Origin of the sequence: Collimonas silvisoli (assembly GCF_018305005.1) — a bacterium.
GTDB classification, from domain to species: Bacteria; Pseudomonadota; Gammaproteobacteria; order Burkholderiales; family Burkholderiaceae_D; genus Collimonas; species Collimonas silvisoli.
This window is the reverse complement of sequence record NZ_JAGQEG010000039.1, coordinates 1-47,957: the sequence shown is the minus strand read 5'-3', so window position 1 is coordinate 47,957 and position 47,957 is coordinate 1. Positions and strand designations below refer to the sequence as shown.

Sequence of the window (47,957 nt, the reverse complement as noted above, 5' to 3'; positions counted from 1 at the left end):
CAAACCACTTACGACACCTTGCGCGTGTATTTGCAATTGCATGACAAAACCCATTACAAGGCGAATGATCTCAAGGCCTGGGTACAAAACGATTGGGATTCAAGTGGCAGCGGCACCGTGTTTGGCAGCCGCGCTGCCATGGTCACGCATGTGAATCAATTGTTTTCTGATCAACGTGTAGTCGAATCTCCCTTCCGGCAAAATCTCACCTTGGTAGACGAAGCCCGTGCTTTTCTTGGAGCCAACCTTTCTACGCGACGAATCTATGAGCGGGTAAAAGCAGCCATGCTTGCCGATGCACCGCCGGACTTCACATTGAATCAAGCGGTCGGACCGCAAGCAGGCACGGTGTTTAGCCGCGCCTCGCGTCAACCGCTCGCAAGCGGGATTCCCGGCATATTTACCTACGACGGCTATCATGATGTGTTTGACAAGCATTTGTCGGAATTTGTGAATCAGGCCAAACTCGACGATGCCTGGGTCATGGGAGATACGTCAAGAATAGTCAGCGATGTTGCCAAAGCCACTCTCAAAAATGATCCGGTAATGCAGGATATCCGCCGCCAATATCTGGAAGAATATACGCAACAGTGGACGATGTTTTTAGAGGATATCCGTGCCGTCAACGGTAGCAATTTGTCGTTTGATGTAACCATATTGCGGGCGTTCGCAGCACCTGATTCACCGTTGTCGCGCGTGGCACGAGCGGCTGCACGTGAAACCACTTTATCGCGTCCGTTATCTGCGAAGAGTGAGACTGACAAGAACTTTCTTGATAAAGCGGCCGACAAATTCAATCAAAAGAGCCGCGACGTCTTGGGCACGAGCGCGCAGGAGCGGCAAGAAAGGGAACTGGTCGATAACCGCTTTGCGGCGCTACGCGAAGTCGTCACCGGTCAAGCCGATGCCGGACTAACACAAGCAACGCCTGCGGGCGACACCAGCAAACTGGGTTTAGACAACATTGCGTCATTGCTCAATGCGTATTACAACTTGCTGGTAGTGGCCGACAACGCACTCAATAGCAAGAATTTGCCGTCGAACAGTGTCGATGCGGGGGTGAATTTGAAGCTGGAAGGCGATAAATTGCCGGCGCCATTCAAAGCGGTTCTGACTGCTCTAGCTGACAGCGGCGTACAAAAAATAGCTGATGGCAGCGCCGCTATCTTGCGCGTGCAAGCACAGCAACAAGTCGATCAAATCAACGGCATGTTGACCTCTCAAGTGAGTAGCGTGTGTCGACAAACTATAGCGGGGCGTTATCCATTTGCGACCAGCGCGCAAGAAGTCTCACTGGATGATTTTGCTCGCATATTCGGCGCTGGCAATGCAGCGGAAATTTTTTTCCAAAAGCAGCTGGCCCCGTTCGTAGATATGAGCCGACGGCCATGGCGCTATAAAGCCCCCGGCGTCACCAATCTATTGTCACCGGCGGACGCCATGACAGCGGCCGCCGGCATACCCGCCGCAAGCGCCAATGCCGGTCCCACCTTGTTGAGCGAGATGCTCAAGTTACTGGCAAAGGAAGGCCCGAACCCTGAGCACTTTGCCCAAGTTCAAGCTATACATGAAACCTTTTTCCAAGATCCGAATAGCAAAAAAGTGGCATGGAAAGTGGATATGAGAATAAACGAACTTGATCCAACCATCACAGAATTGGTCATGGATTTTGACGGGCAAGCAGAGCGTTATTCGCATGGCCCGGTACGACCCTTTACCATCAACTGGCCGGGGCCAAACGGCGGAAGGGCGGCAGAAATACGCGCTACGCCAAGCGTGCGCCCGGAAACCTCCGGCATCATTACCAACGGACCGTGGGCATTATTCCGCTTACTCGAACGTGGAACGCTGAGCAATTCTGGTGTTGCCGGACGCTCGATGGTGACGTTTGATGTCGACGGGCGCAAAGCGCGGATTGGCCTGGATACGGGCAATTTGCCCAATCCCTTGATATCGGATGTGTTGAGGGGCTTCGTTTGTCCGGGAAATATCTAGAACTCATTTCATCAATATCCGTGAGATTCGTTCTTGCCAGAAGAGGCGCTGGCAAGGAGCGCAACGCAGCCAGCGCCTCTTCTGGCACTAAGCCTGTTTCAGGCAATTGCCAGCGCCGCTTCCACCGCCAGCCCGATCTCCAGGATCTTGCGATCATTGCCGCCGGCAGCAGCCAGCATCAATCCAACCGGCGCCTCGCCGATGGCATGGCAAGGCAGCGAAAGCGCGCAGCCGTCGAGGAAATTGATCACCGATGGATTGCGCAAGATCAAGCCGTTGGCGGCGTGATAGGCCTCATCGCTGGCTTCCAGCGCGGCGATGGTCGGCGCCACGATAGGCACGGTTGGCATCAGCAGCGCATCGTAGCCGGAGATCCTGGCTTCGACTGCGGCGATCCATTGCTTGCGCGCCGCAAACAGATCGATCAGATCGGCGGCGCTGATCTCCTTGCCGCGCAAGATGCGCGAGATCACGCGTGGATCGTAGTCGGCGGCGCGCTCGGCGATCAAGGTGCGATGCCAGGCGTAGGCTTCGGCGCCGCTGAAGCCGCCTTTGGCATTGATGGCAGCCAGCGCAGCAAATTCAGGTATCTCGATTTCTTCGATCAGTGCGCCAGCCGCATGCAACCGCTGGCGGGCGTTGGCAAATGCCGCCGCGACCTGGCTGTCAACGCCATCGAGCACCAGCGTGGCCGGCAACGCCAGGCGCAGGCCGCGCAGCGAATATGGCCGCAGCGCCGGTATCGGCTCGCCGGCCAGGATGGCGTCGAGCGTGGCGCAACAGGCGACGCTGTTGGCGATAGGGCCAATCGAATCCAGTTGTGCCGACAGCGGCAATACGCCTTGCAGCGAGACCCTGCGTGCGGTCGGCTTGAAACCGGTCAGGCCGCATAGCGCAGCGGGAATCCGCACCGAACCGCCGGTGTCGGAACCGATGGCGGCGGCCGCCATGGCGTCGCTGACCGACACCGCCGCACCGGACGAGGAACCGCCCGGGATGCGGCCGTTGGCTCTATCCCAGGGGTTGCGCGGGGTGCCGTAGTGCGGATTGAGGCCGAGGCCGGAATAGGCGAATTCGGTCATGTTGGTGCGGCCGACGATGACGGCGCCGGCTGCCGCCAAACGCTGCACCACCAGCGCGCTGACGCTGGCCGGTGCGGCGTCGCGCAGCGCCACCGAGCCGGCGCGGGTGGTGCTGCCGGCGACATCGAACAAATCCTTGACCGAGATCGGCAAGCCGTCTATCGGCGAGCGGGTCTGGCCGCTGGCGCGCAGCAGATCCGATGCTTGCGCCGCCGCCCGTGCTGCGGTTGCATAGATTTCGGTGAATACCCGGCTGCCTTCGCCGGACGGCTCCTGTGCGCGTTGCAGCGCAGCTTCGGTGAGGGCTGCCGAGCTGACGCGGTTCTGGCTTAGCGCTTCGGATAGCTGGTTCAGGGTGGGGTGCGTGGTAGTCATGCGGCCTCGATAAAATGAATGAAATCCAACACTGCCTTAGGCAACTTCCGGCAGCACTTCAACCTGGTAGTGATGGCGTAGCGTGCGTTGCCGGCGCGGATCAAACAGCTCCATTGTAAATGACTGCGCCGGGCGGATGCCGCCGATGGCGGCGACGGTGCCGCAGGTCATGCCGCTGCCCGGCGGCAGCATGGCGGCGCCATCGGTGTAGCCGGCGATCAGGTCCTGCGGAGTGCGCAGCGAGGCCAGCGGACCTTCCTGATACAAGCGTTGTTCACCGTTTTCTTCGATGTAGGAGCGGATCACCAGTTCATCCCAATAGCCGGCTACCTCGGCCAGCCGCCAGGCGCTGCCGGCGACCGGTTTCACGCATGCCTGTTTCGACAGCGCCACGCTGTGCGCTTCCAGCTTGCGGTCGGTGTGGTCGGAGGCGATGCTGACGTACAGTTCGCCATCGGCGGCGAAGACAAAGGTTTCCACTTCGCCCGATGAATCGGGGCCGACCACCTGGACTTGCGAGGCCTGGGTCAGCTGGTTGCTGGCGATGCGGTAGTACAGCGGCACTGCGCTAGGGCGGGAGATGCCGAGCGCGGCCAGTTCTTCGATGTGATGTTCGATGGCGGCGTGGTCGCGCCCGGCCCAGCCGGCCACGATCAGGATTTGGATATCGGTGTCGAGTTGATGCGAGCCTTGCTCGGTCTCGACTTGAAAAGAGATGTGCATGATGATTTCAGTTTTAAAGGGATGGCCTGGCGTCAACGCCAGGCGGTGCGGGTTTAAGATGGATTTGAAGCAGATTTAGCGGACTTTTTTGATAAACAGTAAAACCAAGATCGTCGCGCAGAATTCCAGCGCCGCCACGAAGTAGAGTCCGGAGGCGACGCTGCCGGTAGTGGTTTTCAGGGAGCCGATCAGATACGGCGCGGCGAAGCCTGCCAGGTTGCCGATCGAGTTGATCAGCGCAATGCCGCCGGCGGCTGCGGTGCCGGTCAGGAATGCCGCCGGAATCGACCAGAACACCGGGAACGCCGCCAGGATCCCGATCGCCGCCAGCGTCAGCGCGCACAGCGCCAGCACTGCATTGCCGATGAAAAAGCCGGTCAGTATCAAGCCGATGCTGGCCACCAGCGTCGCCAGTGCACAGTGCAGGCGCCGTTCGCCGCTTTTATCGGAATGAATGCCGTTCCAGATCATGGCGATGGTGCCGGCCAGGAAAGGAACCGCCGAGATCAGGCCGATCTGCAGATTGCCGGCGACGCCGATTTCCTTGATGATGGATGGCGACCAGAAGGCAATCGTGGCATTGCCGCTGACCACGCAGAAATACACCGCGGCGCAGATCCAGACCCGGTAATCGCGGCAGGCGTCGCGTAGCGAAGTGTGCTTATGATCGTGATCATGGTCATGGTTTTCCATCGCCAGCGCATTGCTTACCGCCTGTTGTTCCGCCTCGCTCAGCCATTTAGCGTTGCGAGGTTTTTCCGGCAGGTACAGCAGCACCATGAGGCCGGCCAGGACCGACGGTATGCCTTCCAGCAGAAACAGCCATTGCCAGTTGGCGAAATGGCCGACCCCATCCATCCTGCTCATGATGAAGCCGGCAATCGGCCCGCCGACCACGCCGGCAATGGCGAACGAAGTCATGAACAAGCCGTTGACGCGGGCTCGCCGTGCGGCCGGGAACCAGTAGGTCAGGTACAGCACCACGCCGGGGAAAAAGCCGGCTTCGAATACGCCCAGGAAGAAGCGGATCACATAAAACGTCGCCGGCGTCTTGACATACACCATCGCCATCGAGGTCAAGCCCCAGAGGATGGTGATGCGGGCCAGGGTTTTGCGGGCGCCTATTTTTTCCAGCAGTAGATTGCTAGGGACTTCAAACAGGAAGTAGCCGATAAAAAAGATGCCGGCGCCGAGGCCGTAGATGGCTTCGCTGAATTGCAGGTCCTGCAACATTTGCAGTTTGGCAAAACCGACATTGACCCGGTCTATCCAGGCCAGGATGAACAGGAAGACCAGGAAGGGAATCAGCCGCCAGGCGATTTTCCTGTAGGTGTCGTCCAGCGTGTCTGCGGTATTGATGGTGTTGCTCATGGCGTTGCTCATGTGATGTCACCTTGCATGTAATAGATTCTGCCCCGCAACGAAGAATGCTGAAATAGGCATATCGAAGGCGAAGGATGGCGCGGCGTTTCGATGACGACCGTCGCCGGGAAGTTTGACCGGAAGGTTGCCTGCCGGGCCGCTTGTGGCAGCGCGCTGTATTCCGAAACCGGATGAATCGAGTATGCGTAGCCAATGCACGGCTGTCCAACAAGAAATTGTCAGCGCAATTGAATGGAAAATCTTATGAGCAAAAGTGGGGCGCTTAAGCGGGCGCCGCTGCCGGCTTAGACAGGCGGGAAGGGCAGTTCCAGCGGGCCGGACGGCAGCCGGGCGATTTCAGGGCCCCAATTCAGTGCGAATTCGGAGGCGGTTTCCTGGGCGATGCTGGCAATTGTTTCGGTCAAGGCATTTTCGGGATCGTTGCGAAACGAGGCCATCAGCAGCAGCGCCGGGAAATCGGCGTCGACCCGCAGCAGCTGCAGGCTGCCGTCGTTGAGCTCGCGCTGGATGATGGCAGGCGGCACCGCGGCGACACCGAAACCGTCGCTGACCAGCCGTATCATGGTCGCTACCGAGGTAATGCAATTGATGTGCAGCGAGCCGCGTTCGCTGTTGGAAAACAGCTGCTCGATGATGGTGTGGGGACCGGAATTGCGGGCAAAGCTGACCAGCGGGAAAGCCGCCAGATCGGACAGGCTCAGGGTTTCATTGCCGATCTCCAGCTTGCTGCTGCCGACCCAGCGCATCGGCAATTCGCACAACTTGAGATTGCGGATATTCGGCGCGATCACCGGCTCCGCCTGCAGCACCAGATCCAGATCGCCCTTGCTGAACTGTTCGCGCAGGTGGATGGTGGTGTCGCTGGCGATTTCGATTTCCAGTTGCGGAAACAGTTTGTGGATGCGGCCGATCAGATCCGGGAACCAGCTGTGCACGATCGATTCGATCACGCCTATCCGCAGCACGCCCGAATAGTTGTCGCGCGCCGACATGTCGTCCTTCATTTCGCGCATCAGCTTGACGATGCGTTCGGCGTAGACCAAGGCTTTGCTGCCGTCGGTGGTGAGGGCCACTTCACGCGCGCCGCGATCGAACAGGCGCACGCCGAAATCCTGTTCCAGCGTGGCGATGCGGCTCGATACCGCGGCCTGGGTGGTGTGCAGTTTTTCCGCCGTCAGCCGGAAGTTTTTCAACTTCGCCAGCCAGACGAAGGTTTCGAGGAAGCGGATGTTCATTGGCGCGGCCGGCAATCCATCATGGGTAGAATTTCAGTGTAATACATTGCCGCCCCGGGTTCATGGCTCATTCGCCCGGCAGCTTGCCTTCGTCGGTGAGCGTGATGAAACGCCGCAGCAGGGTGCGCAAGGCAACGGTGTCGACTGCGCCCAGGCTGTTCAACAAAGCTTGTTCGGTTTGCTTGCCGGCGCTGGCGATTTTTTGCGCCAGTTCGTGACCGATGGCGGTCAGGAAAAACAGGCCGCGCTCGTTGCGTTCGCCCTGATCCACCACCACTTGCAGCAAGCCGCGTGCGGTCATGTCGTCCAGTACATTGATCAGCGGCGTATGGCCGGCGTAGACGAATAAACGGTTCAACTCGGCCAGGCTGCGGCCGTTGCGTGCGGCCAGCGTGTTCAGCACGAAAAATTCGGCATCGTTCAAGCCTTGCAGCGCGCCGAATTCGCGCAGCTTTCCGTATAAATGAAAATAGGCGCTGCCGAGCAGATAGCTCATCGAATTTTCATCGAAGCTGTCGGAGGCGGCGGTGGCCTTGATCAAGGCTTCGGCTTCGTCGGCCAGTTCCTTGCGGGTGGCGATGGCGTAATTGCCGCGCTGGTACACCAGCGGCGCGATGTCGGAATGTTCAAAGTGCATGACTTCGCCGACCATGATGATATGGTCGCCGCCATCGTAGCGGTAGGCGGTCTTGCATTGCATGCGGGTGGTGCAGCCGGTCAGCAGCGGCGCGCCGCCCATGCCGGCTTCCAGGTTGAGACCGGCGAACTTGTCGTGGGCGCGTTTGCTGAAGTGGGTGGCCAGCTGGTCCTGATCGTGCGACAGGATGTGCACCGCCCAATATTCGGCGGCTTCGAAAGCCGCCAGGCTGTTGGACGATTTCGACAAGCTCCACAACACCAGCGGCGGATCGAGCGAGACCGAATTGAAGCTGTTGGCGGTGACGCCAACCAGTTTACCGTTGGCCTGGCAAGCGGTGATGATGGTGACGCCGGTAGTGAAGGTTCCCAAGGCGTTGCGGAATTCGCGCTGGTCGAACGGGATTGACGGTATGGACATCTACAATGCTTTCTGACAAATACTTTTTGGCATCATGTTATCAGGCTCTGAGGCGGAGCGATGGGATTGTTTATGGGGGTGCTTATATAAAGCATTCCCAGTGCGTGCTAGGATGACAATCTATCAAGCCGCGCCTTGCTGGTAATGCCGTTCAGTTAGGGGCAATTCCCCCATATGGCAGCCCCGTCATTCCCGCGAACGCGGGAATCCAGGTTGCTGAGTATGGCGGCGAAAATGGATTCCCGCGTTCGCGGGAATGACGCAACGGGGGAATTCGTGCCGCCTAACTGAACGGCATTAGCGCCTTGCTGGACATTTTTAATTTTGAAAAGATCACCCAATGTGGATAGACACTCACTGCCATCTCGACGCCGCTGAATTCGGCGGTGAACAGGCGCTGGTCGCGGCAGCGGCGGCGCAGCAGAACGTCAGTTGGATCGTGATGCCGGCGGTGGCGCGCGCCAATTTCGCCACGGTCGCGGCGCTGGCCGCAAAACTGCCGAATTGCACTTATGCGCTGGGCATCCATCCCATGTATGTGCCGCAGGCCGATGAAGCCGATCTCCTGGCGTTGCGCACGGCGATCGTCGCGGCGCTGGCCGACCCGCGTTTTGTAGCAATCGGCGAAATCGGCCTCGATTTTTTTGTCCCCGGCCTGGATAGCGGTCCCATGCGTGAAAAGCAGGAGCATTTTTACGTCGAACAGTTGAAACTGGCGCGCGAATTCGATTTGCCAGTCTTGCTGCATGTGCGGCGCTCGCAAGACATTCTCCTCAAGCATTTGCGCCGGATCAAAGTACCGGGCGGTATTGCGCATGCGTTCAACGGCAGTTTTCAGCAAGCGCAAGCATTTATCGGGTTGGGTTTCCGGCTGGGTTTCGGCGGTGCGATGACGTTTACGCGGGCGCTGCAAATCCGCCGGCTGGCGGTCGAACTGCCATTGGAAGCGCTGGTGCTGGAGACCGACGCGCCCGATATGTCGCCTTCCTGGCTGCATCCGCAGATCAACCATCCGCAGGAAATTCCCCGTATCGGCGCCGTGCTGGCCGAGCTGCGCGGGATTGCGCCAGCTGAACTTGCGCAGGCAACTGCCGCCAATGCCCGCGCAGCTTTACCGCGTCTGGCGGCGCTGGCCAAGTAACGCAGCCAGGCGGCGAGCATGCGCAGCGCTGTCATCGGTTTTGCCCTTGGTGTTGGCTTTTTGCAAACTCAGGCGGCATTGCCTACGGTTTGGCTGCTATGTTGTTTGCTGGCATTGGCGACGTTGTCGATTGCGGCCGCTTGCAAGATTCCTTATCCCTATCTCAAATCGGCCGCGAACCTGCTGGCCGGCGCCTTGTTCGGCATTGCCTGGGCTGGACTGTTTGCTCATTACTATTTGCAGCATGAATTACCGCCGGCGTGGGAAGGGCGCGACATCACTGTGATCGGCACGGTCGACAGCTTGCCCTCTTATTTCGAGGCCGGCGTCCGTTTTACTTTTGCAGTGGAACAAGCGCTGGATCAGGATGGCGAATCGCCTGTCGTTCCGGGGCGCCTGGCGCTGGGCTGGTATCGGGCAGCAGGCCAGCCGCCGCCGGCTCAGGTTCAGGCAGGTGCGCGCTGGCAGTTGACCGTGCGTTTGAAGCGTCCGCACGGCAACGCCAATCCGCACGGCTTCGATTACGAAGCATGGCTGCTGGAACGCAATCTGCGCGCCACCGGTTACGTGCGTCCTGATCAGAAACTGGATGTAAAGAACCGCCAATTGCAGGCGTTTGTCCTCAGTCCCGGCAATCTGATCGAGGTGTTGCGCAGCCGCTTGCGCCAACGGATTTTGCAAGCCTTGCCGGAGCATCGCTATGCCGGTGTGCTGGTGGCGCTGGCGGTGGGCGATCAGAACGCCATCGATCAATCCGACTGGGAGGTATTCAACCGCACCGGCATCAGTCATCTGGTCGCTATTTCAGGCCTGCATATCACCATGATTGCCGGCATGTTCGCGGCCATTATAGTGGCGTTGTGGCGGCGCTCCTGTTTCACCAGAGCTGCCTTGCCCTTGTTATTGCCGACGCAAAAAGTCGCCGCATTAAGCGGTGCGCTGGTTGCGCTGTGCTACGTCGCGCTGGCAGGATTCGGCGTACCGGCGCAACGCACCTTATATATGCTGCTGGTGGTGGCGCTGGCCTTGTGGAGCGGACGTATCGCCAGTGTTTCGCATGTGTTGTGCGCGGCGCTGGCGCTGGTGTTGCTGATCGATCCCTGGGCCTTGCTGTGGCCGGGATTCTGGCTGTCCTTCTGCGCCGTCGGCGTGATCCTCTACACCAGTGTCGGCCGCAGTCCGGGCATGGCGCTTGAAGGGAAAACCCGGCTGGCGCGCTGGCGCAGCAACTTAAAAGCCGCCGGCGCTACCCAATATGCGGTGACCGTCGGTTTGCTGCCGCTGACGGCATTGCTGTTTGGCCGGGTTTCATTGATAGGCCCGCTCGCCAATGCGCTGGCGATTCCATTGGTCGGCCTGGTCGTGACGCCGCTGACGCTGATCGCCAGCGCTCTGCCGGCACCGCTCTCGACCTGGCTGTGGCGCGGCGCGCATGCGCTGATGGAGCAATTGGCGAACTTTCTGAACTGGCTCAGCGCTTTGCCGTTTGCAGTGTGGCAGGCGGCGACGCCGCAAACATGGACTTTCGCGCTGGCGCTGCTGGCGACTCTATGGTTGCTGGCGCCGCGCGGTTGGCCGTTGCGTTGGCTGGCGCTGGCCGGCTGGCTGCCTTTGCTGCTGGATAACGGCAGCCGCCCCGGCGCCGGTGAAATGTGGGTGACGGCGCTCGATGTCGGCCAAGGGATGGCTGTATTGATAGAGACTGCCGATCACCGTCTGTTGTACGACAGCGGGCCATACTATTCGCCAACATCGGATGGCGGCAGCCGCGTCATCATTCCTTATCTGAGAGCGCGCGGCATAACCAGGCTGGAGGCGATGGTGGTGTCGCATGCAGATAACGATCATTCCGGCGGTGCGCTATCGATCATGGAGAGCGTCAAGGTGGACACTGTATATTCATCTTTGGCACTGAACCATCCGATTGTTCAGGCCGCGACCGATCACAGGCGTTGCCACGACGGTCAAGCATGGCAATCGGAGACGATGAAATTTGAAATGCTGTACCCGAATCTTGCGTATTATCCGGCGCCGGCTGCGCCGGGAAAATTCAACGCGAACACTGTCAGCTGCACCCTCAAGATCACGCATGGTCAGCAGGTCATTTTGCTGCCAGGGGATATCGAAGCGGCACAGGAAAGACAGTTGATCGCCAGCCACGCCGGGCAACTGAAGGCGAATGTATTGTTGGTGCCGCATCATGGCAGCGGCACTTCGTCGACTGCCGCATTTCTGGCGGAAGTCGAACCGCAAATCGCCCTGTTCCAGCTTGGCTATCGCAACCGCTTCCGTCATCCGAAACAGCAGGTGCTGGAGCGCTATCAGAATTTGGGGATAGAGAATTTCCGCAATGACAGCGACGGTGCGATCCTGCTGAAATTCGGCGACACGGTTAGTGTCGATACCTACCGGAATCAGCACCGTCGTTATTGGTACGGCCGCTGATTTATTTTGACGCCAGCTCCGCCAGCGGCCTATGCAAACGCGGTACAGCGCATAACACGGCGATCGCCAGCGCCGCAGACAGCAGCGCGATCATGTTCATTCCAGTCAAGCGACCGTCCACGGTTTCCCCCAGCATCAGGCTGGATGTCAACGCTGCCACGGTGATTGCCAGATCCTGCACGATGTTTTGCAAGGACATGAATCCGGCGCGTTCGTGCGGCCCCGGTACTTGGCTGGTAAGCGCCGCCAAGGTGACGTTGCGGCCGGCGTTGCCAGCCATGAACAAGATGAACGCTACTACCAGCGGTAGCGCATTCATGTTGAAAAATGGCGCAAGACCGGCGCAGAAAGCCAGCGAGGCGATCGCCGCCGCAGGAAGAGGGCCGGCGCGATCGGCCAACCGTCCCAGCAATTGCACCGTCAACATCGCGGTTACGCCGCCCGCAAAATACAGCATACCCAGCCGTTCGCGCGGGAAACCGAGATTCAGCAGCAGGTAAGCCGAGAATTGAGGAATCACCAGGAACGCCGAGAATTGGCTGAGCGCTTGCACCAGGCAAGCCGCTCGTACCGCAGGCCGGGCCAGCAGACTACGGGCGCTGACCAGCTGCTTGCGCGGTTGATCGAGATGCTGGCGCAGCTTGGGCAAGCGCCATGCGGCCAGCAGCCAGACCATGGTAGCCAGGCCGGCCACCGTATAGAACGGCATGCGCCAGCCGCCCCAGCTCGCCAGTTCAAGCGTCAGCGGCACGCCGACGATCACCGCCATCGAGAACCCCAGCATGACCTTGCCGATGGCGCGCCCGCGCCGTTCCGGCGGCGTGCTGTCGATGATGATAGCCATCCCGAGCGCAATCGCGGGGCCGCCGCAGAGACCGGTCAGGCCGCGCGCCAGCATCAGCGTCCACAGGCTGCTGGCGCAGGTCGCCGCCAGCGTGCACAGGCCGACTGCGCCGAACGCCAGCAGCAGCACCGATCTGCGGTCGAACCTGTCCAGCAGGCGCACCGAAAGCAGGCCGGAAACTACCGCTGCCGAAGTGTAGGCCGCCGATAGCCAGCCTAGTTTGTCGCTAGGGAAAGCCAGCGCTTGCGCCAGGTCCGGCCCCAGCGGCAGCAGCATGATGAAATCGAGGATATAGACGAACTGGATGGCGGCAACGATGATGATGGCCTGAGTCGGGGACAGCTGTTTCATTGCTTTCTTAGGGTACATGAGGTATCTGCGTTCGCAGTCAGGTGTGCGCCGGGAATTCGGCCGGGCAGTACGTGGCGCAAGGCATCCGCCGCTGCCCGCAACATGGCGGCGGTGCTCTCCCAGTCGACGCATGGGTCTGTCACCGAGCAGCCGTAGCGCAGCTGCGACAGATCGCCAGGTATCGGCTGATTGCCGGGTTCCAGGAAGCTTTCAATCATGCTGCCGAGGATGCTGCGATTGCCTTGGCATATCTGATGCACCAGGTCGCTCATCACGGCTGCTTGCAGTGCGTGATTTTTGTAAGAGTTGCCGTGTGCGCAATCGATGACGATGTTGGGAGCCAGCTGCGCCTTGGCCAGCGCTTGCTCGGCCAGGTTGACGCTGACGCTATCGTAGTTGGGGCGGGCGCTGCCGCCGCGCAATACCAGGTGGCTGTGCGGATTGCCGCGGGTGCGGATGATGGCGGCGCGGCCATCGCTGTCGATGCCGAGGAAGGCATGCGGACGCGAGGTCGACAAGATGGCGTTCACCGCCGTTTCGACACTGCCATCGGTACCGTTCTTGAAACCGACCGGCATCGGCAAGCCGGACGACATCTCGCGATGGGTTTGCGATTCCGTGGTGCGGGCGCCGATCGCGACCCAGCTGATCAGCTCGCCCAGGTAATGCGGCGAGACCGGATCAAGCGCTTCGGCCGCGGCCGGCAAGCCGAGCTGGTTGACTTGCAGCAGGAAGCGGCGCGCCAGGTGCATGCCGTCCTCGATGCGGAACGACTGATCCATGCCGGGATCGTTGATCAAACCTTTCCAGCCGACGCTGGTGCGTGGTTTTTCGAAATACACGCGCATCACGATGTAGAGCGTATCGGCCAGTTCGGCGGCCAGTTGCTGCAGGCGGCGCGCATATTCCAGGCCGGCCTCGGGATCGTGGATCGAGCAGGGACCGACCACCACCAGCAAGCGCGGATCGCGCCGTTCCAGAATATTCCTGACTACACGGCGGGCGCTGGCTACTGTTTCTGCGGCAACCGCGCTGAGCGGCAACTGCGCCCTCAGTTCGGCAGGCGAGGGCATGGGATCGATGCCGGCAAGGTTTAGAAAATTTTCTTCGTCGACGACAAGTTGATCTCTTTTCATGGGAGCGCTCGGAGGGGTTCGGTAGGTAGATTGGGGTTTGGTCAATAGCGCCCTTGAATGCGGGCGTTTGGTGAGGCGAGAGCGGCGAGAAATTCATGGCTGGATTGGATATTAATTCCATTTCATCAATAAATCAATTGCAAATCATTCTCATTTGCATTTACAATAAATTGCTCTTTGCTCATTTGCATCTGCCTCTTGAGCTCGCTTGGCGTCGGCGCGATCCGTCTTGATTTCAAGCGGAGCGACCATTCATTCGGCCAGCGGAATGCCACGCCACGACACGATTCTTATCCGATTCTTACCCGATTCTTGCGAGGACCATCACCGTGAACGACAGACTCCACCATGCATTTCTGAAGCAAGTCAGCGCTACAGATTTGCTGCAGCAATATCAAACAGGCGCCACCTTTTTCTCCTCACCCAGGCGTAGCCTGCTAGCCTATGGAATCAAAGCCGTATTGCCGCCATGTGACCCTAATCAGCTGGCCGTCATGGCGGCGCAATATCTTAAGAATGCAGAACTGGAAGGGCAGCCGGCGCCAGTGTTGATGGGCGCGCTGCCATTTCGCATGGACGCGGGTTCGGCGCCGGCTCACCTGTTCATGCCGCAAAAACTGATCAGCGGCACGGGCATGGATAGCGCAGTAGCGGCTCTGAGTCCTGCCGCAAAACCGGCCGGGGAGAACTTGTCGGCAGCGCCATTGATGCAACCTGCGCCGGAGGCATATCGCAGCAATGTGCGTAGCGCGCTGGCGCAGATTCGCAATGGCGAGTTCGAAAAAACGGTACTCTCGCGCTCGCTCACCCTGGATGCGCAGATCGAAGTTCCGGCCTTGCTGCATCGCCTGGCGGCGCGTAATTTACACGGCTATACCTTCGCCATCGATCTGGCCGCCGAGCGCGCCGCTGCGCAGTCCGAGCGACGTACCTTGATTGGCGCCAGCCCCGAGCTGCTGCTGGCGCGCTACGGCAAGGAACTGGTTTCCCATCCGCTGGCGGGATCGATTCCGCGCAGCGCCGATGCGGCGGAAGACCGCCGTCGCGCAGACGCTTTGCTGCGCTCCGTCAAGGATTTGCATGAGCACGCACTGGTAGTTGATGCGGTTGCCGCCGCCTTGCGCCCCTACTGTAAAACCTTGCGGGTTCCGAGCGCCCCCAGTCTGCTGGCGACGCCGACCATGTGGCATCTGGGCACGGAAATCCGCGGCGAACTGGCCGATCTCACCACCACCTCGCTGGAAGTGGCGCTGGCGTTGCACCCGACGCCGGCAGTATGCGGCCATCCGACCGCTGCCGCGCGCAGATTCATCGCCGATACGGAAGGTTTCGACCGCCGCTATTTCGCCGGCCTGGTCGGCTGGTGCGATAACCACGGCGACGGCGAGTGGGCGGTAACTCTGCGCTGCGCCGAAGTCGGCGCCCACAGTGCAACGCTGTATGCCGGCGCCGGCATCGTTGCCGGTTCCGAACCGCAGCTGGAATTGCTGGAAACCTCGGGCAAGCTGCGCACCATGCTGGCGGCGATGAATCTGGAGCTGATGTTGGAAGATCAAGTCGAGGCAGGGCAATGAGCAACGCTGATCTACCTGAATATTTGCCCGGATTTACACCTTGGCCGCAGCAAGCCGCCGCGCATTACCGCGCCGCCGGTTACTGGACTGGCGAGACTTTCGGCGCCATACTGCGGGCGCGGGCGCAGCAATATCCGGCACGGCTGGCGCTGGTATGCGGTGTGCGGCGCTGGACTTATGCCGAGCTGGATCAGCGCAGCGATCAACTGGCCGCAGGTTTTGCCCGAATCGGCATACGCCCGCGCGACAGGGTGGTGGTGCAGTTGCCCAACATCGCCGAATTTTTCGCCGTGTGTTTCGCATTATTCCGCCTGGGTGCGATACCGGTGTTCGCGCTGCCGCCGCACCGGCGTGCCGAAATCAGTTATTTCTGCGCCCATGCCGAGGCCACGGCCTATGTGATTGCCGACCAGGACGGCGGTTTCGATTATCGCCAGCTGGCGCGCCAGGTCCGTGCCGAGCAGCCTGGTCTGCAGCACATCATCGTGGTCGGACAAGCAGAGGAATTTTGCGCACTCGATAGTTTGTACGATCAACCGCAAACCTTCGCTGAAGCGCGTCCGGACGACGTCGCCTTCCTGCAGCTCTCGGGCGGCAGCACCGGTTTGCCCAAGTTGATTCCACGCACTCCTGACGACTACCTGTACAGCATCCGCGCCAGCGCGGAAATCTGCGGCCTGACAGCGGACAGCATCTACTTGTGCGCATTGCCGGTGGCGCATAATTTCACGCTGAGTTCGCCCGGCAGCTTCGGCGTACTATATGCCGGCGGTTGTGTGGTGATGGCGCGGCGCGCTAGCCCGGACGATGCTTTCCCGCTGATCGAGGCCGAGCGCGTCACCCTGACGGCACTGGTGCCGCCGCTGGCGATGGTCTGGCTGGACGCTGTCAATAATCGTGTCAATGAGCGTGCCGGCGGCGGCCACGATTTGAGCAGCCTGCAATTGCTGCAGGTAGGCGGTGCCAAATTCACCGCCGAGGTAGCGCAGCGGGTGGGTCCGGTGCTGGGTTGCTCCCTGCAACAGGTATTCGGCATGGCCGAGGGATTGGTCAACTACACCCGTCACGACGATCCGGAGCAACTAATTGTCGGCACCCAGGGCCGCGCTATTTCCGCCGCCGATGAGGTGCGCGTGGTGGATGACGAAGATCGCGATGTGACTCCCGGCGAGGTCGGCCACTTGCTGACGCGCGGGCCGTACACCATACGCGGTTATTACAAGGCCGAAGAACACAACGCCCGCGCCTTCACCGCCGATGGTTTTTACCGCACCGGCGATCTGGTGTCGCAGCTGCCGTCCGGCCATCTGGTGGTCGAGGGCCGGGCCAAGGATCAGATCAATCGCGGCGGCGACAAAGTGGCTGCCGATGAAGTCGAAAACCATTTGCTGGCGCACCCGAATGTCCATGACGTGGCGCTGGTTTCCATGCCGGACGCCTATCTGGGCGAGCGCAGCTGCGCCTTTGTGATTCCGCGTGGCGTAGTGCCAAGAGCGCTGGAGCTGAACAATTTCCTGCGTGAGCGCGGCATTGCCCAATACAAGATCCCGGACCGGATCGAGTTCATCGATCGTTTCCCGAAAACCGGCGTCGGCAAGGTCAATAAACGTGTGCTGCGCGAACGCATCGCGGAGCAGTTGGCCAGTGCAGGGAAGAGCCTCTAACTCACTCACTTAACACTACTTACCAAAAATTATCTTTATGAGCATTCCAAAAATTCCCTCTTATCCAATGCCCGCCGTTAGCGCCATGCCGACCAATCGTGTCGACTGGGCTCCGGACCCGGCGCGCGCGGTGTTGCTGATTCACGATATGCAAGAGTATTTTCTCGATTTCTACGATGTCCAGGCCGCGCCGATACCCGCCTTGATCGAACATATCAAACGCCTGCGCGATGCTTGCGATGCTGCCGGCGTGCCGGTGGTGTATACCGCTCAGCCGGCGCAACAAGCACCCGAGCAGCGCGGCCTGCTGCAGGCATGGTGGGGGCCGGGGCTGACTGCGCGACCGCGGCGGGCGCCAGTGGTTGCCGCCTTGGCGCCGCGTGCGCAAGACACGGTGCTGACCAAATGGCGCTACAGCGCTTTTGTGCGCAGCGATCTGTTGCAGCGCATGCAGCAGCAGGGCCGCGATCAATTGATTGTATGCGGCGTCTACGCCCACATCGGCTGCCTGATGACCAGTGCGGACGCCTTCATGCACGATGTGCAAGCGCTTCTGGTGGGCGACGCCCTGGCCGATTTCTCCGCCGAACAGCATGCGATGGCGTTGGACTATGTGTCGCAACGCTGCGGCGTGGTCACCCATACGGATAACGTCGTCAGCGCCTTGCAACCGGCTGTCGCAGTCAGTCTGCCGGCCAGCCTGGCGGCACTGCAAGCAGAGGTGGCGCAATTGATGCAAATGCCGGTTACCGATTTGCGGATCGACGATAACTTGCTGCACGTCGGCCTTGATTCGATCCGTTTGATGAGCCTGGTCGAGCGTTGGCGGCGTGGCGGCGCTAGCGCCACTTTCGTCGATCTGGCCGAGCGGCCGACGCTGGCGGACTGGTGGAATTTGCTCGCTGCGTCGCGGAGCCATTGAATGGGAATCGCCCAGATGCAAGAGCTGGCGGAGCCATTACCGCTGTCGGCCGCACAATACGGTATCTGGCTGGGGCAGCAACTCGACGCCGGCAGCCCGGCTTACTGGACCGCCGAAGCGGTTGAGCTGCGCGGCGTGCTGGATCAGGCAGCATTCGCGGCGGCGTTGAGCCAGATGATAGCAGAGTGCGACGCTTTGCATCAACGCTATGCCAGCGACGGCAAAAATGTCTGGCAAACGCCTGCGCCAGATTCTGGCTGGAGCTTGCAACGGCTGGATTTCAGCGCTGCAGCGGCGCCATTCGAAGCAGCGCAGCGTTGGATGCAGGCTGACCTGCTGCAAACCGCCGATCTGGCGCACGGCCCTTTGTTTGCCAGCGCGCTATTGCAGCTTGGCGCTGAGCGCATGCTGTGGTATTTGCGGGTGCATCACGTGGCGCTGGATGGCTTCGGCTACGCCTTGCTGGCGCAGCGGGTGGCCGATCTGTATTCGGCGCGCATCGCGGGCAGCGGCTTGCCGCCGGCGCGCCCGAGCGCATTGGCGCCGGTAATTGCCGAAGATCAGCTCTATCTTTCTTCCGCTGCCTATGAACGAGATCGGGAATTCTGGCGTACGCGTCTGAAAGACGCGCCACCGCCTGTGCTGCTGGGGCCGGCAATGCCGGTGGCACATGGCGTGCGGCGCCAGCGCGGCAATTTGTCGGCTGCTGCCTTGCAGCGCTGGCACGTCGCGGCTAGTGCCGCCGGGGTCGATTGGACGGCGTGGCTGATTGCCGCCATCGCCGCCTGGCTGCAACAGAAAAGCGCCGCCAGCGAGATCACGCTTGGTTTGCCGGTGATGGGACGGCTCGGTTCGGCAGCGCTAAGCGTGCCATGCATGGCGATGAATATCGTGCCCTTGCGGTTGCAGGTAGACAGCCAGGCTGGCCTGAACCATCTGGCGCAGCAGGTAATGACTGAACTGCGCGCAATACGGCCGCATCAGCGTTATCGCTATGAACAACTCAAACACGATCTCGGCCTGAACGATGGCACGCGGCGACTGTTCGGGCCGGTGATCAACCTGATGCCGTTCGACCGGCCGCTGGCGTTCGGCCAACTGGCGGCGACTGCGCATCCGATCGCGGCCGGTCCGGTTGAGGATCTGTCGATTGTCATTGCCCCCGGCGCCGACGGCGTGCGGCTGGATTTTGAAGCCAATCCGGATGCTTACGATAGCGCCACATTGAGCGCCTTGCATGCAAGTTTGCTGGCGACCTTGGATGTTTTGGCGAACGCGCCGCACCACACCGCCACGCCATTGAGCTCGTTACTCGGCACAGCCGCCACGATCTCCACGCAGCCGGCCGTGTTATCCGGCGGCCCGCTGCCCGCCGCGCCAGAAGCGGTACTCGATGCTTTGCGCAAGCATGCCGCCAGCACGCCGCGGCAGATCGCGTTAGCGCAGGACGGCGTCTCCCTGACGTATGCCGAACTGCTGGCGCAAGTGCAGGCGCTGGCCGCCGTCTTGCTTGCTCACGGCGTACTGCCGGAAAGCCGCGTGCTGCTGTTGCTGCCGCGTGCGCCGGATACCGTGGTGGCCATGCTGGCGGTGCTGTGGGCCGGCGGCGGTTATGTGCCGCTCGATCCGGACGGCCCACTGCTGCGCATCGCAGCGGTGCTGGAAGATGCACAACCGGCGCTGGTGCTGAGTTTGCACCTGCACGCCGATAAGGTAAACGGGGTCGCGCCGCTGCTTTGTCTGGATGACAGCGTTAGCCACAATCTGCCGGGTGTCGCGCCTTTGCTTGAACCGGTTGCGGTCGCGGCGGATTCCCTGGCTTACGTGATCTATACCTCCGGTTCCACCGGCCGGCCGAACGGCGTCATGGTCGGCCGCGCTGCGCTGGCGCATTTTGTGGCCGGCGCAACGGCGTGCTACCGCATTAGCGCCAGCGACCGGGTGTTGCAATTCTCGCCTTTGCATTTCGACGCCAGCGTGGAAGAAATCTTCCTGACACTGTGCGCCGGCGCGAGCTTGATTTTGCGTAACGAAGAGATGCTGGAATCGCTGCCGCGTTTCTTGCAGGCATGCGAGCGGCTGCGCATCAGCGTGATGGATTTGCCGACCGCTTTCTGGCACGAACTCAGTTTTTGCATCAGCCAGCACGAGGCCGCGCTGCCGGACAACGTGCGGCTGCTCATCATCGGCGGTGAGGCAGCCTTGGCCGAACGAGTGGCGCGCTGGCGTGCAGCGGTAGCGCCGCATGTGCAATTGCTGAATACCTATGGGCCGACTGAAGCCACGGTGATTTGCACTACGGCAGAGCTGGCCGGACCCGGGGCGATTGATTTCGATGGCGATACGGTGCCGATCGGGCGGCCGCTGGCGGGCGTCGAGATTGCCGTGGTCGACGCTGAGATGCGTCCGGTGATGTGCGGCGAGGCTGGCGAGTTATGCCTGATGGGCGGCGCTTTGGCGCTTGGCTATCTGGGACGAGCGGCGTTGACCGCAGAACGTTTTGTGCAACTGGATGGGTTGCCAGGACACTCGGCGCCATGCAATGCCTACCGCACCGGCGACCGCGCGCTGCTGGGCGGCGATGGCGAATTGCGCTATCTGGGACGCCTGGACGATGAGTTCAAACTCAGCGGCCATCGCATCGATCCGCTGGAAATCGAAGCGGCCATGCTGTTGTATCCGGGCGTGCGCGAAGTCGCGGTGGTGGCGCAGCCGCTCGCCAGTGGCGGCAAACGTTTGGTGGCGTTCGTTGTCAGCGACCAAAGCTTGCCGACAGCGGCCATCTGGCGCGATTTCCTGGCCCGGCATTTGCCAGCGGCGGCGATTCCCGGCAGTTATCCGGCGCTGCCGAAATTGCCGCGCAACGTCAACGGCAAGATAGACCGCAAGGCGCTGCGCGAGCTGTCGCCGATGACCATCACTGCCGAAGATCAATCCAATGTCGTCGCCAGCAAGCTGGAACAAACCGTGATGGCGGTCTGGCGCGAAGTATTGGGGGTGAGCGATTTAAGCCCGGCGGACGATTTTTTTGCCCTCGGCGGCAAATCCTTGCAGGTGATCCAGGTCGCCAACCGGCTCGGCATTGCCTTGCAGCGCGAGATCGCGGTATCGGCCTTGTTCCGTCATCGCACCGTGGCGGCGCTGGCGCAGTCCTTGAGCGCGCTGGCCGGCCATTCGCCGCCGCCAGCCGCCGCCGGTTCCGAATTTGCACCGCTGCTGCTGATCCAGCGCGGCGCCAGCCAGTCGCCGGCGCTGTTTTGCGTGCACCCGGCAGAAGGCTTGGCCTGGTGTTATCTGGGTCTCACCATGCAACTGCCGGATACCCCTATCTACGGTTTGCAAGCCATCGGCATCAGCGGCGAAGCCCCTACCAGAGTTGAAGCTCAGGTGGATGCCTACTTGGCCTTGCTGCGCAGTGTGCAGGCACACGGGCCGTATCGCCTGCTTGGCTGGTCGTCCGGCGGCGGCATCGCCCATGCAATGGCGGTCAAGCTGCAACAGGCCGGTGAAACGGTGGCCCTGCTGGCGATGATGGACGCCTATCCGAGCGATATCTGGCAAGGCCAACCGGAACCGCAAGAACGCGATGCGCTGCTGACCTTGCTCGACGTGATCGGCGCTTCGCCGCTGGACGCCGACGGCCAGGCGCTGTCGCATGAAGCCATGCTGGCCCGTTTCAAACAGCCGGACAGCACCTTGGCCGGCTCCGATGAGGCGCACCTGGCGCGATTGGTAAAGAGCGCCTTGCACGGCATGTTGCAGTATCGCGATTTGCGGCATCAGCCTTACCACGGCGATCTGCTGTTTTTCCATGCCTCCCGCCGTACCCCCGAAGCACCCGACTGGCTGGGCTGGAAGCCCTATGTGCAAGGCCGCATGGAGCGCATCGATATCGACAGCACGCATATCGGCATGAGCAAGCCGGCGCCGTTGGCGCATATCGGCCGCGAGTTGGCCAGGCGGTTGAGTCTTGAATCCATTACGCGCAGACACCATGAGTAAAACATCCGAAACTACATCTACTCCTCGCACGCCGCCACGCCTGTTGCGTGTGCGGCGCACGCAACAACTGACGCCGCACATGCGGCGCATTACGCTGGCCGGCGAGGCGCTGGCCGGTTTTCCGCCGGCCAGCGACGGCGCGCATATCAAATTGCTGTTGCCGCGCCCAGGTCAAATTGAACCGGTACTGCCGACGCTGGGCCCGGACGGTCCGATCTGGCCGCCGGACGACATCCGGCCGATTGCCCGCACTTATACGGTTGGCCGTTACGACGCGGCAGCCGGCGAACTGGATATCGATTTCGTCTTGCACGGCGACGATGGCCCGGCCTCAAGCTGGGCCTTGCACGCCGAGCCTGGCGCCGCCATCGGTGTCGCTGGCCCGGGTGGTCCGCCGCGCTTTTTGCCGGACGCCGCGTATTTTCTTCTGCTGGGCGATCCCAGCGCTTTCGCGGTGCTGGCGGCAGTCCTCGCGGCCTTGCCCGAGCATGCCCGCGGCCATGCCTTGATAGAGGTGCCGGACAATAGCGAAATCCAGCCCTTGCGTCATCCGCCTGGCATCGATCTGCACTGGCTGTCGCGCAACGGCGCACCGGCCGGCAGCAGCACGCTGTTACTGCAGCAGGTGTCTGCTCTGAACCTGCCATCCTCCGGGCTGTCGGTGACGCTGGCCGGCGAGAGCACCCAAGTGGTGGCCCTGCGCGAGTATCTGCTCAAGCAGCGCGGCGTGCCGCGGCGCGCCATGTATGCCGTGCCGTACTGGAAAGATGAGCACACCGAAGAGGATTACCACGCCGAACGGCATCGAATCATGGATGCGTTTGAGCTGGACCAGGTTGCTCAGCAAGAGCGCCGCACCGCCGTTCCTGCCACTACCACCGTCATCAAGGAAACCTCGATATGAATAACCGTCTTTCATTTATCCGCACGGCGCTGTTTGCGCTACTGGCATTTTCCGCGATGTCAGCCTTTAGCGCCGGGCGCAGCATTGTCGATGCAGCGGGCAGGGCAGTGCAAGTGCCGGTGCAACCGCAACGCGTGCTGGCCTTGTCCGAAATCGATCTGGATTCCCTGCTGGCGCTGAAGATCAAGCCGGTCGGCGCCACCAACGGCCGCGGCCAGGGCGGCATGCCGCATTACCTTGGCAACGCCGTTAGCGGCCTTGCCAGCGTCGGTAATTTCGGCAGCCCGGTACTGGATCTGGTGATCAGCGCGCAGCCGGATCTGATCCTGGTCGGCAGCTTGCCCGATCCTGAATTACTGGCGCAATTGGGCAAGATCGCGCCCACCGTGGTCAGCTATAAGCAAGGCGAAGACTGGCAACTGGCTCTGCGCCGTATTGCCGACGTGGTAGGGCGGCCAGCTCAAGCCGACGCCTTGCTGACGGCCTATCGGCAGCGCGCCGATGCGCTGCGCGGCAAATTGGGTGCGCAAGCCAATACGACCGTGAGCGTGGTGCGCTGGAATCCGCAAGGGCCTTCATACATGTTGAAAGACGCATTCGCCAGCCTGGTGCTGGCCGATCTCAAATTGCGGCGGCCGGCGGCGCAAATGCAGGCCGGGGTTGCGCACTCGCCGCCCTTGAGCCTGGAAGCGCTGTCGCGTATCGACGCCGACTGGTTGTTTGTCGGCACCCTCAACACCAGTCAGGCTAACGATGCGCTGAGTGCAGCACGTCAGAGTCCGGCCTTCCGTCAACTGGGTGCGGTGCAAAAGGGCCACATGGTGGCAGTGGATGGATCGTTGTGGACCAGCCCTGGCGGCCCGTTGGCGGCACTGGCGATTTTGCAGGATGTGGAAAAGGCCATGCTGGGTTTTAAGCAAGAATGAATTCAAGCAGTTTTTTGCAACGCGTTCCCGGAGTTCTTGTGTTTGATCATGCTTATCGCCCGGCGCTACGGCGGGTGCTGTTTATTTTGCTGGCGCTGGTGGTGCCGGCGCTGGCTTTGGCGTCCTTGCTGGTCGGCGCCGGTGAGTTTAGCGCGATGGATGCCTTGGCTTTTTTATCAGGCGAGGCCAGAGCACGCAGCGATCCGCAATTGCAGACCGTTTTGCTGAGCTTGCGCCTGCCACGCATGGCGGCGGCTTTATTGGTCGGTAGCGCCTTGGGCGTGGCTGGCATGTTGATGCAAACCGTGACGCGCAATCCCCTGGCTGAACCCGGTCTGCTCGGCGTGAACGCCGGCGCGGCGCTGGGCGTGGTGGTGGGCATCGCCTGGGCCGGGGTGGAAAACGGCCCTGGCTATCTGTTATGGGCCGGGCTTGGGGCAATGCTAGGCAATGCTTGCGTATTGGCGGTTGCCCAGTTTGGCCATCAGGCTGTCGCACCGCTGCGCCTGGTGCTGGCCGGGGTTGCGCTAGGCGCGACTTTCATCGGCATCAGTTCCGCCATCCTGTTGTCGCAACCTGCCGGCTACGATCAATACCGTTTCTGGGTGCTCGGTTCCCTGGCTGGCATTACACCCAGCATGACACTCTGGACCGCGCCCGTCGTCATCGCCGGTTTGTTGTCTGCGCTGTTGCTGGCGCGGCCCTTGTCGGCATTGCTGCTGGGCGACGATATCGCCCGTTCGCTGGGCCATCGGCCGTTGCCGTTGCGGCTCGGCGTGGCCTTCAGCGTGACTTTGCTGACCGGGAGCGCGGTGGCGCTGGCCGGTCCGATCGGCTTCCTGGGTTTGCTGGCGCCGTTCTTGGCGCGCGCTTTGACACCGTTATTGCGGCATGCCAGTCTGGCCGCGCAATTGCTGGTCGCGGCCTGGCTGGGAGCCGGCCTGCTGCTGGCCGCCGATCTTGCTGCACGGCTGGCGGTGCAGCCATTCGAGACGCCGATCAGCGTGATGACCGCTTTGGCCGGTGCGCCATTGCTGATCTGGCTGGCGCGTTCGCGGGCGTGGCAGAACGGTGCTGCCTTATGAGCGCTTTGCTGCCGGAAATTGCACCGCGGGTCGTTCAAGCTGCAGTGCTCGACGCCGACATGCGCATGCTGCGTTGCGGCCGTCTTTCCTTGTTGTTCGCCCGTCGTTCCTTATGGGTGACGGTGGGTTTGAGCATGCTGCTGGCCGCGGCGGTCGGCATGGCCTTGCTGGCCGGCTCGACCTGGCTGTCGCCGCGCCAATTGCTGGCCGTGCTGCAGGGGCAGGCCGCGCCGGGCATGCAACTGCTGGTGCTGGAGTTCAGATTGCCGCGGGTGCTGGTCGGCTTGCTGGCCGGCACGGCGCAGGGTATGGCCGGTTGCCTGATTCAAGCCTTGACCCGCAACCGCCTGGCGACGCCGGATCTGCTGGGCGTCGCCGATGGCGCCACGCTGGGAGTATTCGTGGCGCTGATCAGCAGCGCTGCTGGCATGTTCGGGCCTTGGTGGGTCGGCCCTCTAGGGGCTCTCGGCGCGGTGGTCTTATTGCTGATCGCCTCCGGCAACCTGGGGCGTCGCGGACAGCGCCTGTTGATTGTCGGCCTGGCCTTGTCGAGCTTGTTGCGCGCAGTGACCGAGCTGGCGCTGTCACGTCAGGAACTGATGCACGCCAGCTCGCTGTATGCCTGGAGTATCGGCAGTCTTAACGGCCGTTCTTACATCGCTGCCTTGCCGCTGGCGCTGGGCCTGCTGTTGTTGCTGCCGCTGACCTTGTTAAGTACGCGCCGTCTGGCCTTGCTGCGTTTCGATCTGGAGATTGCCAGCGGACTCGGTTTGCCGGTCCGCGCCACCCAGTGGCAAGCGCTGTTGACTGCGGTATTGCTGGCCGGCCTGGCGGTCGGCGTCTGCGGCCCGATCGCGTTCGTTGCACTGGCGGCGCCGTTTGTCGCCGAGCGGCTGGTCGGCGGCGGCCGCATCGCTTTGCTCGGCGCCGCGCTGGTGGGGGCGACACTGGTAGTCGGCGCCGATACCTTGGGACGAGTGTTGCTGGCGGCGGCCGAATTACCGGTCGGCGTGATTTGTAATTTGCTCGGCGGGCCGTTCTTGTTATGGCTGCTGTTGAGCGAGCGCAGGGGGGATAGCTAATGCAGGAAATAGTTAAGAAAAATCAGATGTTGGTGGTGCAGGGATTGCACGCCTGTCATCAAAAAACACAGGTATTGCACGGCATAAACCTGAGCATCGCGCCAGGAAAAATAACCGTCATCGTCGGCCCCAATGGCTGCGGTAAATCGACGCTGTTGCGCTGCATGGCGCGCTTGCATAAGCCGTCCCGGGGCAGTGTCCTGTCGGGTAGCGAAGATCTGTGGCAGATGCGTCCGCAACAGGCCGCGCGTCGTCTGGCCTTGCTGCCGCAAGCACCGCAGGCGCCGGAAGGCATCAGCGTCAGCGGCCTGGTGCGTTACGGCCGCCATCCGCATCAAGGGCTGTTGCAGCAATGGTCGGCCGAGGATGAACGGGCGGTGCGCAACGCGCTGCAGGCGACTGACGTGCTGGCGCTGGCCGAGCGGCGTCTCGATCAGCTATCCGGCGGCCAGCGCCAGCGCTGCTGGTTGGCGATGGTGCTGGCGCAGGAGACGCCGCTGCTGCTGCTGGATGAACCGACCAGCATGCTCGATCTGGGGCATCAGGTCGATGTCTTGAACCGTATACGGATGCTGGCCGCAGCGGGACGCAGCGTGGTGATGGTGCTGCATGACCTGATGGCCGCCGCCCGCTACGCCGATACGCTGGTGGCGATGCGCAACGGCCGGGTGCTGGCGGCCGGTGCGCCGCGCGAGATCGTTACCCCGGCGTTGGTGCAGCAACTGTATCAAGTGGATGTGGACGTGCTGGCGGCGCCTGGCGACGGCGCGCCGGTGGTGGTGCCGGTGGCTAGCCCAGGCATTGCGGATCAAGCCAATGAAGCCGATGCAGACAGCGCGCTGGCGCTGGAACTCTGACGAATATCTCACACAAGGACGACATGGAATTTCAAGACAAGGTAGTACTGGTAACCGGCGCGGCGCAAGGTATCGGCGCCGCCGTCGCACGGGCATTGGCGCAACAAGGTGCGAAGCTGGCTTTACTCGATCTTCAGGCTGACGCGGTGGCGGCGCTGGCTGCTGAATTGAACGGCGCGGGCAACGCCGCGTTTGGCATCGCGCTCGACGTTGCCGACAGCGCGGCGGTGGACGCGGCGGTGGAACGGGTTGAGCTCGCATTGGGGCCGATCGATATCCTGGTCAACGCCGCCGGCATCTTGCGCCTCGGCGCAGCGCTCGATTGCAGCGACGCCGACTGGGAGCAGACTTTTGCAGTCAATGTCGGCGGCGTGTTCCGGCTCTGCCGTGCAGTGGCGCGCCGCATGGCGCCGCGTCAGCGCGGCGTGATCGTGACGGTCGCCTCCAATGCGTCCGCGGTGCCGCGCCAGCAGATGGCTGCTTATGCGGCGTCCAAGGCAGCATCGGCGCATTTCACCCGCTGCCTGGGGCTGGAACTGGCGGAGCACGGCATACGCTGCAACGTGGTTTCACCCGGCTCCACCGATACCGCCATGCAGCGTCTATTGTGGACCAGCCCGGAGCATAAGCAGGCGGTGATCAATGGCTCGCTGGAACACTATCGCCTGGGGATTCCGCTGGGCCGGATTGCCGACGCTGAAGACATCGCCGAGGCGGTAGTGTTTCTGGCTTCGGACCGCGCCCGGCATATCACCATGCATGAACTATGCGTGGATGGCGGCGCCACGCTCGGCGCTTAAGGCCAGCTCGACAGACCCCGTCATAAAAGATATTCGCGTCTACCGCAAATGTGTTGTGGATTTTTTCGTGTCGAAATACTATCATGTAAATGATAATGAAAATCATTATCAATAAAGACGTTGTCAATCGAAGCGCACATTAAAAATATAAGGGAGTTGTGGCTATGAATCTGAAATTGAAAAGTCTTACCCTGGGTTTTGTCCCAGGTTGCGCACGGGCACTGCCGGCTTTGTGCGGCGGCGTATTTGTTGGCACCATCAGCGCCGGCTCTGCCTATGCCGAGACCACCTTGAAAGAGGTGGTGGTCACCGCCAGCGGTTATGAACAGCAAATCAAGGACGCGCCTGCCACCATCAGCGTGATTACCCGAGAGCAGCTGGAAAAACAGCCTTTCAATAATCTGCAAGACGCGGTCAGTCACCTGGAAGGCGTCAGCATTGTCGGCGGCGATAATAATTCCAAGGATATTTCGATCCGCGGCATGCCCGGCGAATATACCTTGATCATGGTCGACGGCAAGCGCCAGGGTACCCGCGAAACCAGCTCGCGCGGCACCGGCGGCATCCAGTCCAGCCTGATCCCGCCACTGGCTGCGATCGAACGGATCGAAGTGGTGCGCGGCCCGATGTCTTCGTTATACGGCTCGGACGCGATCGGCGGCGTGATCAATATCATTACCCGCAAAGTTCCCAAGACCTGGGGCGGGGCGCTGAACGCCAGCACCACTACCCAGCAACGCTCCAATCTGGGTAACGAATATCAGGGCGATTTCTATCTGGCCGGGCCGATCAAGGACGAGGTAGTCGGCTTGCAGGTATACGGCAATCTGAACACCCGCGAAGAGGACAAAGTGGTGGATGGCACCAGCCAGACCGACACCCGCTCGATCACCGCCAAACTGGGCATCAAGCCGGCCAGCAATCAAGACATTACGCTGGAGGCCGGCCATGAAGAATTGAAACGGACCTATACGCCGGGCAAATCGCTGGCGCTGGACGATAGCCAGACCATCTCTGAAAATACCCGCACCCATTGGGCTGCATCGCATACCGGGCGTTGGAATTTCGGTAGCACCGATCTTGCCCTGTACCAGGAAATCGGCGAATTCAACGGCAAGACCAACGGCCCGCTTGGGCCTGAAGCCGCTGCCGCCAGCCCTAAAATCACCAACACCATCCTCGATGCGCAAGTGACTTTGCCGTTCACCAGCAACATTCTTAGGATGGGCGGCCAGTACACGCATAATCAGTTGGACGGCACCGCTGCGGAAAGCCCGGCCAGAATCGGCAGAACCCCGCTGAACTATGTGAATCCGGGATCGATCACGCGCAAGTCGTGGGCGCTGTTCGCCGAAGACGAATACTTCGTCACCAGCAAATTATCGTTGACCGGCGGTTTGCGCCTGGACCATGACGACAAATACGGCCAGCACTTCAACCCTCGGGTCTATGCTGTCTATCAATTGGCGCCGACGCTGACCGTGCGCGGCGGCGTCGCCAAAGCCTTCCGGGCTCCCAACTTGCGTCAGAGTTCAGCCGATTACGTGATGTCCAGCGGCGGCCCGACTTCGATGCCAGGCGTGTTATACGGCAATCCGGATCTGAAAGCCGAAACCAGCGTCAATCAGGAAATCGGCTTGCGCTACGATGGGCCGGAAGGCTTGAGCGGCAGCGTGACGGTGTTCAATAACGATTTCAAGGACAAGATCGTCAGCGATTTTGCAGGCAGGAAAGATCCTTTGACCGGTCTTCCCCTATATACCTACAACAACATCGCCAAGGTAAATATCCGCGGCGTCGAAATGGGGCTGACGGTGCCGCTGTCGAATGTCTTCAAACTGTCCGGCAACTATACCTATACGGATTCGAAGCGCGAGAGCGATGGCGAAACCGCGTTCAACGGCCGTTCTTTGAAAGGGCAGCCGCTGGATAAAACCCCGAAACACGCAGCCAATCTCAAACTCGACTGGCTGCCGCGCGACGGCGTCTCGGCGTTTGCCAGAGCCAACTATGTCAGCGAACAGTTCTGGGCTGCATATCGTAACGGCGGCGCCGGCGTGCGCACTCGTCCGGCAACCACTACCTTCGATCTGGGCGGATCGTATGCGATTAATAAAATGCTGACGCTGAACGCGGCGCTGCTGAATCTGACCGACAAGGTGGTCGATGTCGACCGCCGGCCGCGTGCCACCATCAACGGCAATTGGCTGGTGGACGAAGGCCGCCGCTTGTGGCTGGGCTTGAATGCGCGCTTCTGATTGCTTCTGTTTTTTGTCGCTGAAACTATTGCGCAGCTGCGTTCAGCTCCTGCGCAATAGCGTATACGGGCATGGCCCTTGGCATTCGTTCTGAGCAGCGGCTCTAAAATTCCCATTGGAACATCGCTGCTTTCGGTTTTAAATAAGATCCCTATTGAAACAGGTTTGCTGTCTTCTTCGCTGTTTTCTTCGCTGTTTTCTTATTTACGACTGATTTATTACTGACGCCATGCGCCCGATTTTGCATTTTATCCACGGTAACAGTTTCCCTGCAGGGACTTATCGGCAGTTCCTTGACTATCTGGGGCACGACTATGATGTGCGTTCGCTCGACATCCACGCCCACAATCCCAAATACCCTGTAACCGACGGCTGGCCGGCGCTGGTGCAGGAATTGATCGATGAACTGGCGGCGCGTTACGCCCAGCCGGTGATCCTGGTCGGCCATTCGATGGGCGGCGGCCTGGCCTTGCTGGCGGCGTTGCAGCGTCCGGATCTGGTCAGTTGCGTAGTGATGCTGGATACGCCGGTGGTGGTGGGCTGGCGCGCAGGCCTGTTGCGCGGCGCCAAAGCGCTGGGGCTGGATAAGCGGGTATCGCAAGCCAGGTTTTCGGCCAAGCGGCGCAATCTGTGGCCGAGCGCGGAAGCCGCCTATCAGCATTTCGCCGGCAAGCAGGTGTTTGCCAACTGGGCTCCGGAAGTATTGCGCGACTATATTACTTACGGGCTGGAAGAGGATCAGGGCAATGTGGTTCTGCGCTTCCGGCGCGATATCGAAACGGCGGTTTACCGGACCCTGCCGCACCATATGGGAAACCTGTTGAAGGGCGGATTCCCGGTGCCTATCGGTTTTGTCGGCGGCGTCGACTCGGTCGAATGCCGGCAGGCCGGCCTGGATGCAACCAAACGCCTGGTCGGAAAATATTTCAGGCAAATCCCTGGCGGCCACCTGTTCCCGATGGAAACGCCGGAACTCGCTGCGGCCACCACGCGTCAGATGATCGTATCCCTGTTGGCCTCCCGCGCTGCTTAGGTGAAAATCAAGCGGATGCGAATTGGATACTTGAGTATCGATTCGTAACAAATAGTAGCCATTCGAGGTCCTGTGCTCAGCATGTTGTAGGATACAGGGCTATTTCCATCGAATATTGCTATGTCATCAACAAAGAAAACCAAGCAAGATACAAACAACGCCAAATCCGGCCTTGACCAGGCAAGAAACAACGGCAAGGGCAGTGTCGCGAACGCGCTGTTGCTTACCATTGGCGGCCTGGTGCTGGCCGGCGTTGTCATCGGCGGCTTGCTGCTGACGTATGCACTGGTAGTCATGACGCCGCAACTGCCGCCCTTGGATGCGATCACCGACTATCGTCCCAAAGTGCCCTTGCGCATTTACACCGCCGACCATGTCCTGATCGGCGAGTTTGGCGAGGAACGGCGCAGCCTGGTCAAGCTGGACGACATTCCGGCGGACATGAAGAATGCGGTGCTGGCGATTGAAGATGCGCGTTTCTATCAGCATGGCGGCATCGACGTCATCGGCATTTTGCGCGCCGGCCTGACCGACATCTTGCATGGCGGCGCTTCGCAAGGCGCCAGCACCATCACCATGCAGGTCGCCCGCAACGTTTTCCTGTCCAGCGAAAAAACCTATTCGCGCAAGATCTATGAAATCCTGCTGGCCTACAAGATCGAGACAGCGCTGAGCAAGGATCAGATTCTTGAGGTCTACATGAATCAGATCTACCTGGGGCAGCGCTCGTTTGGTTTCGCCGCCGCCGCGCGCACCTATTTCGGCAAGGACCTGAAGGACGTCACGCTGGCGCAAGCCGCGATGCTGGCCGGTTTGCCGAAAGCGCCTTCTGCCTACAATCCGGTGGTCAATCCCAAGCGCGCAAGAATTCGCCAGGAATATATCCTGAAGCGCATGCTCGATCTGAAATTCATCAGCCAGGAACAATACGATCATGCCTTGGCAGAAGACATTCAGGTCAAGACCAAGGGTAACAACTACAGCGTGCATGCCGAGTACGCCATCGAAATGGTGCGCCAGATGCTGTACGCGCAATTCAAGGAAGATACCTACACCCGCGGCTTGAGCGTCACCACCACCCTGAATGCGGCCGATCAGCTGGCAGCGTACAACGCGGTACGCAAGGGCGTGATGGATTACGACCGCCGCCACGGCTATCGCGGGCCGGAGTCGACCATCGAGTTGCCGGCAGCCGGCGACGAGCGTGACCAGGCCATCGAAGACGCCTTGGCGGATAAACCCGACAATGACGACATCGTACCGGCCGTGGTTTTGAGCGCGGACCCCAAGCAGGTGCAAGTGATGCTGCGCAACGATAGCGCAGCCACCATCAGCGGCGATGGTTTGCGCTTTGCCGCCTCAGCCCTGAGCCCGAAAGCCGGCAAAAATCTGAAGATTCAAAAAGGCTCGGTGATACGCGTCATCAATACCGCCAAAGGCTGGCAAATCACCCAGTTGCCGCAGGTCGAGGCCACCATGGTGTCGCTGACGCCGCAGACCGGCGCCATCCGTTCCTTGATAGGCGGTTTCGATTTCAACCAGAATAAATTCAACCATGTGACCCAAGCCTGGCGTCAGCCCGGTTCGGCGTTCAAGCCGTTCATTTATTCGGCGGCGCTGGAAAAAGGTTTCGGGCCGGCTTCCATCATCAACGACGCGCCGGTGTCCTACCCCGGCGCACCCGGCCAGGGCAATTGGGAACCGAAGGATGACGATCAGCCCGACGGCCCGATGCCGTTGCGCACCGGTTTGCAGCGTTCGAAGAATCTGATATCGATCCGTTTGCTGGATGCGATCGGCGTCAAATACGCCCAGGAATTCGTCACCAGCCATTTCGGTTTCGACGTCGACAAGACTCCGCCTTATCTGCCTCTGGCTTTGGGCGCGGGCCAAGTCACGCCGCTGCAACTGGCCGGCGCTTACGCGGTGCTGGCGAATGGCGGTTATCGGGTCAATCCCTACCTGATTGCACAAGTGACCGATTCACGCGGCGCGGTACTGACCAAGGTCGAGCCGCAAATCGCCGGCCAGAATGCGACGCGGGTACTGGATGCGCGTAACAGCTTCATCATGACCAGCCTGCTGCAATCGGTGGCGCAACGCGGCACCGGCGCCGGCACCAATGTGCTGCACCGGACCGACCTGGCCGGCAAGACCGGTACCACCAACGATGCTTTTGACGGCTGGTTTGCCGGTTATCAGAATAGCCTGGTGGCGGTGGCCTGGATGGGTTACGACCAGCCGAAGAGCCTGGGCAGCCGCGAATTCGGTGCGCAACTGGCGTTGCCGATCTGGGTCGAATACATGGCGCGCGCCTTGCGCGGCGTGCCGGAACAGCAGATGCCGATGCCGGAAGGCGTAACCACCATCAACAATGAGTTTTACTTCGATAATTTGACGCCGGGCAATGGCTTCATCGCTTCGCTCGGGCTGGGCGCAAACGGCGGCGCACCTGTCGAAATCGGTCCCGATGGCATGCCTGTACCTATGCCGCAAACCTCTCCGCAAGAGGATGAGAAGCAGAATATTCTCAAGTTATTTAGCGGTCATTGAAGCGGCATGGAGTCAGGCTGCAGGCGGACCGGCAATACTCCTTCAGGGTATTGCCGGTTTTTCTTTTTGGGCCGATTTTGGGCCGATCAATGAGCGAACCATGACCTATTGCGCCCAGGTCCGCTGCAAAATCTGCTGCTGCAGATGCGTTGCCGCCAAGGTGCCATAGACCCGGCCGCCCATCGCCTCGCTGCGGCTGGCGATGAAGGCGTCGGCGATGGCTCCCGGCGCGTGCTGCAACATCAATGCGCCCTGAATCGTCAGCACCAGGCGCTGTACAAAACGCCGTCCCAGCATCTCGCGCTGTTCGGCCGGCGCCGCCAGATCCTTCATTAAATCGTCCAGCATGGTGCGCAGGCCAGGGTGGCCGCTGGCGGTCTCGCCCAACTGCGCCAGCAGCTCGCCAAAGCTGGCCGGCTCGCGTTCAATTGCGCGCAGCACGTCCAGGCACATCACATTGCCCGAGCCTTCCCAGATCGAATTGACCGGCGCTTCGCGGTAAAAGCGCGCCATCGGCGCGGTTTCGACATAGCCGTTGCCGCCCCAGATTTCCATGCATTCGCCGGTGAACTCCAGCGCCCGCTTGCAAATCCAGAATTTGGCGGCGGGCGTGACGATGCGGCGCCAGGCGCGCTGCAGCGGATCGTCGGGCCTTTCGAAAGCGCTCGCCAGTTGCAGCATCAGCAGCGTCGCCGCCTCGCTTTCAAGGGCCAGGTCGGACAAGACGTTTTGCATCAGCGGCTGCTCTGCCAGATGGCGGCCGAAAGCGCTGCGGTGGCGCGTGTGGTGCAGCGCTTGCACCAGCGCCTGGCGCATCAGGCCGGCAGCGCCGATGACGCAATCGAGGCGGGTGTGGTTGGCCATTTCGATAATGGTCGGGATGCCGCGGCCTTCGTCGCCGACCATGATGCCGAAGGCTTCCCGGAACTCCACTTCGCTGCTGGAGTTGGAGCGGTTGCCGAGCTTGTCTTTCAAACGCTGTATCTGCACCGGATTCTTGCTGCCGTCGGGCCGCCAGCGCGGCACAAAAAAGCAGCTCAAGCCCATCTCGGTGCGGGCCAGTACCATGTGCGCATCGCACATCGGCGCCGAGAAAAACCATTTATGGCCGGTCAGCAGGTAGCCGGCGCCGCGGCCGCCGCCGCCAGCCAGCGGTGTCGCCGTCGTGGTGTTGCTGCGCACGTCCGAGCCACCTTGTTTTTCCGTCATGCCCATGCCGATCAGGATCGAGCTCTTGTGTTCCAGCGGCAGATCGCGGCTGTCATGTTCACATGACAAGAGTTTGGCCTGCAAGGCGGCAAACAGCGCAGGTTCTTGCTGCAACACCGGAATAGAGGCAAAGGTCATGGTGGTCGGACAAAGCGATCCGGCTTCCACCTGGGCGTGCAGGAAATAACCGGCGGCGCGCGCCACGTGGCTGCCGCTTTGCGGCTTGATCCAGGGCAGGGCGTGCAGGCCCTCGCGCCGCAGCAGGCCGAGCAAAGCATGCCAGGCCGGATGAAAATCGACTACGTCGATACGGTTGCCGAGACGGTCGAAGGTGTTCAGTTCGGGCGGATGGCGGTTCGCCAGTTCAGCCAGTTGCCAGGTTTCCTTGCGGCCCAGTTCGGCGCCGTAGCGCGCCAGCTGGTCGGCGTGCCATTGCCCCTGCAAACGCTGGACGCCGGCTTGCAGGATGGTGTCGTCAAGGAACAGATTATTGCCATACAGTTCAGCCACCTGATTGGTCACTTCATGGGTTTGCCCTTGCATGATTGGTCTCCTGATATTGTTGGGCTGGATCGCTGCGCTTTATCTCTCGACTTTACCTCTCGCACCGGTTCTCCGGGTGCTGCTGTCTTGCAATTGTTTAGAGGCTATACTCAATCCCTTCGTTCCTGAACCGGAGTTGGATTGCCGGGAGCTGGCAAAGCAGAATTGCCTGCTGAGCGAAGCCAGCCCGCAGTTAATTTTTTAAAACCGTGTTAACTTCTTCTGTCAGGTAAAATGCTGCTTGTATTTCGCAACCCTCAGTTTCACAACCTGCAGCCCATATTCGCCGCCTATGTCCTACCAAGTTCTCGCCCGCAAATATCGCCCCAGAAGCTTCGGTACGCTGGTCGGCCAGGAACACGTCGTAAGGGCCTTGACGCACGCCTTGGAACAACAGCGCTTGCACCACGCCTATCTGTTCACCGGCACGCGCGGCGTCGGCAAGACGACCTTGTCGCGGATCCTGGCGAAATCGCTGAATTGCATCGGCGTCGACGGCAACGGCGGCATCACCGCAGAACCCTGCGGCGTCTGTGAAGCCTGCGTGGCGATCGATGCCGGCCGTTTTGTCGATTATATCGAGATGGACGCCGCCTCGAATCGCGGCGTCGATGAAATGGCGCAGTTGCTGGAACAAGCTGTCTATGCGCCGTCGAACGCGCGCTTCAAGGTCTACATGATCGACGAAGTGCACATGCTGACCAACCACGCCTTCAACTCGATGCTGAAGACGCTGGAAGAACCGCCGGAGCACGTCAAGTTCATCCTGGCCACTACCGATCCGCAAAAGATCCCGGTAACGGTATTGTCGCGCTGCCTGCAGTTCAATCTGAAGCAGATGCCGCCCGGCCATATCATCAGCCATCTGGATAATATCCTGGGCCAGGAACAAATCGAATTCGAAACCCCGGCTTTACGCTTGCTGGCGCAAGGCGCCCACGGCTCGATGCGCGATGCGCTGTCGCTGACCGATCAGGCGATTGCCTACGCCGCCGGCAAAGTCACCTTGGAAGCGGTACAAGGCATGCTGGGTGCGCTCGACCAGTCTTACCTGATCCGCGTGCTGGATGCGCTGGCCTTGAAAGATGGTCCGGGTTTGCTGGCGGTGGCCGACGACATGGCCAGCCGCAGCTTGTCATACAACGCTGCGCTGCAGGACCTGGGCACTTTGCTGCACCGGGTCGCGCTGGCGCAAAGCGTGCCTGCAGCGCTGGCAGACGATTTGCCGGAACGCGAAGAAGTGATCCGGCTGGCCGGCTTGTTCGATGCCGAAGAAATACAGCTGTTTTACCAGATTGCCGTGCATGGCCGCAATGAACTGGGATTGGCGCCGGACGAATATGCCGGTTTCTCGATGACTTTATTGCGCATGCTGGCGTTCCGGCCGCAAGCCGACGGCAGTACGGTGGCGCCGCCGCCAGTCAGCCGGCCGCGGCCTCAGTTGAGCGCCGCACCAGCCGCTCAGCCGGTTCCTGCATCGCGGCCGGCCGCGCCGCAAGCACCGGCTGCAGCAGCGCCGACCGCCGCGCGCTTGAGCAGTGCGCCGCCACCGGTCAGCACCAGCGCGCCGGTAGCGCCTCCCCCTAACGGTAACAGCGCCATGAGCCCGGCCAGAGCTGCGCTGGAAGCGGCACGCGCCGCATCCTCCCGCAAGGGCGGCGCGGCGGCGCGGCCGCAGCCAAGCCAGGCGCCGGTAGCGCCAGCCACTCAGCCAGTCGCCGTGGAAACCACACCTGCAGCACCGGCTTATGTACAGCCAGCGCCGCAAAATTCTTCTGTCCCGCCGTGGGAAGAGGAGATTCCGCTGCCCATGGATTTGCCGGATACCGAATTTTCCAGTTCGGCGGCTGAAAAAAAAACTGAATCGTATCCACAATCTGCGCCGCAGCGCTCGCCTGCCGCCAACAACGGCCGTCAAGCTGTGCGCCCCGAACCCGTAGCGCCGCAGCCTGTGGCGCCGCCAGAGCCGCTGCCGCCGCTAGTCCTGCAGCCCGATCCGAATCTGAACTGGGACGGCAACTGGCCGTTGCTGGCGTCCACTCTGGCGGTACGCGGCGTGGCGCATCAGCTGGCGCAGCAGAGCGAGCTGATCAAGTCCGACAGCAGCGGCGTAGCGGCGCAGTTCCATTTGCGGATTCCTTTCGATACCTTGCGTTCGGCCGGCAGTGTTGATAAGTTGGAAGTTGCGCTGAGCGAGCATTTCGGCCGCCCGGTCAAGGTTGAAACCGAGCTTGGTCCGGTCCGCCATACCGCCAACGCGCAGATGCTGGCGGCGCAGGCAGAGCGCCAGCGTCTGGCCGAGCAGACCGCGCAAAACGATCCCTTCATCCAGAGCATGATGCGCGAATTCGGCGCTTCGATAGTGCCGGGATCGATCAAGCCTTTGGGCTGACATAATAGGAAGCAAGGCGCAGCAGCGTAGCGCTGTCTGTCATTTGAAACACCAGATAAATTGTTTGTTTTTATAGGAGAAGCACCATGATGAAGGGCCAACTGGCAGGGCTGATGAAACAAGCCCAGGCAATGCAGGACAACATGAAAAAGATGCAAGACCAATTGGCCTTGATCGAAGTCGAAGGCGAATCCGGCGCGGGCCTGGTGAAGGTCGTGATGACTTGTAAAAACGCCGTCAAACGGGTCGCTATCGATGCTTCCTTGCTGGCTGACGACAAAGACATGCTGGAAGATCTGGTGGCTGCCGCCTTTAACGATGCAGTGCGTAAGGCTGAAGCATTGTCGGCGGAAAAAATGTCGGGCCTGACTGCCGGCATGCCGGCTGGTTTCAAACTGCCATTCTGATTAAAACCGCTTTAAATTCGCCCGTGAGAGCAGCATGATCCAAGGCTAGCCGTGAAAACTCCTTCCAGTCTTACCTTACTCACCGAAGCCTTGCGTCATCTGCCCGGTGTCGGTCCCAAATCGGCACAGCGCATGGCGTATCACCTGTTGCAGCATGACCGCGACGGTGCGGCCTTGCTGGGGCGAGCCTTGACCCAGGCGGTCGAGCAGATCCGCCATTGCGCGCTGTGCAATACCTTCACCGAGAACGAGGTGTGCGAAACCTGCCTCGATCCGGAGCGCGATCCTAGCTTGCTGTGCGTGGTGGAAACGCCCACCGATCAGTTGATGATCGAACAGACCCTGACTTTCAAGGGTTTGTATTTTGTCCTGATGGGGCGTTTGTCGCCGCTGGACGGCATCGGTCCGAAAGACATCCAGCTGGAAAAACTGATCACCCGCGCCACCGACGGCGTGGTGACGGAAGTCGTGCTGGCGACCAATTTCACCAACGAAGGCGAAGCCACCGCCCACTACATCAGCGAAACCATGAAAGCCCGCGGCCTGCAAGTCAGCCGTCTGGCGCGTGGCGTGCCGGTGGGGGGCGAGCTGGAATACGTCGACGCCGGCACTATTGCAAGGGCGATGCTGGATAGGCGCTCGACCTGACGAGTTGGCCGAGCCGCCATGCTACAAATATAATAATTACCAGCTGTTAATTTTCAAGCGGGCGGCATTATCATAGAGCCCGCAAGTACCCCAGTTTCCACACAGCCACGTCAAGATGGCAAAGAAAAAGAACCATTGCTGGCGCATTTACTTATACGCAGTAGTGAAATAACCCTGGATATACGAGGAGACAATATGAAATTCAGCTGGAAGCAGTTCGGTATCGCCCTTTGCTTGTTCTTGGCGGGTTATCTGACATTCAATGGCAAGTCGTTTGCGCAGACCCCGGAGAAAACCAAAGTGGCCATCGCGGTGGGTGGCAAGAACCTGTTTTATTACCTGCCGTTGACGATCGCCGAGCAGCTCGGTTATTTCAAGGATGAAGGCCTGGATGTAACGATCTCCGATTTCGCCGGCGGCGCCAAGGCGTTGCAGGCATTGGTCGGCGGCAGTGCCGACGTAGTCTCCGGCGCTTTCGAGCACACCATCAGCATGCAGGCCAAGAACCAGCATATCGTTGCATTCGTGCTGCAAGGGCGGGCGCCGCAAATCGTCATGGGCGTGTCCAACAAGACCATGCCTAACTACAAGTCGATTGCCGATCTGAAAGGCAAGAAGATCGGCGTCACCGCGCCCGGTTCCTCGACCAGCATGATGGCCAATTTCGTCTTGGCCAAGGGCGGTTTGAAACCGACCGATGTGTCGTACATCGGCGTCGGCGCTTCGGCTGGTGCGTTGTCGGCGTTGCGTTCCGGTTCTATCGACGTGATCGTCAATCTCGATCCGCTGATCACCATGATGCAGCAGAATAACGAGATTAGGATCATCTCCGATACGCGCACATTGAAAGATACCAACGCCGTATTCGGCGGCCCGATGCCGGCCGCGACCCTGTATGCCTCCGCCGATTTCATCAAGAAATATCCCAATACCACCCAGGCCTTGACCAACGCCATGGTGCGCGCGCTGAAATGGCTGCAGAAAGCCGGCCCTTCGGACATCGCCAAGGCGGTGCCGGAAAGCTATCAGCTGGGCGACCGCGCCCTGTACCTCGAAGCCTTCATGAAAGTGCGCGAGGCGATTTCGCCGGATGGCACTATTCCAGAGGCCGGCCCGAAAGTCGCGCTGCAGGCACTGGAAGCATTCGATCCCGAGCTGGCCGGCAAGAATATCGATCTGTCGCAGACTTATACCAATGAGTTTGTAAAGAAGGCCAACGCCAAGTACAAATAATTTGCGGGGCAGGGGAGCAGCAGTCGTTAAGACCTGCTGCTTTGTCCCTCCGTCATGCAAATGAAGCATCCGGATTGCAGGCAATTCGGATGCTTGAACCGGCAGCAGCAACAAGCCAATCCCTACTCCCATGACTCCAGCTCTCCATCTCGACAACGTCAGTTGCACCTTCATCTCCAAAGACGACCGTTCCCAGCGCTACACCGCAGTAGCTGACACCAGCTTGTCGATTGCGCCGGGCGAATTCGTCTCCGTGGTCGGGCCCACCGGCTGCGGCAAATCGACCCTGCTGAATGTGGGCGCGGGTTTGCTGCAGCCCTCGTCCGGCAGCGTCAAGGTGTTCGGCGAGCCGCTGCTCGGCATCAATCGCCGCGCCGGCTATATGTTCCAGGCCGAAGCCTTGATGCCGTGGCGCAGCGCGCTGCAAAACGTCATCGCCGGCTTGCAGTATCGAGAAACCGATGAAAGCCGTGCGCGCCAGTTGGGCGAAGAATGGCTGGCGCGGGTCGGCCTGCAAGGGTTTGGCGACCGTTACCCGCATCAACTGTCAGGCGGCATGCGCAAGCGGGTGGCCCTGGCGCAGACCCTGATTCTCGATCCCGACATCATCCTGATGGATGAGCCGTTTTCGGCGCTGGATATCCAGACCCGGCAACTGATGGAAAACGAAGTGCTGGAGCTTTGGAGCGCCAAGCGCAAGGCGGTGCTGTTCATTACGCACGATCTGGATGAGGCGATCGCCATGTCGGACCGGGTGGTGGTGCTGTCGGCCGGGCCCGGCACCCATCCGATCGGCGAATTCGCGATCGACCTGCCGCGCCCGCGCGATGTGGCGGAGATCCGCAACGAACTGCGCTTCGTCGAATTGCACCAGCAGATCTGGAGTGTGCTGCGCGACGAGGTGCTGAAGGGGTATCAGCAGCAAAAGAAGATCGCTTAATTAGCTGCCAGTGAGCTGCTGCTCTCGGAATCAGAAAAACAGGGATAAAACAGAATCATGTGGAAAGTCATCAAGCCGAATTATAAGAATCTGCGCGTCTATCAAGTGTTGGTGCTGCTGATATTTTTCTGCATCTGGCACCTGGCCACGCGCAATCCGCAAACCGCGTTTTTCTTCGGCGAGCCGATCAAGGTGCTGCAACGCATCTGGCAATGGTTTACGGTCGGCAGCGGTGCTGTGGAAGTCGGCTTCGGCGACCATACCTGGTTCACCCTGACTTTCCCGGCGGAGATTTATTCGCATCTGCTGGTGACTCTGACCGAAACCATGCTGGCGTTCGGCATCGGCACGGTGTTCGGCCTGGGCGTCGGCTTGTGGCTGGCCTTGTCGCCGCTAACCTCGGCGATCCTCGATCCCTACATCAAGGCTTCGAACGCCATGCCGCGGGTGATCCTGGCGCCGATTTTTGCGATGTGGTTCGGACTCGGCATCTGGTCCAAGGTGGCGCTGGCGGTGACGCTGGTATTTTTCATCGTTTTCTTCAACGCCTATCAAGGCGTCCGGGAAGTCAGCCCGGTGGTGCTGGACAACGCCCGCATGCTGGGCGCCAACCAGCGTCAGCTGTTGCGCACGGTGTACCTGCCGTCGGCCACTTCCTGGGTGTTTTCCAGTTTGCATACCTCGGTCGGGCTGGCGTTCGTCGGCGTCATCGTCGGCGAATACCTCGGTTCGGCGCGTGGCGTCGGCTACCTGATCCTGCAAGCCGAAGGCAGTTTCGACATCAACACTGTGTTCGCCGGGATTCTGATGCTGACGGCGTTTGCGCTGGTGCTCGATACGCTGGTGGGGATGATCGAAAAACGCCTGATGAAATGGCAGCCGAAGAGCGGCGAGACCGAGCGTTTGTGAGCCGCCTGGGACAGCAGTAACGGTCAGCTCGGTGGTCACGTTAAATTCCGTATCGATGGCATTGCCAAGGTAACCGGCGCCAAAGTGTTCGCGCGCGACATGTCGCATTAACTTCGACCAGGTGGTTTCAGAACAGGATCGACCGTATCAGCGGCCGATCCTGTTTTTCATTACACTGATAAAAATCCAAAAAGGATTCGGTAGGGATCAAACAAGCCATGAATGCAGTCGATTATCAAGTGCTGAAAAGCGCCGTCAGCTGGTTGCAGCAAGGGAAGCGGGTGGCCTTGGTCACGGTGGTGCGCAACTGGGGTTCGGCGCCGCGTCCGCTGGGCTCGCTGTTTGCGATTACCGACGATGGCGCATTTACCGGCTCGGTCTCGGGCGGCTGTATCGAGGATGACTTGATGCAGCGCTTTGGTGTAGCGTTTCCCGAGCGGATTGAACTGGTGCGTTACGGCATCAGCGCCGAACAGATGCAGCGTTTCGGCTTGCCCTGCGGCGGCACGCTGGAACTGGTGATCGAACCGTTGCGCGACGCCGCGGCGCTGACGCCTCTGCTGGACGCCGTCGCCGGCCGCAAGCTGGTGCAGCGCCGCCTGGACATGCGCAGCGGCGAGGCCAGCATTGAACCCAGCGACGCCGATTTCGCTCTGCATTTCGACGAGCAGGAATTGCTGCAGGTATTCGGCCCGCGCTGGCGCTTGCTGATCATCGGCGCCGGCCAGGTTTCGGAATACCTGGCGCAGATGGCGCCGGCGCTGGATTTCTCGGTCTATCTGAACGATCCGCGCGAAGAGCAGCGCCGCAACTGGCAAGCCGGCGACGTCACCTGGCTGGACGGCATGCCGGACGATGCGGTGCTGGCGTTCAAGCCGGATCGCCGCACCGTGATCGTCACCCTCAGCCATGATCCGAAAATCGATGACATGGCGCTGATGGAGGCGCTCAAGACCGATGCGTTTTATGTCGGCGCGATCGGCTCGATGGCCAGCAGCGAGGCGCGCAAGGAGCGATTGCTGATGCTGGACCTGAGCCCCGAGCAAATCCAAGGCTTGCATGCGCCCATCGGCTTGTCTATCCTGAGCCGCTCGCCGGCAGAGATCGCGGTATCGGTGCTGGCTGAACTGGTGATGCTGCGCAATCGCGGGCGGGTGACAGTATCGCCCTCTGCCTGCGCCATCGCTACCGACGATCTGCGATTGGTCGAACGGCCTTGAATTGGCCCGCTGGCTTTGCTTCAGGCTGCGGCATAAATAACTAAGCGTAAAAAGGAAAAACATGAAGATGGCGGATATCCCGTTTGGCACGACCGACTGGCAAACGGTTGAACGTACCGAACACAAAGGCGAGACAGGGATGGCCTATTGGCGGACCCGTCATTTCGGCGGCATCCGGGTGCGCATGGTCGAATACACGCCGGGTTACCTGGCCGACCATTGGTGCAGCAAGGGGCATATCCTGTTTTGCCTTGAGGGCGAGCTGCACACCGAACTCGAAGACGGCCGCAAGTTTTTGTTGAAAGCTGGAATGAGCTATCAGGTTGCGGATGGCGCGGAGCCGCACAGGTCTTTTACTGCGGTCGGGGCCAAGCTGTTTGTGGTGGACTGAGCGGCCAATCGGGCAGCAGGTTTCTATCGGGCGCCCCCTGTAGGTTTCCGTCCAACGAGCCGTTACCGGGCCTGTTCCAATGATAAAAGCCAAGACGCATAGAGTAGTCAGTGCGTGCGGGCATAAAAAAGCCACAGCGCAATGATTCTCGGCATGAGGGCGCGTAGTCGCCTTCCGGATTGTCGGCTGTGCGGATATTGCTTATTTATCACTTGACATAAACATAAATTAATATACATTCAATAACAATAATAATCCCATCGGGAATAACAGGAATTAGGCTGCAAATGAGCTGAAAAAACCTGATCCTGCAGCGCAGATTCAAGCGTTGTTTCAAAAAAAAGCGGGGAGAAAATGAAGGCTCATCAAAAGGCAAGGCAGTAAGCAGAGTTGGGCGTCGCAGCTTGGCCCACAAAAGAGCTTTGCCTGTATTCAGTACACAACTTACTCCTTCGCGTGCATGTATAGCCACAACTTCGCCAGAATTAAATCTGGCTGTTACAAGTAAAGATAGAAGTCCTCGGCAAACATACGTTCGCGGTAAAAAAAACGACGTTTTTGCCCGAATATCAACGTTGAGCTTCATTACGCACGTACAGGAGAAAGATATGAACATATTCAAACGTTTGTTTACTCCCACGCCTCTCGCGATCATTAATGATGAGCTGGCAGTTGCCCGATTGCAGTTATTGTCGGCAGAGAATGATGAGGAGCATGTCCAGGCCCAGGTAAATCTCCTTAACGCGCGCATTGCGCGACTGGAAGGCAAGTTAAAAGCCGCGGCTGCTTACTCGTCAGCAAGAGACGCGCAATTTTATCCGGGAAGCTCGCTGGTTGAATCCACCGCCGCCACCCATGCCGAGTTCAGCCACGCCACCGAAACCGCCACCGCAGAGATCCGCCGCAACGGGACGGCAATGATGGAAGAAATCGCAAAAAGTGCGCTGGCCGGTTCGGACCAGGCTTTTCACTGATCAAGTCCGCCACCGACAATGCTGCTGCAGGGTACGCCGTGTTGACCAAGCCGGTGCAGCACGCTGTTGGCGTACTGAGCGGTGGTGGGCTAACGTCGGCGGCCAACCAGGCGCCACAAGGCGCAGGAAAAGCCGCGACGGCTGCTAAAGCAAGCGCCGCCTGACGCTCGGAGCAGCAAAACCGCGCGGCAGGGAAAAAATGCTCGCACGCCTGTGTATTGACGCAGCATGGGCAGTAAAAGGCAGGGCGTTCAGCAAGCAGCGTCATTTTCAACGATATCGCAAACTACAACGCCAGGAGACAACATGGCAAGAATTGCATTGGTGACCGGCGGCATGGGCGGCTTAGGCGAAGCGGTGTGCATCAAATTGGCTTCATTGGGCCACCAGGTAATCACGACCTATTCGCCCGGCAATACCAAGGCCAACGAATGGTTGGCGTTGATGGGGCAACAGGGTTACCACTTCCATGCCTATCGATGTGATGTGTCCAACTACGAGTCGGCCAAGGAGTGCATCGGCACCATCGAGAAGGAAATCGGTCCGATCGATGTGCTGGTCAACAATGCGGGTATCACGCGCGACATGAGTTTCAAGAAAATGGACAAGCCCGACTGGGATGCGGTGATGCATACCAATCTCGACTCTGTATTCAACATGACCACACCGGTGTGCGACGGCATGGTCGAGCGCGGCTGGGGGCGCATCATCAATATTTCGTCGGTGAATGGACAAAAAGGCGCGTTCGGACAAAGCAACTATTCGGCTGCCAAGGCCGGCATGCATGGCTTCACCAAGGCGCTGGCACTGGAAGTGGCGCGCAAAGGCGTGACGGTGAACACGATTTCGCCTGGCTATATCGGCACCAAGATGGTGATGGCGATTGCGCCGGACATACTCGGCAGCAAGATCATTCCGCAGATTCCGATGGGGCGCCTGGGCAAGCCGGAGGAAGTCGCCGGCCTGGTCGCCTATCTAGCCGCGGATGAGGCGGCGTTTGTGACCGGCGCGAATATCGCCATCAATGGCGGACAACACATGTACTAGGGCTCCTGTCAATTGCGACGCACCGATCTTGCTAGCAGTCGGATCGTATTCCGACAGCGCTGCAATTGACATCTGGCAGGAGTTGGTTAAATTTTAGCGCTGAATCAATATTGTGCAATACGTAGCTGTGTTGACGTTTCTTTATCTGATTTTTGTCCTATACTTGCTATTCTGCTTCACCTCTCAAGCGCTTCCTACCGACGTTTGTTTTGATTTCACCTGATTCTGTTGACTCCCCCAATTTTGTTTGGGTGGCATGTAATTAACAATGAAGGAGACGAAATGCTAACAACTACTTACGCTCTTATCAGTCTTTCAGTGGAGCAAAAGAGGGCGCATAAGCTCTTATCCACGGTCCAACAATTATTCCAGAACAGCTCAGCAGACAGGCAGCGCACCAACCCGGCTATTCTTGAATCGGTCGTCAGTCAGCTTGCCAGGCTTGATGCGTCCTGCCATCGACGCAAAGTGGAAATTTACGTCATTCCCGCGATCCAGAAAGCAACAAAAGAAGCGGATTCGCTCCTGGCCGAGTTGGAATCGTTAAGTGCTACCGGCCTGCGCATTCTCGAATCCGTCAGGAAGTGGGTGCGGCAAGCTTTCGATCAAGGGGTGACCGAAGTAAAAGAGTTGTATTCATCCATCGAACTTTATTGCAACAACCTGCTACAGCGGTTAGTCAAGGAAGAACAGGAATTGTTACCGCTGGCGGAGCGGGTTATATCGAGCGAAGAGTGGTTTGCCATTGGGGCGCAATTTCTATCACTCTACGCAGAAAATAAAACGCACCAGCAATCCGAGGGGACGGTGCGGCAGCGACCCTTGGCATCGATTCCAGTCTTTTCATCCTTTTATCAACCTGAAAAACTTGACCTCCGTTTTTCGTAGCGGTCACGGTGGCCCCGGAATTTCAGACATTTGACCAAGTTGTAGTAAACGATCGGATCTGACAGTTGCCCGGTTTTCGTCTGCGCATTCCCGCCGACTTTCGCCGCAATGCGATAGGTACCGCTATGCGGAAATCTGACCAGCAGTATCGGGTCGGAACATGTTGCCTGCTAGATATTGAGACGCGATACTTTCGTGCCTTCCAGCGTCAAGTTCGCCATCAACCCGCTGTTGGTCAATACGAATGCCAGAATCGATGAGGTCGCCGAACTGGTATCAATGTTGCCGTTGGCCCCGATCTTCAGTGCCGCGACCGATGCGTCGCCGCCGACCGACCAGCCGTCGCGGTTGCGGAATTTGTCGAGTGCGTCTTGCGTCATGAACAGGAAGATGAGCGCTTTCGACTGGGCGCCGATCTGCAATCCAATCGACGCCGACGCCGTGCTGTAGTAGCCCTCCGTCGTATTGCCGGTGCGCAGCGCGCCTTCGCCATACTGGCCGCCGATCCAGAAGCCGGCGGCGATGACCGACGGGAATACCAGCACGCCTTGCGCCTTTGCCAGAAGTTCATTCGCCCCTGGTGCGGCCGTCTGCAGACGTGCCAAGGTGGCGTCAATCCCCGCATCGATTTCATGGCGACGCTTGTCCCGGTCTGCATTCGCGTCGGACGGTGTGGTAGTCGTACAGCCTATAACTGTCAAACCGGTGACCGCAAGCGATGCGGCCATCTTCAGCATGAAATCACGTCGATACATGATGAACTCCATCGGCAGAACCAAAAGCGCAGATTTGAAACGCTTCCTACACTGATTATTATCGTTTGGTCGAACTATGGGAGTCAGGACCAGTCAGGCACGGTTGCCACCAAAATCTTGCGGATTGCACTGGCCGCGGCTAATCCTATTTGCCGTATTGGCTTTGTTCGATGCGATACAGGCATCCTTCGCCGCACTGACTAATGCACCGCATTTTTCTAGCGCGGCGCTATGCTCTTCGTCGCGCGTATCTTCCCGCGCTTCTTTTTTCGGCTCGGCACTTTCTTTTTAATCTTGGTTGCCTCTTGATGAGTTTAGATTAGATTGATTAATTTACAAGGCGTTGCTGTGTGAGTAAGAACATGGCTATTCTTGTTCAACGCGCCAAGAGGTAGGTTGATGGTCACCTGGAGGCACGGCCAGTAGTTCAATGCCAGCGAAGGCCGTCAGTCTGCTGAACTAGCATCTCCCTAGGATGGGGCTAACCCGGACCGCCCCGCAGCGAATCAAAGTGATTCACGCCGTTAAAGTAAAACATCAGTATCAAATTATCGGCGCCAGGAGCTGTCTCCGCGACCTGATCAAACTGCATCAATCCGCCATCGCCAACTGCCGACCACAGGTTGATGGTGAGCTGCACCTCTGCCGGGTCGTTGTACAGGTGCAGTACGTTGATCAGATAGCCGCGTACCGCGTTGAGCATAGGAGTGCCGTTATTGAGAATGTCGATCATCGAGCCGAATGCCAGGTTGGCATGGGTGCGCACATAGTTGGCAAAAGGACCGAAGTCGAGAATCGCCAGGCTATGGCGGTTGACAAGCTGGTCGTAAATTGTACGCAGCGCGCAATCGTTACCCAGGCCCGGCATCACTTGTACGACATAACCCATTTCGGTAAGCCGTTGCTGCGGTGACTGTCCGATCTTCACTTTGTCCTGTTTCGACGGCAGCGTCATTTTCGGTCTGTTCAGTTTG

Annotated in this window: 37 protein-coding genes; 27 read left to right on the top strand and 10 right to left on the bottom strand. The window is 59.9% G+C overall.

Annotated elements, in window-relative coordinates:
- A partial coding sequence (locus KHU33_RS12575; RefSeq protein ID WP_329956046.1) for an ImcF-related family protein occupies window positions 1-1,995 on the top strand: 1,995 nt, incomplete at its 5' end.
- 98 nt (window positions 1,996-2,093) lie between these two features.
- Here the strand turns inward: KHU33_RS12575 and KHU33_RS12570 are convergent.
- The 5 genes from KHU33_RS12570 to KHU33_RS12550 form a co-directional block, all read right to left on the bottom strand.
- Window positions 2,094-3,452 (bottom strand): amidase, encoded by a 1,359-nt coding sequence (locus KHU33_RS12570; protein ID WP_211463320.1) that lies wholly within the window; start codon window positions 3,450-3,452, stop codon window positions 2,094-2,096.
- A 36-nt stretch (window positions 3,453-3,488) separates the two neighbouring features.
- Entirely contained in the window at window positions 3,489-4,175 is a 687-nt protein-coding gene (locus tag KHU33_RS12565) for a DUF2848 domain-containing protein (protein ID WP_230414225.1), read from the bottom strand.
- Window positions 4,176-4,250: 75 nt separating this feature from the next.
- Complete coding sequence (locus KHU33_RS12560) at window positions 4,251-5,558, bottom strand: MFS transporter (protein ID WP_230414224.1); 1,308 nt, start codon at window positions 5,556-5,558, stop codon at window positions 4,251-4,253.
- Window positions 5,559-5,842: 284 nt separating this feature from the next.
- Window positions 5,843-6,793, bottom strand: a complete 951-nt coding sequence (locus tag KHU33_RS12555; protein WP_211463318.1) for a LysR family transcriptional regulator — start codon at window positions 6,791-6,793, stop codon at window positions 5,843-5,845.
- 67 nt (window positions 6,794-6,860) lie between these two features.
- The gene (locus tag KHU33_RS12550) at window positions 6,861-7,850 is read right to left on the bottom strand and encodes a flavin reductase (RefSeq protein WP_211463316.1); all 990 of its coding nucleotides are present in this window, start codon (window positions 7,848-7,850) and stop codon (window positions 6,861-6,863) included.
- A gap of 340 nt (window positions 7,851-8,190) precedes the next feature.
- On the opposite strand from KHU33_RS12550, the gene KHU33_RS12545 reads away from it, so the two are divergent.
- Both KHU33_RS12545 and KHU33_RS12540 read left to right on the top strand, forming a co-directional pair.
- Window positions 8,191-8,991, top strand: coding sequence for a TatD family hydrolase (locus KHU33_RS12545; RefSeq protein WP_211463314.1), 801 nt, complete (start codon window positions 8,191-8,193; stop codon window positions 8,989-8,991).
- 18 nt (window positions 8,992-9,009) lie between these two features.
- The gene (locus tag KHU33_RS12540; RefSeq protein ID WP_211463312.1) at window positions 9,010-11,436 is read left to right on the top strand and encodes a DNA internalization-related competence protein ComEC/Rec2; all 2,427 of its coding nucleotides are present in this window, start codon (window positions 9,010-9,012) and stop codon (window positions 11,434-11,436) included.
- A gap of 1 nt (window position 11,437) precedes the next feature.
- Here KHU33_RS12540 and KHU33_RS12535 read toward each other — a convergent pair whose 3' ends face one another.
- Both KHU33_RS12535 and KHU33_RS12530 read right to left on the bottom strand, forming a co-directional pair.
- Window positions 11,438-12,631 carry an MFS transporter gene (locus KHU33_RS12535; protein WP_211463310.1) on the bottom strand — a complete coding sequence of 398 codons (1,194 nt, stop codon included), beginning with the start codon at window positions 12,629-12,631 and terminating at the stop codon, window positions 11,438-11,440.
- Window positions 12,628-13,767 (bottom strand): 3-deoxy-7-phosphoheptulonate synthase, encoded by a 1,140-nt coding sequence (locus tag KHU33_RS12530; RefSeq protein ID WP_211463308.1) that lies wholly within the window; start codon window positions 13,765-13,767, stop codon window positions 12,628-12,630. Before KHU33_RS12530 ends, KHU33_RS12535 begins: the two co-directional genes overlap by 4 nt.
- A gap of 329 nt (window positions 13,768-14,096) precedes the next feature.
- Between KHU33_RS12530 and KHU33_RS12525 the strand changes: the two genes are divergently transcribed.
- The 13 genes from KHU33_RS12525 (at window position 14,097) to KHU33_RS12465 (ending at window position 33,427) form a co-directional block, all read left to right on the top strand.
- Window positions 14,097-15,341 carry an isochorismate synthase gene (locus KHU33_RS12525; RefSeq protein ID WP_211463306.1) on the top strand — a complete coding sequence of 415 codons (1,245 nt, stop codon included), beginning with the start codon at window positions 14,097-14,099 and terminating at the stop codon, window positions 15,339-15,341.
- The gene (locus KHU33_RS12520) at window positions 15,338-17,005 is read left to right on the top strand and encodes a (2,3-dihydroxybenzoyl)adenylate synthase (RefSeq protein WP_211463304.1); all 1,668 of its coding nucleotides are present in this window, start codon (window positions 15,338-15,340) and stop codon (window positions 17,003-17,005) included. The genes KHU33_RS12525 and KHU33_RS12520 overlap by 4 nt, the downstream gene beginning before the upstream one ends.
- Before the next feature lie 37 nt (window positions 17,006-17,042).
- The gene (locus tag KHU33_RS12515) at window positions 17,043-17,927 is read left to right on the top strand and encodes an isochorismatase family protein (RefSeq protein WP_211463302.1); all 885 of its coding nucleotides are present in this window, start codon (window positions 17,043-17,045) and stop codon (window positions 17,925-17,927) included.
- A complete protein-coding gene (locus tag KHU33_RS12510) occupies window positions 17,928-21,929 on the top strand; it encodes a non-ribosomal peptide synthetase (RefSeq protein ID WP_211463300.1) in 4,002 nt (1,333 codons plus the stop codon). It abuts the gene before it with no gap.
- Window positions 21,922-22,833, top strand: coding sequence for a siderophore-interacting protein (locus KHU33_RS12505; protein WP_211463298.1), 912 nt, complete (start codon window positions 21,922-21,924; stop codon window positions 22,831-22,833). The genes KHU33_RS12510 and KHU33_RS12505 overlap by 8 nt, the downstream gene beginning before the upstream one ends.
- Window positions 22,830-23,759: an ABC transporter substrate-binding protein gene (locus KHU33_RS12500; RefSeq protein WP_211463296.1), complete on the top strand. Its 930-nt coding sequence runs from the start codon at window positions 22,830-22,832 to the stop codon at window positions 23,757-23,759. Before KHU33_RS12505 ends, KHU33_RS12500 begins: the two co-directional genes overlap by 4 nt.
- Window positions 23,760-23,797: 38 nt before the next feature.
- Window positions 23,798-24,844, top strand: coding sequence for a FecCD family ABC transporter permease (locus KHU33_RS12495; RefSeq protein ID WP_211463294.1), 1,047 nt, complete (start codon window positions 23,798-23,800; stop codon window positions 24,842-24,844).
- Window positions 24,841-25,926 carry a FecCD family ABC transporter permease gene (locus tag KHU33_RS12490; protein ID WP_211463292.1) on the top strand — a complete coding sequence of 362 codons (1,086 nt, stop codon included), beginning with the start codon at window positions 24,841-24,843 and terminating at the stop codon, window positions 25,924-25,926. The genes KHU33_RS12495 and KHU33_RS12490 overlap by 4 nt, the downstream gene beginning before the upstream one ends.
- Window positions 25,926-26,783, top strand: coding sequence for an ABC transporter ATP-binding protein (locus KHU33_RS12485; protein ID WP_230414223.1), 858 nt, complete (start codon window positions 25,926-25,928; stop codon window positions 26,781-26,783). The genes KHU33_RS12490 and KHU33_RS12485 overlap by 1 nt, the downstream gene beginning before the upstream one ends.
- A 23-nt stretch (window positions 26,784-26,806) precedes the next feature.
- A complete protein-coding gene (locus KHU33_RS12480; protein ID WP_211463290.1) occupies window positions 26,807-27,583 on the top strand; it encodes a 2,3-dihydro-2,3-dihydroxybenzoate dehydrogenase in 777 nt (258 codons plus the stop codon).
- 164 nt (window positions 27,584-27,747) lie between these two features.
- A complete protein-coding gene (locus KHU33_RS12475) occupies window positions 27,748-29,841 on the top strand; it encodes a TonB-dependent receptor domain-containing protein (RefSeq protein WP_211463288.1) in 2,094 nt (697 codons plus the stop codon).
- Window positions 29,842-30,070: 229 nt separating this feature from the next.
- On the top strand, window positions 30,071-30,874 hold the full coding sequence (locus tag KHU33_RS12470) for an alpha/beta fold hydrolase (RefSeq protein WP_211463286.1): 804 nt from the start codon (window positions 30,071-30,073) through the stop codon (window positions 30,872-30,874).
- A gap of 120 nt (window positions 30,875-30,994) precedes the next feature.
- Entirely contained in the window at window positions 30,995-33,427 is a 2,433-nt protein-coding gene (locus tag KHU33_RS12465) for a penicillin-binding protein 1A (RefSeq protein ID WP_211463284.1), read from the top strand.
- A 105-nt stretch (window positions 33,428-33,532) separates the two neighbouring features.
- Here the strand turns inward: KHU33_RS12465 and KHU33_RS12460 are convergent, their stop codons facing one another.
- Window positions 33,533-35,179 (bottom strand): isovaleryl-CoA dehydrogenase, encoded by a 1,647-nt coding sequence (locus tag KHU33_RS12460; protein ID WP_211463282.1) that lies wholly within the window; start codon window positions 35,177-35,179, stop codon window positions 33,533-33,535.
- A gap of 292 nt (window positions 35,180-35,471) precedes the next feature.
- Between KHU33_RS12460 and KHU33_RS12455 the strand changes: the two genes are divergently transcribed.
- The 11 genes from KHU33_RS12455 (at window position 35,472) to KHU33_RS12405 (ending at window position 46,228) form a co-directional block, all read left to right on the top strand.
- Entirely contained in the window at window positions 35,472-37,571 is a 2,100-nt protein-coding gene (locus tag KHU33_RS12455) for a DNA polymerase III subunit gamma/tau (RefSeq protein ID WP_211463280.1), read from the top strand.
- Between the two features lie 86 nt (window positions 37,572-37,657).
- A complete protein-coding gene (locus KHU33_RS12450) occupies window positions 37,658-37,978 on the top strand; it encodes a YbaB/EbfC family nucleoid-associated protein (protein WP_014006791.1) in 321 nt (106 codons plus the stop codon).
- A 51-nt stretch (window positions 37,979-38,029) separates the two neighbouring features.
- Window positions 38,030-38,626 carry a recombination mediator RecR gene (gene recR, locus KHU33_RS12445; protein WP_211463278.1) on the top strand — a complete coding sequence of 199 codons (597 nt, stop codon included), beginning with the start codon at window positions 38,030-38,032 and terminating at the stop codon, window positions 38,624-38,626.
- A gap of 195 nt (window positions 38,627-38,821) precedes the next feature.
- The gene (locus KHU33_RS12440) at window positions 38,822-39,859 is read left to right on the top strand and encodes an ABC transporter substrate-binding protein (protein WP_211463276.1); all 1,038 of its coding nucleotides are present in this window, start codon (window positions 38,822-38,824) and stop codon (window positions 39,857-39,859) included.
- Window positions 39,860-39,989: 130 nt separating this feature from the next.
- A complete protein-coding gene (locus tag KHU33_RS12435) occupies window positions 39,990-40,799 on the top strand; it encodes an ABC transporter ATP-binding protein (RefSeq protein WP_211463274.1) in 810 nt (269 codons plus the stop codon).
- A gap of 57 nt (window positions 40,800-40,856) precedes the next feature.
- Window positions 40,857-41,708 carry an ABC transporter permease gene (locus tag KHU33_RS12430; protein ID WP_211463272.1) on the top strand — a complete coding sequence of 284 codons (852 nt, stop codon included), beginning with the start codon at window positions 40,857-40,859 and terminating at the stop codon, window positions 41,706-41,708.
- A gap of 218 nt (window positions 41,709-41,926) precedes the next feature.
- On the top strand, window positions 41,927-42,928 hold the full coding sequence (locus KHU33_RS12425; protein ID WP_211463265.1) for an XdhC family protein: 1,002 nt from the start codon (window positions 41,927-41,929) through the stop codon (window positions 42,926-42,928).
- A gap of 61 nt (window positions 42,929-42,989) precedes the next feature.
- Entirely contained in the window at window positions 42,990-43,319 is a 330-nt protein-coding gene (locus KHU33_RS12420) for a DHCW motif cupin fold protein (RefSeq protein WP_211463263.1), read from the top strand.
- Between the two features lie 608 nt (window positions 43,320-43,927).
- Window positions 43,928-44,293 (top strand): hypothetical protein, encoded by a 366-nt coding sequence (locus KHU33_RS12415; RefSeq protein WP_211463262.1) that lies wholly within the window; start codon window positions 43,928-43,930, stop codon window positions 44,291-44,293.
- 306 nt (window positions 44,294-44,599) lie between these two features.
- On the top strand, window positions 44,600-45,340 hold the full coding sequence (gene phbB, locus KHU33_RS12410; protein WP_211463260.1) for an acetoacetyl-CoA reductase: 741 nt from the start codon (window positions 44,600-44,602) through the stop codon (window positions 45,338-45,340).
- Between the two features lie 282 nt (window positions 45,341-45,622).
- Window positions 45,623-46,228, top strand: a complete 606-nt coding sequence (locus tag KHU33_RS12405; protein ID WP_211463258.1) for a hemerythrin domain-containing protein — start codon at window positions 45,623-45,625, stop codon at window positions 46,226-46,228.
- Between the two features lie 170 nt (window positions 46,229-46,398).
- Here the strand turns inward: KHU33_RS12405 and KHU33_RS12400 are convergent, their stop codons facing one another.
- Both KHU33_RS12400 and KHU33_RS12395 read right to left on the bottom strand, forming a co-directional pair.
- Window positions 46,399-46,983, bottom strand: a complete 585-nt coding sequence (locus KHU33_RS12400) for a BPSL1445 family SYLF domain-containing lipoprotein (protein ID WP_211463256.1) — start codon at window positions 46,981-46,983, stop codon at window positions 46,399-46,401.
- 481 nt (window positions 46,984-47,464) lie between these two features.
- On the bottom strand, window positions 47,465-47,957 hold a 493-nt coding region (locus KHU33_RS12395), incomplete at its 5' end, for a hypothetical protein (RefSeq protein ID WP_211463254.1).

Coding starts and splice junctions, on each gene's coding strand:
- KHU33_RS12570 (WP_211463320.1), bottom strand. CDS start 3,452: ATGACTACCACGCACCCCACCCTGAACCAGCTATCCGAAGCGCTAAGC.
- KHU33_RS12565 (WP_230414225.1), bottom strand. CDS start 4,175: ATGCACATCTCTTTTCAAGTCGAGACCGAGCAAGGCTCGCATCAACTC.
- KHU33_RS12560 (WP_230414224.1), bottom strand. CDS start 5,558: ATGAGCAACGCCATGAGCAACACCATCAATACCGCAGACACGCTGGAC.
- KHU33_RS12555 (WP_211463318.1), bottom strand. CDS start 6,793: ATGAACATCCGCTTCCTCGAAACCTTCGTCTGGCTGGCGAAGTTGAAA.
- KHU33_RS12550 (WP_211463316.1), bottom strand. CDS start 7,850: ATGTCCATACCGTCAATCCCGTTCGACCAGCGCGAATTCCGCAACGCC.
- KHU33_RS12545 (WP_211463314.1), top strand. CDS start 8,191: ATGTGGATAGACACTCACTGCCATCTCGACGCCGCTGAATTCGGCGGT.
- KHU33_RS12540 (WP_211463312.1), top strand. CDS start 9,010: ATGCGCAGCGCTGTCATCGGTTTTGCCCTTGGTGTTGGCTTTTTGCAA.
- KHU33_RS12535 (WP_211463310.1), bottom strand. CDS start 12,631: ATGAAACAGCTGTCCCCGACTCAGGCCATCATCATCGTTGCCGCCATC.
- KHU33_RS12530 (WP_211463308.1), bottom strand. CDS start 13,767: ATGAAAAGAGATCAACTTGTCGTCGACGAAGAAAATTTTCTAAACCTT.
- KHU33_RS12520 (WP_211463304.1), top strand. CDS start 15,338: ATGAGCAACGCTGATCTACCTGAATATTTGCCCGGATTTACACCTTGG.
- KHU33_RS12515 (WP_211463302.1), top strand. CDS start 17,043: ATGAGCATTCCAAAAATTCCCTCTTATCCAATGCCCGCCGTTAGCGCC.
- KHU33_RS12510 (WP_211463300.1), top strand. CDS start 17,928: ATGGGAATCGCCCAGATGCAAGAGCTGGCGGAGCCATTACCGCTGTCG.
- KHU33_RS12505 (WP_211463298.1), top strand. CDS start 21,922: ATGAGTAAAACATCCGAAACTACATCTACTCCTCGCACGCCGCCACGC.
- KHU33_RS12500 (WP_211463296.1), top strand. CDS start 22,830: ATGAATAACCGTCTTTCATTTATCCGCACGGCGCTGTTTGCGCTACTG.
- KHU33_RS12490 (WP_211463292.1), top strand. CDS start 24,841: ATGAGCGCTTTGCTGCCGGAAATTGCACCGCGGGTCGTTCAAGCTGCA.
- KHU33_RS12485 (WP_230414223.1), top strand. CDS start 25,926: ATGCAGGAAATAGTTAAGAAAAATCAGATGTTGGTGGTGCAGGGATTG.
- KHU33_RS12480 (WP_211463290.1), top strand. CDS start 26,807: ATGGAATTTCAAGACAAGGTAGTACTGGTAACCGGCGCGGCGCAAGGT.
- KHU33_RS12475 (WP_211463288.1), top strand. CDS start 27,748: ATGAATCTGAAATTGAAAAGTCTTACCCTGGGTTTTGTCCCAGGTTGC.
- KHU33_RS12470 (WP_211463286.1), top strand. CDS start 30,071: ATGCGCCCGATTTTGCATTTTATCCACGGTAACAGTTTCCCTGCAGGG.
- KHU33_RS12465 (WP_211463284.1), top strand. CDS start 30,995: ATGTCATCAACAAAGAAAACCAAGCAAGATACAAACAACGCCAAATCC.
- KHU33_RS12460 (WP_211463282.1), bottom strand. CDS start 35,179: ATGCAAGGGCAAACCCATGAAGTGACCAATCAGGTGGCTGAACTGTAT.
- KHU33_RS12455 (WP_211463280.1), top strand. CDS start 35,472: ATGTCCTACCAAGTTCTCGCCCGCAAATATCGCCCCAGAAGCTTCGGT.
- KHU33_RS12450 (WP_014006791.1), top strand. CDS start 37,658: ATGATGAAGGGCCAACTGGCAGGGCTGATGAAACAAGCCCAGGCAATG.
- KHU33_RS12440 (WP_211463276.1), top strand. CDS start 38,822: ATGAAATTCAGCTGGAAGCAGTTCGGTATCGCCCTTTGCTTGTTCTTG.
- KHU33_RS12435 (WP_211463274.1), top strand. CDS start 39,990: ATGACTCCAGCTCTCCATCTCGACAACGTCAGTTGCACCTTCATCTCC.
- KHU33_RS12430 (WP_211463272.1), top strand. CDS start 40,857: ATGTGGAAAGTCATCAAGCCGAATTATAAGAATCTGCGCGTCTATCAA.
- KHU33_RS12425 (WP_211463265.1), top strand. CDS start 41,927: ATGAATGCAGTCGATTATCAAGTGCTGAAAAGCGCCGTCAGCTGGTTG.
- KHU33_RS12420 (WP_211463263.1), top strand. CDS start 42,990: ATGAAGATGGCGGATATCCCGTTTGGCACGACCGACTGGCAAACGGTT.
- KHU33_RS12415 (WP_211463262.1), top strand. CDS start 43,928: ATGAACATATTCAAACGTTTGTTTACTCCCACGCCTCTCGCGATCATT.
- phbB (WP_211463260.1), top strand. CDS start 44,600: ATGGCAAGAATTGCATTGGTGACCGGCGGCATGGGCGGCTTAGGCGAA.
- KHU33_RS12405 (WP_211463258.1), top strand. CDS start 45,623: ATGCTAACAACTACTTACGCTCTTATCAGTCTTTCAGTGGAGCAAAAG.
- KHU33_RS12400 (WP_211463256.1), bottom strand. CDS start 46,983: ATGTATCGACGTGATTTCATGCTGAAGATGGCCGCATCGCTTGCGGTC.